We start from the raw sequence: 57,490 nt of genomic DNA, 5'->3' as shown, positions 1-57,490 counted from the left end.
TCCACCAGACCCAGTGCCTTGGCATCCTCACCGGTCCAGACTCGCCCTTCGGCGGCTTTTTCCGCCTCTTCCGGGCTCAGACCGCGCCCCTTGCCCACCAGATCGACGAAGCGCTGGTAGGTATCCTCCACGCTCAGCTGGATGGCCTGGCTGACGTGCTCGGGCAGGGCTCGGGTCAGACCGACGCCGACGTAATCCGTGGTGCCAACGCCATCGGTATGTACCCCGTACTGGGAGAGTGCCTTGTCGACGGTGGCGAACATGCCGAATACCCCGATGGAGCCGGTGAGGGTGGTGGGGGAGGCGAAGATCTTGTCTGCATCGGCGGAGATCCAGTAGCCACCGGAGGCGGCGTAGCTGCCCATGGAGATCACTACCGGCTTGCCAGCCTGTTTCAGGGCCAGCAATTCGGCGCGGATCTGCTCGGCGGCGAAGGCGCTGCCGCCGGGGCTGTCGACCCGCAATACCACGGCCTTCACTTTGTCATCGCGGCGGGCATCGGCCAGCAGCTCGGAGAGGCTGTCTCCGCCTATGGTGCCGGTGGGTTGCATGCCGTCCATGATGGCGCCGCTGGCGACGATGAGGCCCACTTCGTCCTTGCCGCTCTGGGGATATTGCTCGGGAATGGCGGCCAGATACTCCTTGAGGCCGACCCCTTTCCAGCCGTGATCCTCGTCTTCTCCCACCTCCTTGATCACCGCCTGGGTCATCTCGTCACGGGTGGCGAGCTGATCCACCAGGCCGTTGTCGAGGGCGTAGTTGGCGGCATTGCCACCGGCTTTGCGCAGCAGTTCGAGGAAGCGATCCTTGCCCGGTGCCACGATCTCCGGATCTATCTCCCGCTGGTTGGCCACGTCGGCAACATAGGATTGCCACAGCTGATCCAGCCAGCGCTGGTTCGCCTCCTTGCTCTCGGGGGACATGTCATCTCGGGTGTAGGGTTCGACGAAGGATTTGTAGGTGCCGACCTTGAACACATGGGGGGTGATGTTGAGTTTCTCCAGCGCCGACTTGAAGTAGGTCTGGTAGACGCCCAGGCCCTCGATCACCACGGCGCCGCTCTGGTTGAGCAGCACGTGGTCGGCGTGAGCTGCCAGCAGGTATTGCCCCTGGGTATAGAAGTCGGCCATGGCGATGACAGGCTTGCCGCTCTCCTTGAAGGCATCGATGGCGCTTGCCACCTCCTGCAATTTGGAGAAGCTGGCGCCCTGCAGTCCCTGTGGTTTGATCACCAGCGCCTTGATGCGATCGTCATCCTTGGCGTTGTGAATGGCCCACAGCAGATCGGAGAGCACGATCTCGCTCGGCTGCTCGTCGCTGCTGTCCATCTGGCGCAGCAGCTGCACAGTGGGGTCTGTCTGGGAACGCTGCTCGACCAGCACGCCGTTGAGGTTGAGAGTGAGCGCCCCTTCGATGGGGGCCACCGGAGCCTCTTTCTGGCCGAAGCTGACGACGATGACCAGCACGACCAGCAGAAACAGCAGATTGACCAGCATCAGGCGGGTGAAGTTGAGCAGACGCCACAGGCTGCGGAACAACCAGCCCAGGCCTTTGAAAATAGACATAGTCGCGTTATCGCCCTGTTAATGGGGGAGGAGGGGCCATTATTAACCAGTTGGGGGCGAAATTGCCATTTCCGGCTGGTGGATCCGGCGCCCGGGATTCAGGACACGGCTGTGCGCTGAAAAATTGTCCAAACATTTGTTTGAAAAAGAATTTTCGATTCTTTACTCTAGCTCCACATTGATAACAAAAAATTAACTGGAGGCCCTGTGAGTCGTTATCCAACCCTGCTGACCCCGCTCGATCTCGGCTTTACCCAATTGCGCAACAGGGTATTGATGGGTTCGATGCACACCGGCCTCGAAGAGGAGAAAGGGGGCTTTGACAAGCTGGCCGCCTTCTATGGCGAACGCGCCCGTGGCGGGGTCGGCCTCATCGTGACCGGCGGTATCGCCCCCAACCTGCGTGGGCGCCTGGTGCCTCACGGTTCCCAGCTGAGCTTTCCCTGGCAGGTTGCCAAACACAAGAAGGTGACCCGGGCGGTCCATCAGGAGGGGGGCAAGATAGCGCTGCAGATCCTCCATGCCGGCCGTTACGCCTATCACCCCTTCAGCCTGGCACCGAGTGCCCTCAAGGCTCCCATCTCCCCGTTCAAGCCGCGCGCCATGAGCGAGCGGCAGATCCGCGGCACCATCCGCGACTTCGCCGCCACCGCCGCGCTCGCCAGGGCGGCAGGTTATGACGGGGTCGAGGTGATGGGATCGGAAGGCTATCTCATCAACCAGTTCATTTGCGAGCGCACCAACAAGCGCACCGATGGCTGGGGTGGCAGCAGCGAAAACCGGATGCGTTTCCCGGTGGAGATAGTGCGTGCCATCCGCGAGCGGGTCGGCCCGGATTTCATCATTATCTTCCGCCTCTCCATGCTGGATCTGGTGGAGCAGGGCTCGACCCTGGAAGAGGTGATTGCGCTCGGCAAGGCGCTGGAGCAGGTGGGTGTCACCCTCATCAACACCGGCATCGGCTGGCACGAGGCGCGCATTCCCACCATCGCCACCAGCGTTCCGCGCGGCGCCTTCAGCTGGGTGACGGCGGAGCTGAAAAAACACCTCAAAGTTCCGCTTATCACTACCAACCGCATCAACACCCCGGAGGTGGCCGAACGCATTCTGGCAGGGGGCGAGGCGGATATGGTCTCCATGGCGCGTCCCTTCCTGGCCGATCCCGAGTTCGTGATCAAGGCCGCTGAAGACAGAGCAGACGAGATCAACACCTGCATCGCCTGCAACCAGGCCTGCTTGGACCACATCTTCAAGCAGAAGCGCGCCTCCTGCCTGGTCAATCCGCGCGCCTGTTTCGAGACCGAGCTCACCTTCGGCCGGGTGCCCCAGCCCAAGAAGCTGGCGGTGGTGGGGGCCGGTCCGGCCGGACTCGCGTTTGCCTGCTACGCCGCCGAGCGCGGCCATCAGGTGAGCCTGTTCGATCAGGCGAGCGAGATAGGCGGCCAGTTCAACTTTGCCAAGCAGATCCCGGGCAAGGAGGAGTTTCACGAGACCCTGCGTTATTTTGCCAAACGGCTGGAGAAGTGCGGCGTCGAGCTGTATCTCGGCCAGCGCCAGAGCGCCGAGAGCCTCTTGGGCGGCGGCTTTGACGAGGTGATCCTCGCCACCGGCATACGCCCGCGCACTCCCAATATTCCTGGCATCGAGCATCCCAAGGTGCTGAGCTACCTGGACGTGCTGCGCGATCACAAGCCGGTGGGCGAGAAGGTGGCGGTGATCGGTGCCGGCGGCATCGGCTTCGATGTGGCCGAATACCTGGTGGAGAAAAGGGTGGCGCAGTCATCCCACGGGGACGGGGATCTTCGTCGTGACCACTGGCTCAAGGAGTGGGGCATCGACAAGCAGCTTGCCGAGCGCGGTGGCTTGACGACCCCGGAAGTCGACGCTCCCGAACGCCAGATCTGGCTGCTCCAGCGCAAGGAGAGCAAAGTGGGTGACGGCCTTGGCAAGACCACCGGCTGGATCCACCGCACCGTCTTGAAGAACCGCAAGGTGCAGATGCTCTCCGGGGTGCAGTACCTGCGTATCGACGACGAGGGTCTCCATATTCAGGTGGGTGACAAGCAGCAGTGTCTGCCGGTGGATCAGGTGATCATCTGTGCCGGGCAGGAGCCGCTCAAGGAGCTGCAAGTCGGCCTGCAGGCCGCCGGCAAACCGGTACACATCATAGGCGGCGCCGATGTGGCGGCGGAGCTCGATGCCAAGCGGGCGATCCGTCAGGGGGCGGAGCTGGCTGCCGTCATCTAGGTAGCAGGCACTTTGGTCACGTCATAAACCCCTGAGCATCAGGGGTTTTCTTCATTCTGCGCTGTGCTAAGGTAGCGCCATCATAGCCCCAGACAAGGAACTGCCCATGGATGCCCTTACCCTGTTGCTCAATCGCCACTCCTGTGGCCGTCTGGCCGAGCCGGCGCCCGCCGGCGAGGTGCTCGACAATATTCTCAAGGCCGGGCTGCGGGCGCCGGATCACGGTACCCTGACCCCCTGGCAGTTCATCCTGTTTGAAGGGGAAGGGCGCGAGCGGCTCGGTACCCTGCTGGGAGAGGCTGCCCGCCGCCGGGGTGAAGATGAAGAGAGCATCAGGAAGTGTCAGGAGGCGCCGCTGAGGGCCCCGCTGGTGGTTGCCGTCGCGACCCGTTATCAGGAACACCCCAAGGTGCCGAAACTGGAGCAGGAGCTCTCCGCCGGTTGCGCCCTGATGGCGATGCAGATGGCGGCTCAGGCGCAGGGATTCAACGGCATCTGGCGCTCCGGCTGGTTCATCTTCGATGAGCAGATCAACCAGGGATTGGGGCTGGGGGCAGAGGATCAGCTGGTGGGCTTCCTCTATCTCGGCACTCCCATGCTGGAGGCGCGCAAGCTGCGTGAATTACCCCTAGGCGAGTATGTCCGCCGTTTCTGAGTCGCTGACTCTGCTTCGATAGTCTCGGACAAAGCCCTGATCCATCAGGGCTTTTTTGGGCAAACTCCGGATAGTAACCAGAGTGGCCACTGAAAATAAATGGGGGCAGATCGGGATGACGGGCCGTAGCAGGGAATTTTTTAAATAGTGAGATACGCCTCTCAATCCTGGTGTATTTAGCTATGTAAAACGTTTGCGCATCCATTAATATCCCCCTGCCAGTTTAGAAGGGCATCCCTTCTAATTTTTCTGCGATGAGAGTCGCAATTCCGTAGCACCTTTTTAAACAGCCCAACGTCCTCGTGACATTGGGCTTTATTTTTATGGTGTTTTCAGCCGTGTTCTGGCAATTCTCATGGCCTGATATCCGCCACTCTCCACGCCATCTGCGCGATGAAGTTTTTCCCTGGTCCTGGTGTGTGAAGCAGCATTGCGAGTGGATAAACGGGGCGAGCAGGCGAGCAAATAGAACAAGGGCACCCGAAGGTGCCCTTGTCGTCGTCATGCTGCCTTTTCGCTATCAGCCGTGTTTGCGGCCGGATAGGCGGCACCACTCCTCTTTCACCGCTGTCGGGTCCATCTTGAACCACTGGCCGTAGATGGTTTCCAGCTCGGGGGCCTGGCTCTCCAGCACGCCGGAGAGGGCCATCAGGCTGTCCGGTTTGCCCAGACCCGCGATCAACGGGGCCAGCTCACGCAGCGGGCCGGCCAGGATGTTGGCGACCACCACGTCGGCCAGCAGCCCTTCCGGCTGCTCGGCGGGCAGGTAGAGCTCGATCTGGCCTGCGACGCCGTTGCGCTCGGCGTTGTCACGGCTGGCCTGGATCGCCTGCGGATCGATGTCGATGCCGATTACTCGGGCGGCGCCGAGTTTCAGGGCGGCGATGCCGAGAATGCCGGAACCGCAGCCAAAATCCACCACGGTTTTACCGGCCAGATCCAGCCCGTCCAGCCACTGCAGGCAGAGGGCCGTGGTGGGGTGGGTACCGGTACCGAACGCCAGACCCGGATCCAGCATGACATTGACCGCCTCGGGGTCCGGCACATCGCGCCAGCTCGGGCAGATCCACAGGCGCTCACCAAACTGCATGGGGTGGAAGTGATCCATCCACTCGCGTACCCAGTCCTTGTCTTCCAGCTGCTCGACCTTGTAACCGACGTTCTCGCCGAAGATCTGCTGGAAGAAGGCGATGGTGGGGGCTGGATCGGTTTCGGCGTCGAACAGACCCATTACCTCGGTCTCGCCCCACAGCGGGGTTTCACCGGGCATGGGTTCATAGACGGGCACATCCTTGGCATCCATAAAGGTCACCGCCTGGGCACCACGCCCCAGCAGCATGTTGCTCACCTTGTCTGCGGTCTTGGCAGTGGCGTTGATTCGAATTTGTATCCAGGGCATGGCGTCGACTCTTCATAAATGTGAAACCGCGGGATTCTACCATCATGGGGCTTTGCTGTCGTGGTTTGCCCATGGGGTGTGGTGGAGCAAGGCAACTTTGCCGAGTTGGCATGGTTAATGTATTCCCCAATGGGTGACGGGAAGCAACCTGTTCCCGCTGAATGCTTTGCTCTAGGAAAGTTCCGTCATTGCTTGGCCACCTTCGGGTGGCTTTTTTTGTTTCAAACCGATGGCGTGAGAGTGGCATGGGGCTTTGAATAGTCGGAGAGAGGGGAAAGTCTGCAATAAACGGCGTATTGGCACACAAGCTGCAAAAGCCAATCTGTCCTGCAAAGGATGTGTGTGTGATTGTTACCCCAATGTTCAGGTATTTAGGGCCATTCCGACGGAATGGCCCCTTTTTTATGTCATCTCTTCAATCATGTCGCGCCTGATTGCCGGACAACCGACCGGCCCTGTGCCTTGATGGGGCTTGCCGTTGGTGAAAATACCCCAGCTTGGTGCGTTTTTTACCTCCAAGGGATTAGAAGCCGCTCATATCGATCACCAGCTTGCCCATCATGCGGCCGGCTTCCAGCTCGGCATGAGCCTGGGCCAGAGTGGCCGGTGTCAGTTCGGGCAGCGTGCGGGTCAGGGTGCTCTTCAGCACGCCCTGATCCACCAGGGTAGCCACTTGTTGCAGCAGCCTGTGCTGCTCGATCATGTCCGGGGTCTGGAACAGGGAACGGGTAAACATGAACTCCTGGCTGAAGGTGGCGCTCTTGCTCTTGAGCAGGGAGAGATCCCAGGGATCTTTCGATTCGGCGATGGTACAGATGTGACCGAACGGGCGAATGAGCGCAGCCATGGCCTGCCAGTGTTGCTCGGTGGCATTGGTACAGAAGATGGCGTCTACCTGAACGATGCCAAGGTCGGCCAGATCCGATGACAGGCTATGATGACTCACCACCTGATGGGCCCCCATCTGCTGGCACCAGTCGCGGGTTTCGGGGCGAGAGGCGGTGGCGAGCACTTCCATGCCGGTGAGCTGGCGGGCCAGCTGAATGGCGATGGAACCCACTCCGCCAGCGCCGCCTATGATCAGCAGTCGGCCTGTGCTCTCGCGAGTGAGGCCAAGGCGCTCGAACAGGGCCTCCCAGGCGGTGATGGCGGTCAGTGGCAGGGCGGCGGCCGCTACGTCGCTCAGAGTGGTAGGGGCGAGGGCGGCGATGCGTTCATCCACCAGTTGCAGAGCGCTGTTGCTGCCGGGGCGGCTGATGTCACCGGCATACCAAACGCGGTCGCCCGCTTTGAACAGGGTCACCTCGCTGCCGACGGCAACGACGTCGCCCACGGCATCCCAACCCAGCACTCGGGGGCTGCTCTCGACCTTCTCCTTGGGGGCGCGCACCTTGGTGTCGACCGGGTTGATGGAGGTGGCGTTGACTCGCACCAGCAGGTCGCGCGGGCCCGGCGTCGGGGCGGGCAGATTGGCCTCGATGAAGCAGTGGGGGTGATCGCTTGGCAGGTAGTGAGTCAGGGCGATGGCTTTCATGGCAGTTCCTTTCAAATCGGTTGGAGGGGGATTGCCAGTCACTCTAGTCTGTCTGATTATTCGGATTAAGATGAGTAATTGGTAAAGACTGTTTGAATATATGAACAATGTCGAACTGGAATTGATGGGGCTGTTTGCCACCGTGGTGGAGCAGGGCAGCTTTACCCGGGCGGCCGAGCTGCTCGGCATGCCAAAGTCCTCGGTGAGCCAGAAGATCTCGCGGCTTGAGTCACAGCTTGGGGTGCGGTTGCTTCAGCGCACCACCCGCAGGCTCAGCCTGACCCCTCAGGGTGAGATCTATGTAGAACACTGCCGCGGATTGCTGACCCTGGCCCGCAGCGCCAATCTGGCGATGGCGCGGCTTCGCAGCGCTCCCGCCGGCCGGGTGCGGATCACTGCGCCCGAGGCGACCGGCACCTTGCTGCTTGGCCCTATCCTGGCCGAGTTTCGCGCCCTCTATCCCGAGGTGGTGCTGGAGCTGACCCTGAGTGACGAGCAGCTGGATCTGGTGGGGGAGGGGTACGATCTGGCGCTGCGGGCTGCGCCGCTAAAGGATTCCAGCCTCATCTGCCGGCGCATCGGCGAGGTGGCCCGTTATCTGGTGGCCTCTCCCGGTTATCTGGCGCGCCACGGCATGCCGCAGCGGCTGGCCGAGCTGGCGCACCATGTCTGTCTGGTTCACACCGCTCTTCCTGTGTGGCCGTTGCAGGAGGGAGGCTGGCGACCGCAGGGGGCTTGTGCCAGCAACAGCCTGCTGGCGCTGCGGGAGCTGGCGCTTCATGACGGGGGAATTGCCCTGTTGCCGCAGCATGTCTGCGAGAGCGGGCTGGCCAGTGGGAAATTGCAGAAGATCCTGCCCATGATCCCCATCCCGACCAATCCGTTTTACCTCATCTACCCGAGCCGGGAACACCTGGCGCCCGCCCTGCGCAGCTTGATGGATTTCGTGGCCGAGCGTCTGCCGTTCGCCTGAGTTACCAGCCGCTCTGGCTGGCTGACTCCTGATTGGGCTTGAGGCCGATGGGCACAGACTGGCGTTCGGCCATCATGCGGATCTGCCCCTCTATCAGGTTGGCGCTGGGGCCCAGCACCAGCACCAGTTGATGGTCGTTGAGCTGGATCCAGGAGAGGCAACCGAGCTCGAGAAAGCGGGACTGATCCACCAACTCGATGTCGCGCACCCGCAGGCTGAGGCGGGTCAGGCAGACGCTCATGGCCTGCAGGTTATCCATGCCTCCCAGCACCTTGAGGTACTGGATCGCCAGCATCTGGGGATCGGAGGGGGCCACGCTCGCCAGCCGTGAGTGTTCCCTGGCGATGGGTTTGCTCGGCATGCTGAGGGGGGAGCGTTCCAGCAACTGGTAAAACAGCAGGGTGTAGGCGACGAAGAACAGGATGCCGACCGGGATCAGCCAGAAGCTGTGTTCGCCCGTCTGATAGCTCAGCACCAGATCCAGCAGGCCGGCGGAGAAGTAACTGCCCACCTTGATGCCGAGGCTGCTGCACACCGCCAGCGACAGCCCGGTCATCAGGGCGTGGGCCAGAAACAGCCAGGGGGCGGTGAAGGCAAACAGAAACTCGATGGGTTCGGTGATCCCCACCAGCGCCGAGGTGAGCGCCAGGGTGAGCAGCAGCCCACCCTGCGGCAGTCGCCGCATCCGCTGGCGATGGAGCCAGATGGCGAAACAGGCACCCGGCAGACCGAACATGATGATGGGATAGAGGCCCGCCACATATCCTTCGTGCAGCGGTTGGGCACTGGCCAGTGCCTGCAGGTTGCTCTCGCCAAGGCCGATGACGCTGCCCAGCACCTGATGCAGACCGAGGGGGATCAGCAGCCGGTTGAGGGTGCCGTAACAGAAGGCCCCGAGCGGCGTGGTGAGCAGCTCGGAGGTGAGCAGGGTGAGGCCACGTTCCAGCGGTGGCCACAAGAGTGATAGCGGTAGGGCGATAAGCAGGCAGGCCAGCGCCGAGCAGAGCAGGCTGGGGAATTCACCCCGGGCGAAGCGTAGCCAGCCAGGCCGTGTTTGTTGTTGACGGACCCAGGGATAGATGATGGCGGTGGTCAGTCCCGCCAGCAGGCCGCAGATCATGTCCGCATGAAGATTCGGGGCCAGGGTGTTGAAGGCGGTGCTGAGCAGCAGGAAGTTTACCGCCCCGGCCAGCGCCTGGGTGCCTTCCCCCTGCCGGCTCAGGCCAAAGGCGATGGCCACTGCGTAGATGAGCGGCATCTGGCTGAAGATCGCCTGACCGGTGAGGGAGAGCACGGCCATGTCCAGCGCATCGGGTTGCCCGAGTCGATAGACCAGGGCCGCCACCGGCAAAATGGAGACGGGCAGCAGCAGGGCATAGCCAAGCCGCTGCAGGGCTTGGGTAACGACTTGTCGGGTGTCTTTTACGGGCATACGACGCCATTATTTTGTGACTCGGCGCACAGTTTACCCGTAAAACACCCATTTGGGGATAGTTTCGGAACCCCTAATTCATTTTTTACTCAATTTTTACTCGAACAACTCCCGCACTTCCCGCGAAGGCGGAGCACTGAGCAGGCTCACCACCACGAAGGCGAACAAACCGAGAGTCAGGCTGGGCACGATGGCGTGCAGGCCAGCCAGCTTGATCCCCCACTGACTCAGGATGCAGTAGCACAGAATGCCGCAGATCATGCTGGCCAGGGAGCCGCGACCGTTGGCCCGCGGCCAGTAGAGGCCGAGTACCAGGGGCCAGAGGAATACCGCCTGCAGGCCGCCGAAGGCGAGCAGGTTGAGCCAGATGATCATCTCGGGGGGCTGCAGCGCCGCCAGCAGTACCAGAGTGCCGAGGATCAGGGTACAGAGCAGGGAGAGGCGGGGGATGCGTACCTCCAGCTTCTCCTGCTTCGGATTGAGGTAGTTGAGGTAGAGATCTTTCACCAGGGTGGCCGAGGCCTGGATCAGCTGGGAGTCGATGGTCGACATGATGGCCGCCATGGGCGCCGCCAGGAAGACCCCGGCGAGCCAGGGGGGCAGCACCTCCATCATCAGAGAGGGCATGATCTTGTCCGGACTGTCCATGCCGGGCAGGATGGCGCGGCCGAGGGCCCCGGCCAGGTGCATGCCGAACATCAAGAGGGCGCTCACCACTGTGCCGATCAGGATGCCGCGATGAAGCGCCTTGCTGTCGCGATAACCAAAGCAGCGCAGGGCCGAGTGGGGCAGCCCCACCACCCCGATGCAGACCAGGATCCAGAAGCTCAGCATGAAGGGCTGGGTCAGCATGTCGCCGGCCCCCTGCGGGCTTACCAGCTTGGGATCTATCTCCTTGAGCTGGTGGATGAGGTTGGGCAAGCCATCCCCCGCGATCAGGATCCCCGCCAGCAGGGCACCGGTGCCGATCAGCATGATGATCCCCTGCAGGGCATCGGTCATCACCACGGCGCGAAAGCCGCCGATGATGGTGTAGAGCAGCACGCAGCCGGCAAACAGCAGCAGCCCCTGCTGGTAGGAGAGGCCGGTGGCGGTCTCCAGCAGACGGGCCCCGCCGATGAACTGCACCACCATGGTGGCGATAAAGGCGAGGATGATGGTCACCGAGCCCAGGATCACCACGGCCCGGCTTTGGTAGCGGGCCCACAGCATGTCGTTGATGGTCACCGCATTGACCCGGCGGGCGATGATGGCGAACTTTTTGCCAAGCACCCCCAGGGTGAGCCAGACGGTGGGCAGCTGGATCATCGCCAACAGCACCCAGCCAAGACCAATCTTGTAGGCGGCGCCGGGGCCGCCGATAAAGGACGAGGCCGAGGTGTAAGTGGCCACCAGCGTCATGGCCAGCACCAGGCCGCCCATGCTGCGGTTGCCGATGAAGTACTCGCTGACGAAGTTGCCGGCGGCGCGATGGCGGCTGGCCCAAAAGCCAACCCCCAGCACCAGCACCAGATAGATGAAGAGCGGCAGCATCAATTCAAGATTCATGGGAGGGCTCCTTGGGCTGGAGCGGCTCGGGATCGAGGGGGATCTCCACGAACAAGCGGTTCACCATCAGGGCGCAGAGCAGGATGAACAGCAGCGGCATCACCATGCAGCTGAGCAGGAACCAGAGCGGCAGCCCCCACAGCTCAAGCTGTGGCGGAATAAAGTAGGCGGTGCCATACCAGGCAAAGAAGTAGAGCAGGGTCAGCAGCAGGCAGAAGACTGCTTCCCGGCGGGCGAGAGCGAAACGGTTCACCTTGGCCTCCGACAATTTCGAGGGGCGCAAGGATAACAAAAAAGGGCCATGTCGCCATGGCCCTTTTTCAGCAGAGGATCTGCGGACGCGAGTCTTACAGACCCAGCTTCTTGTGCAGGTAGTGGATGTTGGTTCCACCGTGCTGGAAGTTTTCGTCCTTCATGATCTCTTTTTGCAGCGGCACGTTGGTCTTGATCCCCTCGACCACCAACTCGTCCAGCGCGTGGCGCATGCGGGCGATGGCGATGTCACGATTCTCGCCGTAGCAGATCAGCTTGCCGATCATCGAATCGTAGTGGGGCGGCACCTTGTAGCCCGCATAGATGTGGGAGTCCCAGCGCACGCCCAGACCGCCCGGCGCGTGGAAACGCTGCACCAGACCCGGCGAGGGCATGAAGGTGGCCGGATCCTCGGCATTGATCCGGCACTCGATGGCATGGCCACGGATGCGGATGTCCTGCTGAGTGATCGACAGGGGCTGGCCGGCGGCGATGCGCAGCTGCTCCTTGATGAGATCCACGCCGGTGACCATTTCGGTAACCGGATGCTCAACCTGGATACGGGTGTTCATCTCGATGAAATAGAACTCGCCGTTTTCATACAGGAACTCGAAAGTACCCGCTCCGCGGTAGCCGATCTCGATACAGGCGCGCACGCAGCGCTCGCCGATGAACTTGCGCATCTCGGAAGTGATGCCCGGTGCCGGTGCCTCTTCCACCACTTTCTGGTGGCGACGTTGCATGGAGCAGTCACGCTCGCCCAGATAGATGGCGTTGCCCTGGCCGTCAGCCAGCACCTGGATCTCGATGTGACGCGGGTTCTCCAGGTACTTCTCCATGTAGACCATATCGTTCTTGAAGAACTGGCCTGCTTCGGATTTGGTCAGCGCAATGGCGGAAGCCAGCTCGGCTTCGCTGCGCACCACGCGCATGCCACGACCACCACCGCCACCGGCGGCCTTGATGATCACCGGATAGCCGATGCGCTTGGCAATGGCGGCGTTGTGCTTGGCGTCGTTGTCGACCGGACCGTCGGAGCCCGGTACACAGGGGACGCCCGCCTTCTTCATCGCCTCGATGGCGGAGACCTTGTCACCCATCAAGCGGATGGTCTCGGCGCGCGGGCCGATGAAGATGAAGCCGGACTTTTCGACCACTTCGGCAAAATCGGCATTCTCGGAGAGGAAGCCGTAACCCGGGTGGATGGCCACGGCACCGGTTACCTCTGCGGCGGCGATGATGGCCGGCACGTTGAGGTAGGAGTCGGTACTGGCCGGCTTGCCGATACAGATGGATTCGTCGGCCAGCAGCACATGCTTGAGCTCCCGGTCGGCGGTGGAGTGAACGGCCACTGTCTTGATCCCGAGCTCTTTGCAAGCGCGCAGGATCCGCAGGGCAATTTCACCGCGGTTGGCGATGACTACTTTGTCCAACATGGGTGGCGATTTCCCTTATTCGATGATGAACAGCGGCTCGTCGAATTCGACGGCCTGACCATTTTCAACCAGGATCGCTTTGATCACACCGGCCTTGTCAGATTCGATTTGGTTCATCATTTTCATGGCTTCGACGATGCACAGGGTATCGCCGACATTGACGTGCTGGCCCACTTCCACGAACGGCTTGGCTTCCGGGCTGGAGGAGCGGTAGAAGGAGCCAACCATGGGGGAGCGCATCAGGTGACCGCTCGGGGCAGCATCGGCGGCGGCCGGCGCAGCAGCCGGTGCAGCGGCAACAGGCGCAGCAACCGGAGCTGCTTGCGGCATGATCATCTGCGGGGCGGCAGTCACCTGACCGGAGAAGTTGCGGCTGATGCGAACGGATTCTTCACCTTCGGAGATCTCCAGTTCGGCGATGCCGGACTCTTCAACCAGTTCAATCAGCTTCTTGATTTTGCGGATATCCATTAGCATTCTCTTTCTTCTTTATCAGATAAGTGATTATCAAGCCGCGCGCAGGTGGTGCACGGCCGCGGTTAAAGCGAATTGATAGCCATCGGCTCCCAGCCCGCAGATGACGCCCTTGGCGACATCGGAGAGGTAGGAGTGATGACGGAAGGGCTCCCTGGCATGAACATTTGACAGGTGCACCTCGATAAAGGGGATGGCCACGCCCAGCAGGGCATCGCGGATGGCGACACTGGTGTGGGTGAAGGCGGCCGGGTTGATGATGATAAAATCCACCTGGCCCATGGCCTGATGAATGCGGCCGACCAGCTCGTGTTCGGCGTTGGATTGCAGGTGTTCCAGGCTGACGCCGAGTTCACTGGCGCTGTGCGCCAGATCGGCGACGATCTCATCGAGCGTCTTGCTGCCGTAGATACCCGGCTCCCGTTTGCCCAGCAGATTCAGGTTTGGTCCGTTAAGCAGAAGGATTCGGTGATTTTGCGACATATTGAGTACATCCTCGATGATATTGCTGCTATCTGTCAGCTATCTTGCGGACTACCAGAAATCTAGCCATTTTCTGCGCAAATGGGTGTGCCCTGGCACACAGATTTCGCAATTATATTGATTTCGTGAAAATTAACAGCATTTTACTGGTCTAATCTCTACACCTGCCTGTTTTTTGCTCGCTTATGTGCCCCGTCCACCATCTGCGCAGGGGGCCGATTCCGGCTCCGCAGAAACAACAAAGCCGACCCAGGGTCGGCTTTGTTCATCGATAAAACGGGGCTCGATCAGGCGGCTTCCGACTTCTCGCGGATCAGCTTGTCTACCACACCCGGATCCGCCAAGGTGGAGATGTCTCCGAGGCTGTCGGTCTCGCCGGTGGCAATCTTGCGAAGGATGCGGCGCATGATCTTGCCGGAGCGGGTCTTCGGTAGCCCCTCGGCCCAGTGGATGACGTCCGGCGTGGCGATGGCGCCGATCTCTTTACGTACCCACTCCTTGACCTCTTTGTGCAGCTCGCGGCTCGGCTCTTCCCCGGCGATCAGGGTGACGTAGGCATAGATACCCTGACCCTTGATCTCGTGGGGCACGCCGACCACGGCCGCCTCGGCAATCTTGGGATGGGCCACCAGGGCCGATTCGATCTCGGCGGTACCCATGCGGTGGCCGGAGACGTTCAGTACATCATCCACCCGACCGGTGATCCAGTAGTAGCCGTCGGCGTCGCGACGAGCTCCGTCGCCAGTGAAGTAGCGACCCGGGAAGGTGGAGAAGTAGGTCTGCTCGAAGCGCTCGTGATCGCCGAACACGGTGCGCATCTGACCCGGCCAGGAGTCGGTGATCACCAGGTTGCCCTCGGTGGCCCCCTCCAGCGGTTCGCCCATGTTATCGACCAGCGCCGGTTGTACCCCGAAGAAGGGACGGGTGGCGGAGCCGGGTTTCAGGTCGGTGACGCCGGGAAGCGGAGTGATCAGGATGCCGCCGGTCTCGGTCTGCCACCAGGTGTCGACGATGGGGCAGCGCTCGTCGCCTATGGTGCGGTAGTACCACTCCCAGGCTTCCGGGTTGATGGGTTCACCCACGGATCCCATGATGCGCAGGCTCGAACGGGAAGTACCCTCGACTGCCTCGTTGCCCTTGGCCATCAGGGCGCGGATGGCGGTGGGGGCTGTGTAGAGGATGGTGACCTGATGCTTGTCCACCACCTGACTCATGCGGTTGCTGGCCGGGTAGTTGGGCACCCCTTCGAACATGATGGTGGTGGCACCGTTGGCAAGCGGGCCATAGACCAGATAGGAGTGACCGGTGACCCAGCCCACGTCGGCGGTACACCAGTAGATGTCCTCTTCGTGGTAGTCGAACACGTACTTGAAAGTGAGGGTGGCATAGACCAGGTAGCCGCCAGTGGTGTGCAGCACCCCTTTGGGCTTGCCGGTTGAACCTGAGGTGTAGAGGATGAACAGCGGATCTTCGGCGTTCATCGCTTCGGGCGGGCAGTCGCTGCTGACGGTGGCGGTTGCTTCGTGCCACCACACATCGCGATGGCTGTGCCAGGCGACATCGCCGCCGGTACGTTTGAGCACGATCACCTTGTTGACCTGGGTTTCCGGGTTGGTGAGCGCTTCGTCCACATTCTTCTTGAGCGGCACGGCACGCCCGCCACGCAGCCCCTCGTCGGCGGTGATGACGATGTGCGAACCCGAATCTATGATGCGACCGGCCAGCGCTTCCGGCGAGAAACCACCGAAGACGATGCTGTGCACGGCCCCGATGCGGGTACAGGCCAGCATGGCGATGGCCGCTTCCGGCACCATGGGCATGTAGAGGCAGACTACGTCACCCCTGCGCACCCCTTGTGCCTTGAGGACGTTGGCAAACTTGCACACTTCGCCGTGCAGCTCGCGATAGGTCAGCTTGCGATCCTCGGCCGGGTTGTCCCCTTCCCAGATGATGGCGACCTTGTCGCCTCGATCGCGCAGGTGGCGGTCCAGGCAGTTGGCCGAGACGTTGAGCTGGCCATCCTCGAACCACTTGATGGAGACGTGACCCGGGTCGTAGGAGGTGTTCTTGACCTTGGTATAGGGCTTCATCCAGTCGAGGATTTTGCCCTGCTCGCCCCAGAAGGCGTCCGGGTTTTCAACGGAGGCCTGGTACATGGCCTCATAACCTGCCTTGTCCAGCAGGGCGCCGTTGCTGATATGGGATTTGACCGGGTAGACCTTGCTCTCGCTCATCTGTCACTCCTGTGAAAACATCCTTTTAATAATTGAGTAACAACTTATACCTTTGGCATGGGGGGGCAATTAGACTTTTGGATAGGCGATGCTCCGCTCCGGTACACAGGGGATGACAGAGGGGAAAGTCTTTGCAACGAAACGCCCATGGAGGGCGTTTTTTTATCCGATTGTCAGTTAGGGGGTAGGAAAAATCGGCCCCCGGCATTTGCTGTACCGAGGGCCTGTTTCAATGGTGTGACCTAGGATTGGGGGGGCGGAGCCAGCCGGTGGCTCATATGCTCCACCTGTAGCGGCTTGCTGAACAGATAGCCCTGACCTTCACCGCAGTTGAGCGACTGCAAGAAGGCATACTGGGCCTGGGTCTCGATCCCTTCCGCCGTGACCTCCATATCCAGGCTGTCCGCCAGATTGATGATGGTCCGGCACAGCTCGCGGCTGTTCTTGTCATCGGGTAGCGCCTGGACGAAGGCGCGATCTATCTTGATGCGATCGATGGGCAGGCTTTTTAGCAGGCTCAGGGATGAGAAGCCGGTGCCAAAGTCGTCGATGGCGATCTGCACCCCGAGGTTTTTCAGTCGGGTGAAGAGTTCAAGGCTCTGATCGACCCGCTGAATGATGCTCTCGGTCACTTCGATTTCCAGCCGCTCTGACGGGAATCCGGTCTCCTTCAGGATGGCGGCGACCCGTTCAACATAACCGGGGGAGCGCATCTCCCGCACCGATACATTGACCGAGAGGCGGGGTACGTCAAGACCTGCCGCCAGCCAGCGCTGCCCTTGGCGGCAAGCGCTGCGCATCACCCACTCCCCGATTTTTTCGATCAGTCCGCACTCTTCCGCCACCGGAATAAAGCGGGTCGGAGCGATCATCCCCTCATGGGGGTGTTGCCAGCGTATCAGGGCCTCCAGTCCACTCAGGTGGCCAGTGGTGAGGTCGGTCATGGGTTGGTAGAAGATGCAGAGTTGATCCTGCTCCAGTGCCTTGAGCAGCCCTTGTTCCATCTGCATTCTTTCCCGGGCACGGGCGGCCATGCTGGGGGTATAGAACTGGTAGCCGTTGCGCCCCTGGCTCTTGGCTTCGTACATGGCGCTGTCTGCTGCGCTGATCAGGCTCTCGGGCGTATCGGCATGGTCCGGGTAGAGGGCGATCCCGATACTGGCGGAGATGGCGACCTGCTCATGGGCCAGTTCTACAGGCTCACGCAGCACATCCAACAGGGTACTGGCCAGCATCTCCAGCTCTTCGGGCTGATCCAGATAGGGGATTAACACCAGAAATTCGTCGCCGCCAAGCCGTGTTGCGAGATCGTGTGCTTGCAGGCAGCCGTGGATCCGCTCGGCCAAGCGCTTGAGCAACTGATCGCCGACCCCGTGGCCCAGGCTGTCGTTGATCAGCTTGAAGCCGTCCAGGTCGATAAACAACAGCCCCAGTCGCTTTCGGTTGAGTTTGGCCGTCTTCAGCTCAAGGGCCAGCCGCTCCTGCAACAGATGGCGGTTGCCAAGCTCCGTCAGGGGATCGTGGTAGGCCAAATGGTTGAGCTCGGCCTCGACCTTGCGGATGGCGCTGATGTCGGAGAGGGCTATCACGAAGTGAGTGGTGTTGTTGAAACTGTCGTAGACGGCGCTGATCTGCTGCCAGGAGGAGAAGTAGCTGCCATCCTTGCGCAGGCACAGTCGTTCGCCATGCCAGGTATTGTTGCCCGGTTGCAGCTGATACCAGGGATAGTCGCGCGCACCGTGGGTTTGCGGATGCATGACCATGTCCATAGTGTGCCCCATCACCTCGTCTGAGTCGTACTGGGTCAGCATGGTGAATGCCGGGTTGACCGAGATGATGCGGTGGTCGTGATCGAGAATGATGATCCCTTCGGCCGTGGTATCGAAAACCACGTTGGCCTGGTGCAGCCGCTCCTCCTGGCGGCGGCGGGCGGTGGCATTGTGGATCACCCCCATCACCCGGCGCCCGACAGATTCGGTGGCAGGGACGTGATCGGCATGGATGTCGACCCAGTGACGCTCATCAAGGTGGTTGATGTAACTCAAGGTGAGGTGGATTGGCTGATCCCCCAGCAGGGCGGTCTTGAGCTGGTTGCCGGATTCGGGCTCGAAACAGTCGACGAACGACTGCAGCCCCCCGAGGAAGCGGTTGTTTCGGGGGCCCAGCAGGGAGCCAATCTGCCCCTCAAACAGCAGACGGTCTTCTGTAACATGCCATTCCCAGACCCCGATCTGGGCCGCGCGCATCGCCAGTTGCAGCCGCTGCTCGGTTTCGTACTGCTCCGTGATGTCCCGCACGATGGCGAGGATCCCGTTAAGCTCCCCCCTTTCATTGCGCATCGGGCTGTAGGTGGCTTGCCAGCGTCGGTAGCTGCAGCCGTGAGCGGCGGTTTGACCCGAGATGGCGATATCCACATAGGGCACACCGCTGCGCATGATCTGCTGAAACATGGGCTCCAGGGTAGGGGCCAGCTGGGGCACCACCTCCCGCAATAACTTGCCATGGTGCTCCGCGATGCTCTTGCCGTTGATGTCGGCCAGTACCTGGTTGACCTTGCGATAACGAAATTCGCGATCGAATACGCCTATGCCCAGCGGCGCCGTATCCATCAGCTGTTCCAGAACGGTGTGATCAGACAGCTGGGTCAGGAGTGCCTCGGCATCGGCATTGAAAAGCTTCCCGTCCATGAAGACCTCGGCATTGACTGATTTGTTACTTAAGTGGGTTTCAGTATGGCACGAACTCTCGGGTAGGGAGTCAGCTGGGGTTAGGTGATCGTTTTCAGAGGGCGGCAAAAACCTCGTTCAGACCAGGCAGCAAGGGCGTCTACGGAGAGATCCACCCTCTGATAAAGGCATTAATAGCGACCTTGCTCTTTCCTCGAGCATAAGATGCGGCAAAAATATGGAAAACAAGGCGTATGAGAGACGATAAAGAGGAGTTTGTTTGATGATTGGATTGATGTTGCTGGCCGCAGCCTGGCAGTTTGAGGCCCCCGCGTTCGAATCGGATTTTGCCGGCCAGGGCTATGTGGAACAGGGGGCTGGACTGGCGCCATCGGTGCGTGAACAGGTAGCCGATTCATTGAACCAGTCGCTGGTCGATGAGCCGTTCCCGCTCCAGTTCAAGAAAACGCCCCGCTATCAGGGCGACTCTCCGCTGACCCGCTATCTCAACGAACGGGATGACAGCTGGCAGCTGGAAATCGGCGGCCAGTAGGCCGTCACCCCTTCTCGCGGCCGAAGGCCTGAATACCCCGCACGAAGACCAGCCAGCCGATCAGGTGGAAAGGCAGAGCCATGGCGTAGAGCAGCAACCAGTGGCTCTCGGTGCCGCTGCTATTGATGAAATCGATCCAGGAGGCCAGCAGGGCCAGCATGCCCGCTATCTGGAAGCGGCGGCGCAGCACCACCTCGACGCCCAGATTGGCAAGATAGAGCGTCAGCAGTATGCCGGCAAAGCCGGTGAGCTGGGCGGTGCCGTAGAGTTCTCTGTCCGGGTTGAACAGCAGCACGGCGAGGGGAGTAATGCCCTGATCCAGCGGGATCAGGGCCAGCAGCCAGCATGCGATCAGGAGCAGGGCTGTCTTCATCGGCTTAGCCGGCGCTTTGGGCCGGTTTGATCAGGCTCAGGTAGTTGGCATCCATCTTGAGGAATACCCCCAGCAGACGGGCACTCGCCCCGTAGAAGCCGAATTCGTCGGCAGCGCGACAGGCGCTCTCGAACTGCTCGAACCACCCCAGCAGGTGATGGTGCAGCAGCGCTTCCTGCTCCTTGAGCCACTCCTCGCGCTGGGCGGCCGTGGTCGCTTCGGCGGCGCGGATGATGAGGTTGCCCATCAGGTCCAGCTCGATGGCCAGGTGATCGGCGGGCTCCTTGTACTTCTCGCTGATGTTGATGCCGAGGCGATCGAGGCGCGCCTGCATCTCGGCCATGGGGGCCTGCATCAGCAGCTTGCCATCGCCGCGGTAGAGCGACTCATAGGGCAGGGCTCCCTGCTTGGGATCGACCAGAAACAGGCCGGCGAAGTCGGCAGCGAGCTCCAGCTGGCGATCGGGACGCACCAGCAGGCGGGCGATGGCATCGTTCAGTTCGGCCACTGCCTCGCGCATGGGGTCTAGGGTAGAGAGGCTCTTCAAGAAGCTGCGCACGTCGTAGGTGTCGTATTCAGCGATCTGTGCATCACTGAGTTCGGCAGCGAACAGGGTGGAGAACCACCAGTAAAGCTCGGCCCGGCGTTCGCTGGTAGCCATAAATTCCTGCATTTTTCCTCCGTGGATGACAATCGGGAGCCATAGAGGCTCCCGATTCTAACGACTTTAAAAATAAAGGAAACTCAAGGGGGGACTTTCGTCCCCCTGGTTCACAGTGCCGGGAACATGGGATCGATGCCCTTGGCGGATTCCGGTGCCCCGAAGGCGGTGACGGCTGGCGCCTGCCCTTGGAACTTCTCGATCTCCACCAGCGCGGTGTGGGCCGTGGTGGCCTGCGCCAGGCTGGAGGAGCCGATGTCCGCGGTCAGCACGTTGGGATCGCCATAGGTACAGAGAGTCCCCACCTTGCCGCCTTCCTGCGGGCCGTACCAGGCACCTTCCTGGATGCGCACCACGCCGGGGGCGTAGTCTTCGCTCACCACCAGACCGGCCAGAACCTGACCGCGGCCGTTGAAGACCCGCACCAGATCCCCGTCCTTGAGCCCGCGCGCCTTGGCGTCCTGCGGGTTCATATAGACCGGCTCGCGACCCTGCACCGTGTAGGTGGCACGGTAGTTGTCGGAGGAGCAGAGCTGGCTGTGCAGGCGCTTGTCCGGGTGACAGGATTGCAGGTGCAGCGGGAACTGCTTGCTGCCATGGCCACCGTGGGAGCGCTCGTAAGGCTCGATCCAGACCGGGTGGCCCGGGCAATCCGCGTAACCGTAGTCGGCGATGGTCTTGGAGTAGATCTCGATAAGACCGGACGGGGTGCCCAGCGGTTCCAGATCCGGCTCCTGACGGAACGACTCGTGACGCACCCAGGGCTTGCCCGCCGGGAAGGTAACGAAACCTTCACCGTGCCAGAACTGGCTGAAGCGGGGCAGGCGGATGCCGATGCCGCGGCCCTGCAGGCGGGCATCGTCATAGATGCTCTGGATCCACTCCAGCTTGGTCTTGCCACCGGTGAACTCGGCCTCGCGATCGAAGCGACGGCACAGGTCGGCGAAGATGTCGTAGTCGTCGCGCGCCTCGAACAGCGGCTCGACCACCTTGTGCATGGCCAGGATGCCGGCGTTGGAGTGGGAACCCCACTGCTCGATGTCATCCCGCTCATAGGTGGTGGTGGCCGGCAGCACGATATCGGCGAAGCGGCAGCTGGCGGTCCACTGGTGATCCACGCTCACCACGGTTTCCAGCTTGCGCCAGGCGGCGATCATCTTGTTGCGATCCTGCTGGTGGTGGAACGGGTTGTTGCCGCAGAACACCGCCATTTTCATCTCCGGGTAGGTGATGGTCTGACCGTTGAAGGCGATGGTCTTGCCCGGGTTCAGGATGCAGTCGACGAAACGGGCCACCGGGATGAACTTGGAGTAGCCCTTCCAGTCGCCGTTGTGCAGCGGCTTGACCCCGGGAATGACGGAGCTGAAGCCGGACATGATGGGACCGGTAGAAGTGATGGTACCGGCGCCGTTGTAGTGCCAGCCAAAACCGTAGCCGCCCCCCGGCAGGCCAATTTGGCCCAGCATGGAGGCCAGTACCACCAGCATCCAGGCGTACTGTTCGCCGTGGTGCATACGCTGCACACACCAGCCGCCGATGAGCTGGGTGCGGCCGCTGGCCATGGTGCGCGCCAGCTCGCGAATGGTCTCGGCAGGCACGCCACAGATGGCGGAGGCCCACTCGGCATCCTTCACCTGGCCATCCTTGGTGCCCAGCAGATAGGGCAGGAACTTGTCAAAGCCGGTGGTGTAGTTCTTGAGGAAGTCCTCGTCGTGACGCTTTTCGCTGTAGAGGGTATGGGCGATACCCAGCATCAGGGGCACGTCGGTCTGCGGGTTCAGGGTAACCTGATCGCAATTGAGGTACTTCTGGGTTTTGGACTTGACCGGGTCGACGCTGATGACCCTGATCTCGCCCTTGGCCACTTTCTCTTTCAGCTGTTCCCAGTATTCGTAGACGCTGTGATCCGGCACCAGCCAGCCCACCTGCAGGTTCTTGATGGGATCGGAACCCCAGATGACGATGGTCTTGCTGTGCTCCAGCACCAGGGGCCAGGAAGTCTGCTGCTCGTACACCTCCATGGCGCCCGCCACGTGGGGCAGGATCACCTGGGCGGCGCCGGTGGAGTAGTCACCGGCCTTGGCCAGATAGGTACCGTGCAGGTTCATGGCGCGGCCCAGCATGGCGCCGGCGGAGTGCAGCTTGCCGACCGACTGCCAGCCTGAGTGACCGGCGTAGAGGGCGCTCGGGCCATAGGTCTTCTGCACCCGCTCCAGCTCGTGATAGAAGAAGTCCAGCGCCTGGGACCAGGTTACCCGCACGAAGCGGTTCTGGCCGCGCTCGCTGGTGTCGGACTGGTGGCCCTTGCGCAGCCAGTCCAGACGCACCATGGGGTAGCGGATGCGGGAGGGGTTGTAGACCACTTCACTCAGGGCCTTGAGCATCTCGGTCGGATGCTTGTCATGCTCGAACGGCAGGGTCTCGACCCAGCGGCCGTTGACCACACGGGCGCGGAAGGCGCCCCAGTGGGAGCCGGACTGCACCAGTTTTTCGCCGGACTCGGCGGCCATCACGGCGCGACCGAGCAGGGAGGGGCCGATCAGGGCACTGGCACCGCTGGCCAGCAAGCCACCCAGAAAACCACGACGGGAAATATTGATCATCTTGTTATTCCTCTTTCGAATCCGGAATTAGTGGCTGCCCTGACCACCGGTATCGGCGGCATGGTTTTGCAGGTACTTGAGCAGGGTGCGCTCCTCTTCCTTGCTCAGGCGATAGTAGGCAGACATGGCCTTGAGACCCGAGATCCAGCCGTTGGCGGTGAAGTGAGCCGGATCCGGCGCCGCGTGGCAGGAGTTGCAGGTGGACTTGTACATCTCGCCGGCATAATCCCAGATCGGTTTGAGGGAGGATTCGAGGCCCTTGCCATCGACCCAGGCCTGAACCTGCACCTGTTCCCACTTGATATGGGTGGCGCTGTCAGTTTCCTGTTTCAGGATCTTCTCGTTTGCCTTGAGCTCGTCACGGATGGTGGCCACGAAGACTCGCTTGCCCATGTACTCGCTCAGCACGCGGCCCTTGCCTTCGGTTTCGCGCCAGCCTTCGATGGTCACCTTGAGGCGATCGCCGCTGCGGGCCACGACTTCGATGCGGGAGGCGGGCAGCAGCTTGCCGACCGGATCGGTGCTCTCTTCGCTTTCGTAGAGATCCTTCTCACCCAGGGTGTAGAGGGTCTCGGCGGCCGGTGCCTGCTGGGCTTCGCTTGCCAGGGTGGCGTAGGTGGCACGGAAGCCGCCCGCCATGTTCGGCAGTTCGTGAGCGATGCCCTTGTGGCACTCGATGCAGTTCATGTTCTTCGCGGCGGCCTCGGTCATCGCCTTGGCGGCGGCAGGAGACTGCTTGGCGTGGTCCATGTTGTCGTAGCTGTGGCAGGACTTGCAGGTCTTGGAGTTCTGGCTGCTCATGCGCGCCCAGACCTTCTCGGCCAGGTGCAGACGCCTGTCTTCAAACTTCTCCTGGGTGTCGATGCTGTGACCGATGTACTGCTGATAGAGGTCGTTGGCCGCCTCCATCTTGCGGGCTACCTTGCCGACGAAGTCCTTCGGCTGGTGGCAGTCGGTACAGACGGCCTGGACGCCGGAGGCGTTCTTGAAGTGAATGGACTCCTTGTACTCGGGGTAGACGGTGTCCTTCATGGTATGGCAGGAGATACAGAACTCGAGGGTACTGGTCTTCTCGAAGCCGTAGTGCAAGCCAACGGTACCGGCCAGGGTGACCCCGACGCCGGCCAGAACCAGCGCCAGCACCGACCAGCGACGGCTGGGTGTGCGCAGGAAATGCCACAGTTTTTTCATAATGGTCTCTCACATCACTTTTTTGATGGAGGCCATGATAGGGAGGCGTTGTGAACAGGGCTGCCGTCGGAAATTAATGAAATAGGGGTATTTATGACAAAATATGAATAGAATAACCCTCCCTTGTTAAACGCCGCGGACCTTGCCCATGAGCCACCACATTCTGGTTGTTGAAGATGATGCCGTCACCCGCGAGAAGCTGACCGGCTATTTCGAACGGGAAGGCTATCGGGTGACCGCGGTCGAAAACGGCCAGGAGATGCGGGCCGTGCTGGCCGAGCAGGAGGTGGCCCTGGTGATGCTGGACATCAACCTGCCGGGGGAGGATGGCTTGCTGCTGACCCGTGAACTGCGCGCCCGCAGCACAGTGGGGATCATCCTGGTGACCGGTCGCAGCGATGCGGTGGACAGGATAGTGGGCCTCGAGATGGGAGCCGACGACTATGTCACCAAACCATTCGAGCTCAGGGAACTGCTGGTGCGGGTCAAGAACCTGCTATGGCGCATCTCGTTGGCCGCAGCCCAGCCGTGCGAGCCGGCCCCGGCCGACGATGCGGTGCGTTTTGGTCCCTGGCGCTTCGATATTCCCCGTCGCCAGCTCAGCAAGGACGGGGTGCCGGTGCGCCTGACCAAGGCGGAGTACGAAGTGCTGGTGGCCTTTATCGCCAACGCCGGGCGGGTGCTGAGTCGGGAGCGGATCCTGGCCCTCACCAGCCACCGCGGCGATGGCCCGAGCGATCGCACCATAGACGTGCTGATCCGCCGGCTGCGGGGCAAGATGGAGCAGGATCCCCGGGATCCCCAGCTGTTTGTCACAGTTCACGGGGAAGGCTACCTGTTTGCCGGCGAGATAGCCTCTTAAAAGCAAGGGCGCCATATCAGGGCCTGGTGCTTTTCCTCGCGCAGGCCGTTATATCAGAGGGACTCAGGCCGGTGGCCGGGTGTCGAACTGCGGGCAGTCGCCCCCTATCTGGTGCCAGGGCGCCTTGGAGCCGACGAAGATGTGAAAGGCGGGGCGCTGGCTGGGCGCCTCGTCCAGCACTCCCAGCCTCAGATTGATCTTGCCGCTGCTGCGTTTCTGACTGAACAGGCTGGAGCCGCAGTGGCGGCAGAAGGCAAGGGTCGTCTCCGCCGATTTCTGATAGCGGGTGATGGCATCAATGCCCTTCACCACGTTGACCTTGTCACCATCCAGCCCGCCGACGGAGGCGTAATCCGCCCCTGAAAACTTGCGGCACTCGGAGCAATGGCAGTTGCCCATGTAGTCGAATTGATCCGGCAGGGTCAGGGCGACGGCGCCGCACAGGCAGCTTGCATGCAATGTTCTCATCTCTTCTTCCTTGAGTTTGGTGGCGTTACTTGCCGCTGGCGTCGGTACCGACCCGGTAGACGGGGCGAAAGGCGCCATCAGACAAGGAGTTGCCCGGGTCGGCCAGAGGGGCCTCCAGGGTCAGGATGGGGGGGCCCATCACTCGCGGGCACTGGCGTTCGCCAGCATCGGGCTTTTGCAGCAGGCAGACTGCCTGGGCCACAGCGAGGCGCCCTTGCTGGCGCATCTGATCGCTGTTGGCGGTCAGGATCTTGCCCCGGCGCAGGCCGCGCTGGACCCCGTGGCTGAAGTAGGTGCTCAGCACTTTGGGACGATCGAGCTGGCGCTGCGCCAGCTCGTTGACCGCCACTTCGGCGGCGATGGCACCACCCACCAGATAGTCGAGGTCAGGATGGCGGGCCAGGGTTTGCTGCACCAGAGTACGCTGGATCTCGCGGCTGTTGTCACCGCGCGCCGTGGTCACCAGTCTGATGGCGCTTCCCTTGATGCCGTCGGCAAAACCCGGCTCGACGAAGTTGTTGCCGCCGCTCGCCTGCGGGCCGGGGAAAAGGGCCACCGAGACCGGCGGGCTGCCGGCAGGGTGGCGCTTTGCCAGCCAGTGGCCAATCTGCCAGCCCATCTGGTACCAGGAGACCCCCACCTTGGCCCGCACCAGCCCGGCAGGCAGATCATTGACCAGGCCGAATACCGGCAGCGGGCTGGCGGTGATCGCCTCGTTCAGGCCGTCGTAGCTCACCGCGCCGAGCAGGATGGCGTCGCTCCCCTCGCTCACGCACTGCTGCAACTGCTGGCGCTGTTCGGCAATGGCGCCGTAACCGCCCGCCTCATGAATGCGCAGTTTCACGCCGAGCCGCTTTGCCTCTTCCACCATGCCCTGATTGACCGACAGCCAGTAGGCGTCGCGTAGATGGGGATAGAGGGCGCACAGGGTCAGGGGGCGCGCAAGGGGGGCTGGCGCTGGCCAGTCGAGGCTGACCGGTTGGCCGCTGAAGGTGCCGTCGGGCCAGTGATCCACCTCGAAGGCGTGGACACAGGCCGGGAGCAAGATGAGCAACAGGGAGAGATAGACGCTTCGCATGGCCAGGGGTTTTGTTAAAGTGTGGAGCCATATTATCCGGTCAAAGTCGACCACAACCAAGGTACTTCCCGTGAGAATCTTTTCCGGCCTGGGCGGCAAGTTGTTGCTGGCCTTCTCCCTGATGGCGCTGTTGACCCTGAGCGCCTCCCTGCTGGGGTGGATCGGGCTCACTCATCTGCGTCAGCTGGAGCAGGGGGTACAGCAGACCCTGGCGGATCAGGAGCTGGCCCGCACCCTGGCGCGGCTGAGCGGCGAGATCCAGAGCTCCTCCCACCTGCTGGCCTCCGCGACCAGCGAAGGGGAGCGGGAGCATCAGGGGCGGCTGCTCACCCTGCAGGGGCAGCAGATGCAGCGCGTGCTGGAGCAACTGGGCCATGGGGGTGGCAAGCAGACGCCCGATGAGTTGCACCAGCTCAGCCAGACCATCATCGGCAACCTGGGCCAGCAGGGCTGGCTGGTAGGGGAGCGGCTCACGTTAATGGCTGAAGGTAGTGCCCTGCGCTCCCGCCTGGTGGCGGCCGCCGGTCAGGTGGCGGAGCTGGCCCGCAGCCAGATGGAGAACGCTGAAACCGTGATGGTGGCGGGGCTCGGCTCCCTCTATTCACTGCAAGGACGGTCTGCAGGTCGGGCGATCGATCGGCTGCTGGAGCAGGATCTCGACTGGCTGGAGCAGATGACGGAGCTACGTCATCGTACCCTGATGCAACAGCAGCGCATCGAGGAGATCTGGCGCAGCGAGCAGCAGGAGGGGCTGCAAACCCTGTTGCAGGACGTGCGCCGTGAGCTGGCCATCCTGCGGTTGCGATCCGGGGCTGTGACGGATCCGGCGCGCCGCCAGGCGGTCGAGCAGGCGCTGACTGTGCTGGAGCAAAGCGATCGGCTGGTGCAACTGCGCAGCGACTGGCTCGGCAAAGGGGAGGCGCTGCGGGTGCTGGCCGCCGCCAACGAGGCCCTGATGGAGAGTCTCAACCGTCAGGTCGGTAGCCTGGTGAACAAGGCCCGGGACTCCCTGGGGGAGAGCCAGCAGGCCCTGAGCGCCCGGTTGCAACTGCTGGAGCAGGCCCTGATGGTGATCGGCCTGTTCACCCTGGTGCTGCTCATCCTGCTGATGTGGCGCATGGTTTATGGTCGCATCGTCTGGCCGCTGCAGCATGCGGTGGAGGGAATGAGTCGCCTGGCCAAGGGGGATCTGACGCCGTTGACGCCGGTCGGGGAAGCGGGGCGCGACGAGCTGGCGGAGCTTGCGCGAGCACTGCAGGTGTTTCGTGACAATGCCATCGAACTTGGCCGCTACCAGCGGGAGCTGGAGTCGCGGGTCGAGGAGCGCACGGAGCAGCTCAGCCATGCCAATGCGCGCCTCAACGAAGAGGTGGAGAAGCAGCGGCTGGCCCGTGCCGAGGCGGAGCAGGCCAATCGTGCCAAGTCGGTGTTCCTCGCCACCATGAGCCACGAAATTCGCACCCCCATGAACGGCATACTGGGCGGCCTCACCCTGCTGGAGGACACCCATCTCAGCGAGACCCAGCAGCGCTATCTGGCCGCCATCGAGCACAGCGGCGAATCCCTGCTGGAGATCCTCAACGACATCCTCGACTACTCCAAGATAGAGGCGGGCCATGTGGAGGCGCGTCGCGAGCCCTTCCCCCTCCATCAGCTCGCCGATGAGCTTATTGCCCTGTTCAGACCGAAGGCCGAGGGAAAAGGGGTGGCGCTGGCGCTGGAGTATGCCCCCTCGCTCCCCCCCGTGGTGGAGGGGGATGTGGGCAAGCTGCGCCAGGTGCTCGCGAACCTGTTGGGCAATGCGGTCAAGTTCACTGGCGAGGGGCACATCACCCTGGTGGTGGCCCCTCTTGCCTGTGCAGGCCCCTGCGCCGAGCCTTGCATCCGTTTTGTGGTGAAAGACACGGGCCCCGGCATCCCGGCGGGGGAGCAGGAGGCGGTGTTCGAGGCCTTCCGCCAGCGCAAGCGGGACATGGGCCATCAGGGGGGCACAGGGCTTGGGCTTGCCATCAGCCGCCGGCTGGTGGCCGCCATGGGCGGAGAGCTCAATCTCTCCAGCGAACCGGGTCAGGGCTGTGAATTCAGCTTCAGCCTGCCACTGCAGCGCTCGGCCGCCCGGTTGCCGACGAGCTCCCAGCCGGTGCGCCTCGGTCAGCCGCGGGAGATCCTGCTGGTGGAGGATAACGAGATCAACCGGCTGGTAGCCCAGGGCATGCTGGCACGCCTCGGCCACAAGGTCACTCTGGCCGAAGACGGACGCACTGCGCTGGCGCGGGTGACCGAGCGCCCCTTCGAGCTGGCCCTGCTCGACATCAACCTGCCGGACATGGATGGCATGACGTTGCGCGAGGATCTGGTCGCCATCAGCGAGGAGGAGCATGGCTGCGGCCTGCCTGCCATCGCCATCTCGGCCCAGATGTACCCCGAGGATATCCGCCACTGTCTCGCCGCCGGATTTGCCGATTTTGTCGGCAAGCCGGTGCGCCTGGCGGCCCTGGCCAGCGCCATCGAACGCCTGTTTCAGGAAGAGGGCGAGCCTGCCGCACCACTGCTTGTCGAGCAGGGTTTGCAGCCCGTCCCGGCTGAGCCGACGCGGATCGCCAACCCGGTGCTGGAAGCTGACCTGCACCTGCTGGGCGGGCCGCGCATCCGCCAGCTGGCCGAGTTGTTCGCCAGCCAGGGGGGCGAGCTGGTCACCAGGCTGGAGCAAAGCGATGACGAAGAGCAGAGGCGATCTCTGGCCCACAAGCTCAATGGGAGCGCCCTGGCCCTGGGGCTCGGAGAATTTGCCGATTACTGCGCCGCGCTGGAGGCAGGAGAGGGGGATCCTGGCACATTGAGGGGGCGTTTCGAGGCGGCGCAGCAAGCGTTGGAAGCGTGGCTTTCACACCATGTTCCCCCGGCATCCTGATCGAGGAGGGGGCCTTCAGATCTGAAGACGTGATCGCACTCGTTTTTTACAACATAAATTCAACATTTTTTTAGGTGGTTGGACTGTCTCTTTGATCCAGCTCACGTTACAATGCGCTGGCCCACTTCACCTAACGCGCAAACGATTTTCAGGAGAGAAACGGATGTTGAAACGTGACATGACCATCGCCAATTATGATCCGCAATTGTGGCAGGCCATCACAGACGAGACCCGTCGTCAGGAAGAGCATATCGAGCTGATTGCGTCTGAGAACTACACCAGCCCCCGCGTCATGGAAGCCCAGGGCTCCCAGCTGACCAACAAGTACGCCGAAGGCTACCCGGCCAAGCGCTACTACGGTGGTTGCGAGTATGTGGATGTGGTCGAAACCCTGGCCATCGAGCGCGCCAAAGAGCTGTTCGGTGCCACCTACGCCAACGTGCAGCCGCACTCCGGCTCCCAGGCCAACAGCGCCGTCTACATGGCCCTGCTGCAGCCGGGCGATACAGTGCTGGGCATGAACCTGGCCCACGGCGGTCACCTGACCCACGGCTCCCCGGTCAACTTCTCCGGCAAGCTGTACAACATCATTCCCTACGGCATCGACGAGTCCGGCAAGATCGATTACGACGAGATGGAGCGTCTGGCCGTTGAGCACAAGCCGAAGATGATGATCGGTGGCTTCTCCGCCTACTCCGGCATCGTCGACTGGGCCCGCATGCGCGAGATCGCCGACAAGATCGGTGCCTGGCTGTTCGTCGACATGGCTCACGTGGCTGGCCTCATCGCCGCTGGCGTCTACCCGAACCCGGTTCCCCATGCTCACGTGGTCACCTCCACCACCCACAAGACCCTGGCCGGTCCGCGCGGTGGTCTGATCCTCTCCGCCGCTGACGACGAAGATCTGTACAAGAAGCTCAACTCTGCCGTCTTCCCGGGTGGTCAGGGTGGCCCGCTGATGCACGTCATCGCCGGCAAGGCCGTCGCCTTCAAAGAGGCGCTGGAGCCCGAGTTCAAGACTTATCAGGCCCAGGTCGTGAAAAACGCCAAGGCGATGGCCGCCACCTTCATCGAGCGCGGTTACAAGATCGTCTCCGGCGGTACCGACAACCATCTGATGCTGGTTGACCTGATCGGCCGCGAGCTGACCGGTAAGGACGCCGACGCAGCGCTGGGCAAAGCCAACATCACCGTCAACAAGAACTCGGTGCCGAACGATCCGCGTTCCCCGTTCGTCACCTCCGGTGTGCGTATTGGTACCCCGGCCATCACCCGCCGCGGTTTCAAGGAAGCCGAATCCATCCAGCTGACCCACTGGATCTGCGACGTGCTGGACAACCACGACAACGACGAAGTGCTGGCCAACACCCGCGAGAAGGTGCTGGACATCTGCCGCCGTTTCCCGGTTTATGCATAATCCGCCTGACCTTTTAGGTTGAATAGCAATGCCACCCTCGGGTGGCATTGTTTTTTCAGGGCTTTTACCGGTTTTCCATGGCCGTGTTACACTGAGCGGCCTAGTGCCTGGCCCCGCGGGGCAGGAGCCCGTTTCTGTTAACGCCGGAGGTCCGATGCATTGCCCTTTCTGTAGTGCCGTTGATACCAAGGTGATCGATTCTCGCCTGGTGGCCGAAGGCCATCAGGTGCGCCGCCGTCGTGAGTGTCTGCTCTGCCATGAACGCTTCACCACCTTCGAGATGGCCGAGCTGGTGATGCCGCGGGTCATCAAGAGCAACGGCTCGCGCGAGCCGTTCAACGAGGACAAGCTGCGCGCCGGCATTCTGCGGGCGCTGGAGAAGCGCCCGGTGAGCATGGAGGCCATCGAAAAGGCGGTCAACCATATCAAGTCTCGCCTGCGCGCCACCGGCGAGCGTGAAGTCGCCTCCGAGCTGGTAGGCAATCTGGTGATGGACGAACTCAAGGGGCTCGACAAGGTGGCCTATATCCGTTTCGCCTCCGTCTACCGCAGCTTTGAAGATATTCGCGAGTTTGGCGAAGAGATTGCCAAGCTGGAGAAGTAAGCCTGCGTCAGGCTTTGTATGAATGACCCTCTTTTCTCGCCTGTAACGGGAGCCCAGATGTTTAGTCAAGACGATTACCGATGGATGAGCCGGGCCCTCGAACTGGCCCGTCGTGGCCGCTATACCACGGCGCCCAACCCCTGTGTCGGCGCCGTGCTGGTCAAGGCCGGCGAAGTGGTGGGGGAGGGCTGGCACCAGCGTGCCGGTGAACCCCATGCCGAGGTCTATGCCCTGCATGCCGCGGGTGAAAAGGCCCGCGGTGCCACCGCCTACGTGACCCTGGAACCCTGTTCCCACCATGGTCGTACCCCGCCCTGCGCCGAGGCGCTAATCAAGGCCGGCGTGAGCCGGGTGGTGGCTGCCATGGTAGATCCCAACCCCCAGGTGGCCGGTCGCGGCCTGCGGATGCTCTCCGAGGCGGGGATCAAGGCTGATTTCGGCCTGTTGGCTGCCGAGGCCGAGGCGCTCAACCCGGGCTTTTTCAAGCGGATGCGCACCGCGTTTCCGCTGGTGACGGTCAAGCTTGGCGCCAGTCTCGATGGCCGCACCGCCATGGCGAGCGGCGAGAGCCAGTGGATCACCTCCCCTGATGCGCGCCGCGACGTGCAGCGGCTGCGGGCTCGCCACGATGCGGTGCTCTCCAGCGCCGAAACCGTGTTGGCTGATGGCGCCTCCCTGACTGTGCGCTGGGATGAGCTGCCCTCCTCGGTCAAGGCCGCCTATCCCAAGGAGACCCTGCGCCAGCCGCTGCGGGTCATCGTCGATTCACAAAACCGGCTGACCCCGGACTTGCCCCTGTTCCAGAGCGAGAGCCCTGTGCTGCTGGCCCGTCACAAGGCGTACGGAGATTGGCCCGAGTGGGTACAGCAGCTGGAGTTGCCGTTGCACGAGGGGAGGCTCGATCTGGTCAGCCTCTTCATGCAACTGGCCAAGCAAAACGTCAACTCAGTGCTGGTGGAGGCGGGCCCGCGCCTGTGTGGCGCCCTGCTGGACAAGGGACTGGTGGATGAGTTGGTGCTCTATCAGGCGCCCAAGCTGATGGGGGATGAGGGGCGTGGCCTGTTCCATCTGCCCGGGCTGATCCGGCTGTTCCAGGCACCCAAGCTCAACATCAAGGATGTGCGGCTGGTGGGGCAGGATATTCGCATCACTGCCAAGATTGCCTGACGAGCCTGTTGGCTGCGTCTTGAGGCTGTTTGGCTGGCGGGTTGATTGCAAAGCAATCCATTCGCATGGCTGCCAACATGGCCTGATTTTTCCATTTTCTGCGGGGCCGGGCTGGCCCCGTCATCAGCAAGGTGATCTGCATGTTTACCGGAATTATCGAAGCGGTGGGAACCCTGGCCAGCCTGCGCCGCCAGGGCGAGGACATGGCCCTCACGGTGTACGCGCCGACCCTGGATTTTAGCGACGTGAAACTCGGCGACTCCATCGCTACCAACGGCGTCTGCCTTACCGTGGTGGCCCTGGGTGACAAGAGCTACACCGCCGATGTGTCGCTGGAGACCCTGTCGCGTACCGGCTTTGCCGAGGCCAGGGTGGGGGAGCGGGTCAACCTCGAGAAGGCCTTGATGCCCACCTCCCGCCTCGGCGGTCATTTGGTCTCCGGCCATGTAGATGGGGTAGGGGAAGTGAAAAGCGTCGCCAGCAGCGGTCGCGCTATCGAATACTGGATCGCAACGCCGGCGGAACTCTCCCGCTATATCGCCGAGAAGGGATCCATCGCGGTGGATGGCATCAGCCTCACGGTCAACGCGGTGCAGGGGGATCTGTTTCGCCTGACCATAGTGCCCCACACCGCTCAGGAGACCACCATAGCCCAGTGGAAACCGGGCCGGCGGGTTAACCTCGAGGTGGATCAGATTGCCCGCTATCTGGAGCGGCTGATGATGGGCAAGAGCCAGGAGAGCACGGCCTCTAACCTGACTCTGGAGAAGCTGGCCAAGGCCGGTTTTCTCTGAGGCGAAGCAAAACGCCGTTCTGTGATCCCGCTCCGATTGAAATGGGCCAGGGAGCCCCAATCTAGAGCCACATAAACCCAGGTCGAGTTGAGCCCGCAGGCTCAATCCCCACGCACATTGATGGAGTAGCCCATGGCGCTGAGCACAACCCAGGAAATCATTGCCGATATCAAGGCTGGCAAGATGGTGATCCTGATGGACGACGAAGATAGGGAGAACGAAGGGGACCTCATCATGGCCGCCTCCTGTGTCCGCCCGGAAGACATCAACTTCATGGCCCGCTATGGCCGCGGTCTCATCTGCCTGACCCTGACCCGGGATCGCTGCAAGCAGCTGGCGCTGCCGCTGATGGTCGATCGCAACAACGCCCAGTTCTCCACCGCCTTCACCGTGACCATCGAAGCGGCTGAAGGGGTCACTACCGGCATCTCCGCCGCCGATCGCGCCGTGACCGTACGGGCGGCCGTGGCGCCGGACGCCAAGGCCTCCGATCTGGTGCAGCCGGGCCATATCTTCCCGCTGATGGCGCAGGATGGCGGTGTGCTGACCCGCGCCGGCCACACCGAGGCGGGTTGTGACCTGGCTCGTCTGGCCGGTTACGAGGCGGCCTCCGTCATCGTCGAGATCCTCAACGAGGATGGCACCATGGCGCGCCGCCCGGACCTCGAGATCTTCGCCGAGCAGCACGGCATCAAGCTTGGCACCATTGCGGATCTCATCGAGTACCGCAACCAGCACGAGACCACGGTCGAGAAGGTGGCCGAATGCAAGCTGCCCACCGAATATGGCGAGTTCGACCTCGTCACCTTCCGCGACACCATCGACAACCAGGTTCACTTCGCGTTGAAAAAAGGCGAGGTGCAGGCGGATCAGCCGACCCTGGTGCGGGTCCATCTGCACGACGTGCTGAGCGATCTGCTGCTGACCGACCGTCATGCTGCACGCAGCTGGCCGCTGCCCAAATCCATGGCCCGCATCGCCGACGAGGGCGGGGTGCTGGTGATCCTGGGAGCAGAAGCCCATGGCGCCGAGCTGCTGGCCCGGGTCAAGGGGTTCGAGGCCGCCGACAAGGGGCTGGCACCGGAAGGGGCCAAGTGGCAAGGCACCTCGCGCCGGGTCGGCGTCGGCTCCCAGATCCTCAAGGCGCTGGGGGTGGGCAAGATGCGCCTGCTGAGCTCGCCGAAGAAGTACCACGCCCTCGGCGGTTTTGGCCTGGAAGTGGTGGAATACGTCGGCGAATAAGCGCCTCGTTTCGCTTAAATCACTATCATGGCCGCCTGTTGCGGCCATGGTTTTTGTCGTGGGTCTGTTGTGCTAGAATGTGCGCACTTTTGACTCCGGCCCTTTTGATTGCACAGATACAGGATTTCCAATGAAGGTTATCGAAGGAAATATTGCCGCTCCAGCAGCGCGCGTTGCGATTGTCGTTGCCCGCTTCAACAGCTTCATCAACGACAGCCTGGTGAGTGGCGCAGTGGACGTACTGAAGCGTCAAGGTCAGGTACAGGACAGCAACCTGACCCTGGTGAAAGTGCCGGGTGCGGTTGAAATGCCACTGGTCATCAAGAAACTGGCCAAGAGTGGTCAATACGACGCCATCGTGGCGGTCGGCACCGTCATCCGTGGCGGCACCTACCACTTCGATCTGGTCGCCAACGAGAACAGCAAGGGCATGGCCCAGGTAATGATGGAATATGAAATTCCGGTTGCCTTCGGCGTACTGACCACTGAAAACATTGAACAAGCCATCGAGCGTGCAGGTACCAAGGCGGGTAACAAGGGTGCAGAGGCTGCACTGGCAGCGCTCGAAATGATCAACGTCCTGAAAGAACTGGACGTGTAACGAGGAGAAATGCATTGAAACCGTCCGAGCGCCGTAAAGCCCGCCATTGCGCCACCCAGGCCATCTACCAGTGGCAGATGACCAAGGCCAATGTGGGTGACATCGAAGAACAGTTCAAGATCGATCAGGACACCAAGGGTGTGGACCTGAACTACTTCCGCGATCTGCTGTTTGGGGTATCGCTCCACTGCAACGAGCTGGACAAGGTGTTTGCACCTTTCCTCTCCCGTCCGCTGGAAGAAGTGGACATGGTGGACAAGGCGATCCTGCGTCTGGCGACCTATGAGCTGACCCGTCGTGATGATGTGCCGCCGCGCGTGGTGATCAACGAAGCGATCGAGCTGGCCAAAGCCTTTGCTGCCGATGACAGCCACAAGTTTGTCAACGGTGTACTGGACAAGGTGATCAAGTCGCTGAACAAGCGCTGATCCTGACGTTCATCAGCATTCAATGCTGATAGATGCTCTGTTGCGAGAAGTCGTCAGCAAGGTGAAGAGCAGCGCAGGGGCCGGAATGTGTAGAAATACATGAGGAGCCCGGGCAGCGGATGAGCCTTGATCACGATTTCGCAGCAAGAGCAGCAACAGCATCTAATAGAGGAGCCAGCTTAACTGCTGGCTTTTTACTGTATGGGTGAATTTGAGCTGATTGATAAGTACTTCAAGGTTCCCCACGCCCGCAAGGACGTGGTGATGGGCCCCGGAGACGACTGCGCCCTGCTGACCCTGCCTCCCGATACCCAGCTGGCGGTGAGCACGGATACCCTGGTGAGCGGCGTGCACTTCTTTCCTGACATGGATCCGGTGGATCTTGGCTACAAGGCGCTGGCGGTCAACCTGTCCGATCTCGCCGCCATGGGGGCCGAGCCGCGCTGGGTCTCTCTGGCCCTGACCCTGCCCGCCATCAACGAGTCCTGGGTGGCCGGCTTTGCCGAAGGTTTCCTCGAGCTTGCCGAGTACTACAACGTGGCCCTGGTCGGGGGCGACATGACCCGTGGCCCCCTCTCCATCACCATCTCGGTGCAAGGCTCGGTGCCGGCCGGACGTGCCCTGATGCGCAGCGGCGCCCGGGCCGGCGATGGCATCTATGTCACCGGCACCCTGGGGGACGCCGCCCTGGCGCTCTCCCACCTGCTCGGCAAGCGTACTCTCAACGAGAACCAGCTGGCGGCCGTTCTGCCGAGGCTCGATCACCCCCATCCCCGCATCCTGGCCGGTCAGGCTCTGCGCGGGCTGGCGGGCAGTGCGCTGGATCTCTCCGACGGGTTGGCCTCGGATCTTGGCCACATTCTCAAGGCGTCCGGCGTGCGGGCCCAGATCGATCTGGATCTGCTGCCTCTCTCGCCGGTGCTGCAGGATGCGGTGAGCGAGCAGGAGGCGTGGCAACTGGCCCTGGCCGGTGGCGACGACTACGAGCTCTGCTTCACCGTGCCGGAAGAACACCGCGGTGCCCTGGATACGGCGCTGGCTCACAGTGGCGTCAAGTTTACCCGCATTGGTCGCATCGTGGCCGGTGATCCCGGGATCGACTATCTGCGCGGCGAGCAGCCGGTCGAGCTGACGCTGAAAGGGTGGGATCACTTCGCATGAGTTTGTTCAGAATAAAGCCCGAACTGAAACGGCTGAACCTGAAGAACCCGCTCCATTTTTTGGCGGTGGGCTTTGGCTCCGGTCTCTCCCCCAAGGCGCCGGGCACCATGGGAACCCTGGCCGCAATCCCGCTCTACCTGCTGGTGAGTGGTCTGGCTACCCCCTGGTTTATCGCCCTGTTGCTGGTGGGCTTTGTGGCGGGAATTCGCATCTGCCAGAGCGCCACCGATGCCATCGGCATGCCGGATCATGGCGCCATCGTTTGGGACGAGGTAATAGGCTTTGGTGTCACCATGATAGCGGCGCCGGCTGGTTGGGAATGGGTTGTGGCCGGCTTCGTGCTGTTTCGCCTGTTCGACGTGCTCAAACCCTGGCCCATCTCCTGGTTTGACCGTCGCATCCACGGCGGGCTTGGCATCATGCTCGACGATCTCATCGCCGGATTGTTCGCCCTGTTTTGTATGCAATTGCTGGCCTTCTGGCTCGGCTGAGCAACCCCTTCAGGGGAGGACGGCTCTGCTCCTCCCCGATTTATATCTGCTTAATTTTCATTCGTCGGCATATGCTGCCAGTAAAAATCCATTTCACATAAATATTCACTACTCAATCGAAGCTCGCTACTAATAATGCAATAGTGCTTATTGCCATCTGTTGCGCCATTGTTGAAATTAAAGTATTGATACAGTGTAATTGATGGGTTTATAGGCTGTATTTGTGATGAAAATCATAACTTTCATCTACTGTGTTGCTGGTTATCTGAGCAAAGTATTGCGAAATTGTATAACTCAATCATTTACACCCGTTGGCAAACCGTCTAAGTTACTCGCGGGTTATTCCAAAAAAATGCAAAAAACCCGCCCGGATCGCTGGTTTCACTGCCTCATGGATTGAGCAACTATTGCCCAAGGTAACAACCGGCATCTGCGGCTGATTTACGGACGAATTATTTGGGACGGATGTCCCCCGCAGAGGTAAACATGTCCTTGCTCGAAGTAAAGAACTTGCGGATCGAGTATCCCTCCCGCTATGGGGTGCTGGCCGCAGTCAAAGATCTCTCTTTCTCCATCGAAAAAGGGGAAATCGTCGGCGTCGTGGGTGAGTCAGGTGCCGGCAAGTCCACCATCGGCAATGCCGTCATCGATCTGTTGAGTCCTCCCGGTCGCATCGCCCGCGGCGATATCTATCTCAACGGTGAGCTTATCTCCGGCAAGAGCCAGAACGAGATGCGGGCCATTCGCGGCTCGCGCATCGGGTTCATCTTCCAGGATCCCATGACTTCCCTCAACCCGTTGTTCACCGTCGAACATCAGCTGGTTGAAACCATCCTCGCCAATACCGATCTGACCCGCCAGCAGGCCTTTGACAAGGCACTCGAGCTGATGGGGGCGGTGGGGATCCCGAATCCGGATCTGCGCATCAAGCAGTATCCGCACCAGTTCTCCGGCGGCATGCGCCAGCGGGTGGTCATCGCCATCGCCCTGTCGTGCGACCCCGAGCTCATCATCGCCGACGAGCCGACCACGGCGCTGGACGTCTCCATCCAGGATCAGATCCTCCAGCTCATCCGCACCCTGTGCAAGGAGCGTCAGGTGGGCTGCATGTTGGTGACCCACGACATGGGGGTGGTCTCCAACGTCACTGACAAGGTGGCTGTGATGTATCGCGGCGATCTGGTGGAATTCGGCACCACCGAGCAGGTGCTGGGGGCTCCCAACCATCCCTACACCCGCAGTCTTATCTCGGCGGTACCGCGCTCCGACGTCAAGCTGGTGCGCTTCCCGCTGGTCTCCTATATCGAGGATGCCGGCGCTCCGGATACCAGCATCGATCTCAAGACCCACTGGCTCGGCCAGAGCCAGGATGAGCGCTCATACGAAGGAGCCCTGCTGCGGGTGGAGAACGTGGATCTCAAGTTCGTCACCAAGGACTCCATCTTCCCGAGCCGCCGTCAGTATGTGCGGGCCTGCAACAACATCAGCTTCGAGATCTTCGAAGGGGAGACCTTCGGTCTGGTGGGAGAGTCGGGTTCCGGCAAATCCACCATCGCCCGTGCCATTACCGGCCTCTATCCGCCTGACACCGGCAAGATCGTGTTCGAGGGGATCGATCTGACTGCGCTCAAGAGCGAGAGCGAGCGTCGCCCATTGCGTCGCCAGATGCAGATGGTGTTTCAGAACCCCTATTCGTCGATGAATCCGCGGATGAAGGTGCGCGACATCATCGCCGAGCCGATCCGCTTCCACAAACTGGCGGACAGCGAGAGCCAGATCGAGGGGATCGTCGGCGATCTACTGGATCACGTGGGGCTCGGCCGCGGTGCCGGGGTCAAGTATCCCCACGAGTTCTCCGGCGGTCAGCGCCAGCGCATCTCCATCGCCCGCGCCCTGGCGACCCGTCCGCGCTTCCTCATCTGCGACGAGCCCACCTCGGCGCTGGATGTCTCGGTGCAGGCCCAGATCCTCAACTTGCTGAAGGATCTGCAGAAGGAGCTCGGCCTCACCATGCTGTTCATCAGCCACGATCTGCCGGTCATCCGCCAGATGTGCGATCGCATCGGGGTGATGCAGCACGGCAACCTGGTGGAGGTGGCCGAGACCGAGAAACTGTTTACCAATGCCGAGCATGAGTACAGCCGCAAGCTGATCTCGCTGATGCCGGAGTTCAAGGGAATGTCCCGCGAGGGGCTGGAAATCGCAAGCTAGGAAAGCACCGGTTCGCCGGTTTGTCTGTCAATAAAAAAGCCAAAAGCATGGAGAAAACAATGAAGAAAGGATTGTCCAAAATTGCCATGGCGCTGTTTGCCGCCGGTTTCGCGTTCAGTGTCTCTGCCGCCGATATCAAGGTAGGCGTCGCTTCCGATGCCACCTCGCTGGATCCCCAGGAGCAGCTCTCCGGCCAGACTCTGGAAATGTCCCACCTGGTGTTCGATCCCCTGATGCGTTACACCCAAGACCTGCAGTTTGAGCCGCGCCTGGCCGAAAAATATGAGCGTATCGACGACAAGACCGTCCGCTTCCACCTGCGCAAGGGCGTCAAGTTCCACTCCGGCAACGACTTCACCGCCGATGACGTGGTGTGGACCGTCAACCGTCTGAAGGCTTCCCCTGACTTCAAGGCGATCTTCGATCCCATCGCCGAAGCCAAGAAGGTGGATGATTTCACCGTGGATCTCGTCACCGCCAAGCCGTTCCCGCTGGTGCTGCAGACCGTAACCTATATCTTCCCGATGGACTCCAAGTTTTATACCGGCAAGACCGAAGCGGGCAAGGACAAGGCCGAGATCGTCAAGAACGGTGACTCCTTCGCCTCGACCAATGTCTCCGGTACCGGTCCGTTCAGCGTCAAGTTCCGCGAGCAGGGCGTGAAGCTGGAATACGTGCGCAATGCCAACTACTGGGACAAGGCTTCCAAGGGCAACGTCGAGAACCTGACCGTGGTGCCCATCAAGGAAGACGCCACCCGTGTGGCCGCCCTGCTGGGTGGTGACGTGGACATGATTTACCCGGTTGCTCCGAACGATCTGGAGCGCGTCAAGAACGGCAAGGATTCCCAGCTGGTCACCCTGTCCGGTACCCGTGCCATCATCATCGAGCTGAACCAGAACACCAACCCGGCGCTGAAAGACAAGCGCGTGCGTCAGGCAATCAACTACGCCATCAACCAGGTGGGTATCGTCGACAAGATAAACAAGGGTTTCGGTACTCCGGCCGGCCAGCTGAGCCCGAAAGGCTATGCAGGCTATAACGAGGCGCTGGTGCCCCAGTATGATCTGGCCAAGGCCAAGGAGCTGATGAAGGAAGCCGGTTACGAGAAGGGCTTCAAGATGAGCTTCATCTCCCCGGCTGCCCGTTACGTCAACGACGTCAAGATCGCCCAGGCTGTCTCCGCCATGCTGGCCAAGATCAACATCAAGGTGGATCTGAAGACCATGCCGGTGGCCCAGTACTGGCCGGAGTTTGACAAGTGCGCCGCCGACATGCAGCTGATTGGCTGGCATTCCGACACCGAAGATACCGCGAACTTCTTCGAGTTCCTGACTTTCACCAAGGACGCCAAGACTGGTATGGGCCAGTACAACTGTGGTGGCTATGCCAACGCCGAAGCGGACAAGATGGTGATGGATGCGAACACCGAGACAGACCCGGCCAAGCGTGCCGCCATCCTGCAGAAGGTGGAAGCCATGCTGATTGAAGATGCCGCCTATGTGCCGCTGCACTGGGAAGATCTGGCTTATGGTGCCAAGAAGAACGTCGACATCAAGCCGGTGGTCAACGTAATGAACTTCCCTTACCTGGGTGACCTGGTGGTCAACAAGTAAGCGCAAGTCGCAAGGAAGGACGGGGTGGCGCGGCCAAGGTCGCGCCACCCACTAACAGAAGCCTGTGCCATGACACAGGCCACGTAGAAGGACAAGCATGTTTACATTCCTGCTGAAACGGTTCTATCAGGCCGTGATAGTGATGTTCGTCATCAGCCTGGTCGCCTTCTCCATCCAGGACAACCTGGGGGATCCGCTGCGCGAGCTGGTGGGACAATCCGTCTCCGAGTCCGTGCGCCAGGAGCTGCGCGACAAGATGGGCCTCAATGATCCCTTTTTGGTCAAATACAGCCGCTTTCTGAAGAATGCGGTGCATGGGGATCTGGGCACCTCCTATTTCTTCAAGCGACCGGCTCTCGAGGTGATCCTCGACAAGCTGGTGGCTACCCTTGAGCTGGTATTTGCCGCCGCGATCATCATCGTCGTGGTCTCCATTCCGCTCGGGGTCTACTCTGCGATCCGCCCGCGCAGTATTCCCACCAAGATCATCATGGCGGGAAGCAGTATCGGCATCTCGATCCCGGTCTTTTTGACCGCCATCATGCTGATGTATCTCTTCTCCATCCAGCTGGGCTGGCTGCCTGCCTACGGCCGTGGTGAGACTTACAACCTGCTGGGCTGGGAGTCCGGCTTCTTCACCTGGGATGGCATCAAGCACCTGATCCTGCCGGCGGTGTCGCTCTCCTCCATCATGCTGCCGCTGTTTATCCGGTTGGTACGTTCCGAGATGCTGGAGCAGCTCTCCTCCGAGTACGTCAAATTTGCTCGCGCCAAGGGGCTGGACAACAACAAGGTCTACTACCAGCACGCCCTGAAGAACACCATGCTGCCGGTCATCACGGTGGGCGGTGTGCAGATCGGTACCATGGTGGCCTACACCATACTGACCGAGAGCGTGTTCCAGTGGCCGGGTACCGGCTTTTTGTTCCTCGAGGCCATTCACCGGGTCGATACCCCGCTCATCACCGCCTACGTCATCTTCGTCGGCCTGATCTTCGTGGTGACCAACACCCTGGTCGACCTGCTCTACGGGTTGATCAACCCGACCGTCAACTTGACCGCTAAGGGGTAAGCACATGAGCAATGCAGTAACTGCGAGCCCGAGCCGCTGGGCGCGCTTCAAGAACTCCGACATCGTCTACTACTTCCTGCGGGACAAGGTAGCCATGTTCAGCTTTGCGGTCTTCGTGGTGTTTGTGCTGGCGGCGCTGCTGGCGCCCTGGATTGCACCGCACAACGTCTATGACCAGACCAGCTTCGATCTGATGGATGCCGAATTGCCGCCCTCCTGGCTGGAAGGGGGCGAAGAGCGCTTCTGGCTCGGTACCGATAACCAGGGCCGCGACATCTGGAGCACCATCCTCTATGGCGCTCGCATCTCGCTGACTATAGGTCTATTCGCGGTAGCGCTGCAGCTGGTGCTTGGTATCGTCATCGGTCTGCTGGCCGGTTACTTCGGTGGTCGCATCGACAACCTGCTGATGCGTTTTGCCGACGTCCAGCTGTCGTTTTCCACCATGATGGTGGCCATTATCATCTCCGCCATCTTCCAGGCGACCTTTGGCTCTGAGTTCTACTCCAAGTTCGCCATCCTGATGCTGGTGGTGATCATCGGCATTGCCGAATGGCCGCAATATGCCCGGACCGTGCGCGCCTCCGTGCTGGCGGAGAAGAAGAAGGAGTATGTGGAAGCGGCCAAGGTGATGGGCTTTCGCGCCCCGCGCATCATGTTCCGTCACATACTGCCGAACTGCCTGTCGCCCATTCTGGTGATCTCCACCGTGCAGGTGGCCAACGCCATCATGAGTGAGGCGGCGCTCTCCTTCCTCGGGCTAGGCATGCCGGTGGATCAGCCGTCCCTCGGTTCGCTTATCAGTGTGGGCTTCAACTACATCTTCTCCGGCTCCTGGTGGATCACCGCCTTCCCGGGTATCTGCCTGGTGGTGCTGGTGCTGGTCATCAACCTCCTGGGGGACTGGCTGCGAGATGTGTTCAATCCCAAAATCTACAAAGGTTGACGGTGCTCTGTTCACGGAGCGGTTGCGACGATTTGTGAGCAGGTTCCAGACCATGAATGACAAGAAGGGCGCCATATTGGCGCCCTTCTTTATTGCTCGCGGGGAATTTCGTCAGGCTTGCAGCCAGCGCTCAATGCTGGCCTGGATGCCAGCGTCATCCAGTCCGAGCAGGGCGTAGATCTCCTGCTGGGTGCCTTGTTCCACGAAGCGATCCGGCAGGCCCAGGTTGAGCACCGGCTTGCACTTCTTGCTGCGCATCAGCAATTCGTTCACCGCCGAGCCGGCACCACCCATGATGGCGTTGTCCTCGAGGGTGACGAAGTAATCGTGAGTTGCGGCCAGGGAGAGCACCAGCGCCTCATCCATCGGCTTGACGAAGCGCATGTCCACCAGGGTGGCATCGAGCGCCTCGGCGGCGGCCCTGGCGTGCTGCAGCAGGGTACCAAATGCCAGGATGGCGGTGCCCTTGCCTTCCCGCAACACGCGACCCTTGCCAAGCTCGAGTACCTGCATCTCTTGCGAGACGGGGGTATCGCTCAGGCTGCTGCCTCGGGGATAACGCACTGCCGCTGGCCCCTGATGCAGGTAACCGGTGTAGAGCATCTGGCGGCATTCGTTCTCGTCGGACGGAGTCATGATCACCATGTTGGGCACGGTGCGCAGGAAACTGATATCAAACGCCCCCTGATGGGTCGGGCCATCGGCCCCCACCAGACCGGCCCGGTCGATAGCGAACAGCACCGGAAGATCCTGTAGGGCCACGTCGTGGATCACCTGATCGTAGGCGCGCTGCAGGAAGCTTGAATAGATGGCGACCACCGGCTTCTTGTCGGCGATGGCAAGGCCGGCGGCGAAGGTGACCGCATGCTGTTCGGCGATGGCCACGTCGAAGTAGCGATCCGGGTATTGCTGGCTGAATTTCACCAGTCCGGAGCCCTCGCGCATGGCGGGGGTGATGCCGACCAGCTTCTCGTCTTTCGCCGCCATGTCGCACAGCCACTGGCCGAAGATGGCGGAGAAGGTGGGCTTGCCGCCGCCGCTCTTGGGCAGGGTGCACTCGTCGGGATTGAATTTGGGGACGGCGTGATAGCCGATGGGATCTTTCTCCGCCGGCTCGTAGCCCTTGCCCTTCTTGGTTTTGATGTGGAGCAGCTGGGGCCCCTTGAGATTGCGCATGTTGCGCAGGGTCTCGACAAGGGCGTCGATATCGTGGCCGTCGATGGGGCCGATATAGTTGAAGCCGAACTCCTCGAACAGGGTGCCCGGCACCACCATCCCCTTGAGATGCTCCTCGGCCCGTTTGGCCAGCTCCTTGACCGGCGGCAGACCCGCCAGCACCTTCTTGCCGCCTTCGCGGATAGTGGTGTAGAGCTTGCCGGACATGACCCGGGCCAGGTGATTGTTCAGCGCCCCGACGTTCTCGGAGATGGACATCTCGTTGTCGTTGAGGATCACCAGCATGTCCTTGTGGACGTCACCGGCGTGATTGAGCGCCTCGAACGCCATCCCGGCCGTGATGGCTCCATCGCCGATCACCGCCACCACCTTGCGCCCCAATCCTTCACTCTCGGCCGCGACCGCCATGCCGAGCGCTGCACCGATGGAGGTGCTGGAGTGGCCGACGCTGAGGACGTCGTATTCGCTCTCGCCCCGCCAGGGGAAGGGGTGCAGACCATCCTTCTGGCGAATGGTGTGGATCTGGTCGCGACGTCCGGTCAGGATCTTGTGGGGATAGGCCTGGTGGCCCACATCCCAGATCAGGCGATCGAACGGGGTGTTGTAGACGTAATGCAGGGCAACCGTCAGCTCGACCGTGCCCAGACCGGAGGCAAAGTGGCCGCTGGAGCGGCTCACCGAGCGCAGCAGATACTCGCGCAGCTCGTTGCACAGTGCAGGCAGCCGATCCTTGGGCAGAGAACGCAGCTCTATCGGGGTATCCGCCAGGGCCAGGTTGGGGAAATTGCTAATATCAACGCTCATATTGTTACTGTTATCCAGCGTTTAGTGGGTTCGCTCGATGATGTAATCGGCAAACGCTTCCAGAATGTCGGTATTGTAGGGTAAAGATTGCAATGCTGTTAAGGCTTTACCATGGAGTTCGCGAGCCAGTTCACGGGCATTGTCGAGTCCGAGCAGCGCAGGATAAGTGCTTTTCTCTTGCGCCAGATCGGAGCCTTGCGGCTTGCCCAGGGTGGCGGTATCGCTGGTAATGTCGAGGATGTCATCCTGCACCTGGAAAGCGAGGCCAATGGCGGCGGCGTAGGTCTGCAGCGCGGCCAGGGTCGTTTCATCCACGTCGGCCTTGCACAGGGCTCCCAGCATGACGGCGCACTCGATGAGGGCCCCGGTCTTGTGGCGATGGATCTGCTCCAGTTCGGCCAGGCTGATTTGACGTCCTTCGGCCTGCAGGTCGAGGGCCTGGCCACCACACATACCCAGATATCCCGAGGCGCGAGCGAGGACGCTCAGCATCCGCACCCGGTTGGCCATCAGTTCGCCGGGCAGGGGGTGATCGGCCAGGATGGAGAAGGCCAGGGTCTGCAGGGCGTCACCGGCCAGAATGGCGGTGCCTTCATCGAAAGCCTTGTGCACGGTCGGTTGGCCGCGACGCAGATCGTCATTGTCCATGGCGGGCATGTCGTCGTGCAGGAGGGAGTAAGCGTGGATGCACTCGACCGCGGCGGCCGGGCCGTCCAGCAGTTCTCTTTTTACTCCCAGCATTTCGCCAACTGCGTAGACCAGGAAGGGGCGTACCCGCTTGCCTCCGAGCAGCAAGCCATACTTCATGGCATCGCGCAGGCGCGGGGCCATGGCGGGCAAGGATTCAAGTTGTGCTGACAAACAGTCGTCGATACGTTGACGATGCAGACGGGAAAATTGGTCCAGCGCCACTCACTCCTCTCCTTGTTCTGGCTGGAAGGGGGCGAGTTGTTCACTGCCATCGGCCTGGCTCAGCAGGATCTGGATCTTCTGTTCGGCCTGTTCCAGCTTCTGCTGACCGGCGCGAACCAGATGAATGCCCTGTTCGAACTGCTTGAGTGCCTCTTCCAGCGGTAAGGAACCTTGTTCCAGCTGATGAACGATGGTTTCCAGCTCTTCCAGAGTGGCATCAAAACTCAGACGGTCGATTTTTTTACTGGCCATGTCCATCCTCGGGGATTGAAAAAAACGGCTTATATTAACATCGACCGCCCCCATGGGGGAGGCAGAAAAACACCCATGGCTCAAACTCTCCGACAATTGGTCGATAATGAGACATCATTCCGAGCGGATGTGTGCTTGCCGCCTGGGGCGCAATAGCAGAAAATTCAACAAACTATAAATAGCAACAAGCACCGGTGACAGGAGTAGGGATTGTGGATCTAGGTAGTCTGATTGGGGTAGTGCTGGGATTCGGGGTGGTCGTCTACGGCATGCTGCTGGGTGGTCCGGTCAGCATGTATGTGGATGTCCCCTCTGTCATGATCACCGTCTTGGGCTCCATCTTCATCGCCATGATGAAGTTCAACCTTGGCCAGTTCCTGATGGCTTTCAAGGTGGCGGGCAAAGCCTTCATGTACAAGGGCGACAAGCTGGAAGACCTGATTGCCAAAGCGGTTGAACTGGCCGATGCCGCCCGCAAGGGGGGCTTTCTGGCACTGGAGGCAGCCGAGATCCCCAGTCCCTTCATGAAGAAGGGGATCGACATGCTGGTGGATGGTCACGATGCCGATGTGGTGCGTTCTGTGCTGGAAAAAGACATCGATCTCACGGCGGAGCGCCACTCCAGTGCCATCAAGGTGTTTCGCACCCTGGGGGATCTCGGTCCGGCCATGGGCATGATCGGTACTCTGGTCGGTCTGGTGGCCATGCTGTCGAATATGAGCGACCCCAAATCCATCGGCCCGGCCATGGCGGTCGCCTTGCTGACCACCCTGTACGGGGCCATCGAAGCGAACATGATCGCCATTCCCATCGCTGACAAGCTGGAGCTGCGTAGCGGCGAGGAGAGCTTGAGCCGTGCCCTGATCCTCGACGCCATCATGGGGATCCAGGATGGTCAGAACCCGCGGGTGATCCAGTCCATGCTGCAGAACTACCTGAACCAGTCCAAACGCAATGATGGCACCGAGTAGGGGGCATAATGTCTAAATGCAAATGTCCGCCACCAGGGCTGCCTGGCTACATGGGGACTTTCGCTGACCTGATGTCGCTGTTGATGTGTTTCTTCGTGTTGCTGCTGTCGTTTGCCGAGATGGACGTGCTCAAGTTCAAGCAGATTGCAGGCTCCATGAAGAACGCATTCGGGGTGCAGAACATTCTGGAAGTGAAGGACATTCCCAAGGGGACGTCCGTCATCGCCCAGGAGTTCAGGCCCGGTCGTCCCGAACCGACCCCGATCGATACCATCATGCAGCAGACCATCGACATGACCCAGACCGAACTGGAGTTTCTGCCGGGTGAGGCGGAACAGGCGGGCGGCCAGGACAAGAGCGATGGCAAGCAGACCGGGGGGGATACCCCCCAGACGTCGCAAACGGCGCAGCAGGCCCAGCAGCAGTCCAACAACCTGGCTAAAGCACTGGCCGAGCATCTCAAGGATCAGATCCAGGATGGCGCCATCGAAATTGAGGCTTTGGGGCAGCAGATCATCATCCGGATCCGCGAGAAGGCCTCCTTCCCTGCCGGCTCTGCATTCTTGCAACCCCAGTTCTGGCCGGTTATCCGCAAGGTCGCCGCTCTGCTGAAGGATGTTCCCGGGGAGATCACCATCTCGGGCCATACCGACAATGTGGCGACCGAGAACGAGTTGTTCAGCTCCAATTGGGATCTTTCCACCCAGCGTGCGGTGGCGGTAGCCCACCAGATGATCAAGGTGCCCGGTTTCGATCAGAGTCGTTTGGTGGTGCAGGGAATGGCCGATACCCAGCCGCTGGTGCCCAATACGACGGCCGAAAACCGTCGGATGAATCGACGGGTGGAGATCTCCATCATGCAGGGCAAACCGACGATTTCCGAGCCGATATCCGTGCCGAAAGCACAGTGATCTCGGCCATAAACAAGTGTGCAAGTGGGATCTGTGTCGGGGCACTGACATGGATTTTGTGCCGGCTTCATATTAAGATGCCCCATCCGAACCGATTGCTGCGACCGGCTGATGCTTGGTCGCAGTCTCTTTTTTCAAGCAACCCAGGTTTCGACTATGAATCATACTCCGATGACTGTTCGCGGCGCTGAAAAGCTGCGCGAAGAGCTCGAATATCTCAAGACCGAGCTTCGTCCCCAGATTATCGAAGCGATTGCCGATGCCCGTGAGCACGGCGATCTGAAGGAAAATGCCGAATACCATGCCGCCCGTGAGCAGCAGGGGTTCTGCGAAGGACGTATCCAGGAGATCGAAGGCAAGCTCTCCAATGCCCAGGTGATCGATGTCACCAAGATGACCAACAATGGTCGGGTGATTTTTGGCGCTACCGTTACCCTGCTCAAGAGCGAGACCGAGGAAGAAGTGGTCTACCGCATCGTGGGTGACGATGAGGCTGACATCAAGCAAAACCTCATCTCCGTCAATTCCCCCATTGCCAGAGCCCTGATTGGCAAGGAAGTGGATGATGTCGCCATCGTCAAGACGCCGGCAGGCGATGTGGAATACGAAATCCTGGAAGTCGCCTACATCTAACAGGATGGCAAGGTGCCGAAACAGGGGGGCATAGGCTCCCCTGTTTGTCTTTACCCGGTTCGATAGGCTTCGGTGAAGGCATCCTGGTGGCGCAGGAAAATCCAGTTGCGTAGACACTCCAGATCAGGTTTGGCCATCTGGAAATGCAGCGCCCAACCCTGAAGGCCGTTTTGCTGGTGAATATGCCTGATCAGCTCGGCGCAAAGGGGGAGTGGGGCCAGTTCGTGAATATAGAGGGTGCCGTTGAGAGTGGAGCCCTTGATCAGGTTTGAGGGCAAGCCTTCCACTACCAGACCGTCCAGTGACAGGCTGTGCACCTGATAGTCGGTTCCGGCCACCCTGAAACGGGCTTTCTCATCGAGACGCCAGGTTCGTTGGTGTGGGTAGCCGAGTTCCTTGATGACAGGAGCGGTAATGCGTGGCTCGATAAAGCCGTCATCCCCCTGGGTGAAGCGCAGGGGAAAACGAAGCTGATGTCCTGCGAAGCGGGCTTCAAGTACGAGCCGATCGGCGCGTTGCAGCAGTCCAACCAGAGGCGTTGCGAGGTAACCGCTCAGAGATTGTCCGGCGGTGTTTTCCTGATCGTTTCCCAGGTCCCGCAACATGGCCAGTTCATCTTCGGTGAGAATCTGGTGATGTTCCATAGCGGCTCTCTCCACGACTATTCATCGCAGGTTAAGGGCTTGGCGACTACCTTTGCAAGCGACTCGGGAAGGAAATGAAATAAGGAAAGAGCGATGCTCTTTCCTTTTACTTGCGGGGCAGCTGGATTTTGGGTTCGTTGGCCTGACGGTAGATGGTCAGCACATGACCCATGCTCTGCACCTTGATTGCACCGGTTTCACGGACGATAGCATCCATAACCAGTTGTTTCATATCGCGATCTTCAGAGGCAACCTTAACCTTGATCAGCTCGTGATGGTTCAGTGCCAGATCGATCTCGGCCAGTACGCCTTCGGTCAGACCATGTTGACCCAGCAGGACAACAGGCTTGAGGCTGTGGGCAAGGCCCTTGAGGTACTGTTTCTGTTTATTGTTGAGAATCATCGCAATTTCTTCATAAGTCAGGGTTGAAAGGGGCGTATTCTACCCCCACTTAGCCCTTAATACTAATAACCCTTGTGGTTTTTTAAAGTCGATTATCATGACCCAGAAAAAACGTTCCGCCAGTTCAACTCGCTGGTTAAAAGAACATTTCGACGATCAATACGTCAAAAAAGCCCAGAAGATGGGGCTGCGTTCCCGTGCCGTTTTCAAGATTGACGAGATCCAGGGCAAAGACCGTCTGCTCAGGAATGGCATGACAGTGGTGGATTTGGGGGCGGCTCCGGGTGGCTGGTCCCAGTTCGCGGTTGAACAGGTGGGTGAGTCGGGTCGTGTCATCGCCTGTGACATTTTGCCTATGGATCCCATTGCCGGTGTCGATTTCCTGCAAGGGGACTTTCGGGAGGAAACTGTGCTTGGCGCTTTGCTGGAGCGAGTGGGTCCCGACAAGGTAGATGTCGTGATGTCTGATATGGCACCCAATATGAGCGGTACCCAGCAGGTGGATCAGGCCCGGGCCATGTATCTGGTCGAGTTGGCACTGGACATGTGCAACCAGGTATTGCGCAGCGATGGCAGTTTTGTGGTGAAGGTGTTCCAAGGGGAGGGTTTCGACGCCTATCTCAATGAAATACGTCAACTTTTCACAACTGTCAAAATTCGCAAACCAGACTCATCCCGAGCCAGATCACGGGAAGTCTACATTGTGGCTACCGGTTTTAAACTGTAGTACCCTAACCTTCATCGTTAACTGTCAGTCTGCGAGGTTACTGATTTGAGTGACATGGCGAAAAACTTAATCCTGTGGCTGGTCATCGCCGTCGTATTGATGTCGGTGTTCAATAGCTTCAGCCCCAGCGATACCACCAGTCGCCAGCTGGACTATTCCAGCTTCGTTAAAGAGGTGACCCAAGAGCAGATCCGTGAAGTTCGGATGGACGGCAAGGTCATTAACGGCGTCAAACGGACTGGTGAGCGTTTCACCACCATCATTCCTGCGCCGGATCCCCAGCTGCTCAACGACATGCTCAACCATAACGTAAAAGTCATGGGCGAGAAGCCGGAAGAGCCGTCTCTGCTGACCTCCATCTTCATCTCCTGGTTCCCGATGCTGCTGCTGATTGGAGTCTGGGTCTTCTTCATGCGTCAGATGCAGGGCGGCGGTGGCAAAGGTGCCATGTCGTTTGGCAAGAGCAAGGCTCGCCTGATGAGTGAAGATCAGATCAAGACCACCTTCGCCGACGTCGCCGGTTGCGATGAGGCCAAGGAAGAGGTCAAGGAGCTGGTCGACTACCTGCGCGATCCGAGCAAATTCCAGAAACTGGGCGGCAAGATCCCGACTGGCGTACTGCTGGTAGGTCCTCCCGGTACCGGTAAGACTTTGCTGGCCAAGGCCATTGCCGGTGAAGCCAAGGTGCCTTTCTTTACCATTTCCGGTTCCGATTTCGTCGAAATGTTCGTGGGTGTGGGCGCCTCCCGGGTGCGTGACATGTTCGAGCAAGCCAAGAAATCCTCTCCCTGCATCATCTTTATCGATGAGATCGATGCTGTCGGCCGCCAGCGTGGCGCCGGTCTGGGTGGTGGTCACGACGAACGTGAGCAGACCCTGAACCAGATGCTGGTCGAAATGGATGGTTTCGAAGGCAATGAAGGCATCATCGTTATCGCTGCCACCAACCGTCCTGACGTGCTGGATCCGGCCTTGTTGCGTCCTGGTCGTTTCGATCGCCAGGTGGTGGTCGGTCTGCCGGATGTCCGTGGTCGTGAACAGATCCTGAAAGTACACATGCGCAAGGTGCCGTTGGCCGATGACGTCAACGCAGCCCTCATTGCCCGTGGTACACCAGGTTTCTCCGGTGCCGATTTGGCCAACCTGGTCAACGAAGCGGCCCTGTTCTCCGCTCGCGAGAGCCGCCGCGTGGTCTCCATGGCCGAGTTCGAGAAGGCGAAGGACAAGATCATGATGGGGGCGGAACGTCGCTCCATGGTGATGAAAGAGTCCGAGAAAGAGATGACCGCTTATCACGAAGCGGGTCACGCCATCATCGGTCGTCTGGTCCCGGATCATGACCCGGTTTACAAGGTCTCCATTATTCCCCGTGGTCGTGCGCTGGGGGTGACCATGTATCTGCCGGAGCAGGATCGCTGGAGCCACTCCAAGCAGCATCTGGAGTCCATGATCTCCAGTTTGTACGGTGGTCGTCTGGCAGAAGAGCTGATTTACGGTGCAGAGAAGGTATCGACTGGTGCCTCCAACGACATCGAGCGAGCCACCGATATCGCCCGCAAGATGGTGACCCAGTGGGGTATGTCCGAGCGTCTCGGTCCCATGCTCTATGCGGAAGAAGATGGTGAAGTATTCCTCGGTCGCAGCATGGCCAAGGCCAAGCATATGTCCGACGATACTGCTCGTATCATCGATGCCGAGGTCAAGCAGGTCATCGATCGCAACTACGACCGTGCCAAGCAGATCCTGCTGGATAACATGGACGTGTTGCACAGCATGAAAGATGCGCTGATGAAGTACGAAACCATCGACGCCAAGCAGATCGACGATCTGATGGCTCGTCGCGAAGTGCGTGCCCCCAGCAACTGGCATGATGAGCACGGTGATACACCGCAAGGTGGTTCGACTGTTGCTGCTGAACCCAAACCGGCTGCAGCCGCAACGGAACCGGTGGCGGATGTCGATATCGACAAGGCCAACGATCTCCCGGCTAAATAATCGTGACTCTCCAAACCCCGGGCTTGCCCGGGGTTTTTCTTTATCCAGACGGAAATTAAGATGCAGTTAATCAGCAAGGGGCTCAGCCTCTCCCTCGATCGTCCTCATGTCATGGGGATCCTCAATGTGACGCCGGACTCCTTCTCCGATGGTGGCAGTTTCAACCAGCTTGAGTGTGCGATGACCCATGCTCATCAGATGGTGGCCGACGGCGCGACCCTGATCGATATCGGTGGTGAGTCGACCCGACCCGGTGCCCCTGATGTAAGCGAACAAGAAGAACTGGATAGGGTTATCCCCATCGTCGAGCGATTGGTGCGCGAGTGCAATGTGATGATCTCGCTTGATACCTCCAAGGCTGCAGTGATGCGCGAAGGCTGCAAGGCTGGCGCCCATCTCATCAATGACATTCGCGCGCTGCAAGAGCCGGGTGCGCTGCTTGCCGCCGCAGAAGCTGACGTGCCAGTGTGCCTGATGCACATGCAGGGGCAACCGAGAACCATGCAGATCGAGCCTCATTACGATGATCTGCTGGAGGAGGTGAAAGCCTTTTTCGACGAGCGGATCGCCGTCTGCGAGGCTGCCGGGATTGGGCGCGAGAAGCTGCTGCTGGATCCGGGTTACGGTTTTGGCAAGACGCTGGCGCATAACTATCAGCTACTGGCGGCGCAAAAGGAGTTGCTCTGCTATGGTTTGCCACTCTTGGTCGGCATGTCTAGAAAGTCTATGATAGGCAACCTGCTAGCCCGTCCAGTGGTTGAGCGCCTTGCCGGAAGCCTTGCCTGCGCTTTGATCGGCATGCAGCAAGGCGCCAGGATCATTCGGGTGCACGATGTGCGGGAAACCATGGATGCATTGCGGGTCGGCTGGCAGGCAATGACGGGACAAGATTTCATCTCCAAATAGAAAAACGAGAAATAGACAATGACCAGAAAGTATTTCGGCACCGATGGTGTACGCGGCAAGGTAGGGGAATACCCGATCACTCCGGATTTCGTGATGAAACTGGGTTGGGCCGCGGGCAAGGTGCTCTCCAAGAAGGGTACCCGCAAGGTGCTGATCGGCAAGGATACCCGCATCTCAGGCTACATGCTGGAGTCGGCTCTGGAGGCAGGCCTCTCCGCCGCAGGCCTAAAGGCCATTCTGATGGGCCCCATGCCCACGCCGGCAGTGGCCTATCTGACCCGAACCTTTCGCGCTGAAGCCGGTATCGTCATCAGTGCCTCACACAATCCCTTCTATGACAATGGCATCAAGTTCTTCTCTGCCGATGGCACCAAGTTGCCCGACGAGGTCGAGATGGCCATCGAGGCCGAGCTGGATCACGAACTGAAGTGCGTGGAGTCCGCCGAGCTTGGCAAGGCGTTGCGTATCGACGATGCCGCTGGTCGTTATATCGAATTTTGCAAGAGCACCTTCCCCTCTCATATGAACCTAGAAGGGCTGAAGATGGTGGTTGATTGCGGCCATGGTGCCACCTACCACATCGCACCCTCCGTGTTCCGCGAGCTGGGGGCCGATGTGATCACCATGGGTTGTGCACCGGATGGTCTCAACATCAACGATGGTGTCGGTTCGACTGCTCCTGAGGCGCTGATCGCCAAAGTGCTGGAGTGCAAGGCCGACCTCGGGGTGGCATTTGATGGGGATGGCGACCGTCTGATCATGGTTGACCATACCGGCTATCTCATCGACGGTGATGAAATTCTCTATATCATCGCGCGCGATGCACTGCGCAATGGTCGTCTCAAGGGCGGAGTTGTTGGAACCCTGATGGCCAACATGGGGCTGGAGCTGGCGTTGCAGACGCTGGGCATCCCGTTTGCCCGTGCCAAGGTGGGTGACCGTTACGTTCTCGAGATGATGGAAGAGAAGGGTTGGCGGATCGGTGGCGAAAATTCCGGTCACATCATCTGCCTGGATCAGACCACCACCGGGGATGGCATTGTCGCCGCCCTGCAGGTGCTTACCGCCATGCGCAGCGCCGAGATGCCGCTGGCCAAGTTGCGCTCAGGGATGAACAAGTTCCCGCAGGTGCTGGTGAATGTTCGCTTTGCCGAGGGCAAGGATCCGCTCTCTGCCGATGCGGTCAAGCAGGAGGTGGCAAAGGTGGAGCAGGAGCTGGCCGGTCGTGGCCGCGTGCTGCTGCGCAAATCCGGCACCGAGCCCCTGATCCGGGTGATGGTGGAAGGTGAGCATGAACAGCAGGTTCATGACATGGCACAGCGTATTGCCAAGCAAGTTGAATCGGCGCTTTAATGAGCATTCAGGGCGGCTTTTTAGTCGCCCTGGTTGTATCTTGTTCAATCGATTCAAAAAATTGAAAATAGCACTTGTCAGCTGACAATCCTCTGGATATTATCAGCCCCGCTTTCGCAAGGGAGTTGCCGATGGGACATCGCAAGCCGTTTGTAGCAGCCAACTGGAAGTTGCACGGTAGTAGGTCGCAGTTAGAGCAGTTTACGAGTCAATGTCTGAAGGGCGTTGGTGATGATGTAGATGTTGTTTTCTGTCCGTCCCATGTGCATCTCGACTTTGCCGCATCACTGCTCGGTGAGCAGATGACGATAAAGTTGGGGGCTCAGAATGTGAGTCAGCACACAGCAGGCGCTTACACGGGAGAAGTGTCGTGTCAGATGCTGGTTGAGGCAGGATGTCGCTACGTCCTGGTAGGACACTCCGAGCGCAGGCGTCTCTTTGGAGAAACCAGTTTTATCGTCGCAGAGAAATTTGCGGCTGCCAGAGCGGCAGGGCTTGTTCCAATCCTCTGTTTGGGTGAGTCGGGTGCAGCAAGGCAAGCGAGAAGAACCTTTGAGGTCATCGCAGAAGAGCTGGACATCGTCATAGAGAAAAATGGCGCGATGGCTTTCGATAATGCTATCATCGCCTACGAGCCGATTTGGGCTGTAGGTACAGGTAAATGCGCCACACCCGAGCAGGCACAAGAGGTTCATTCCTTTATACGTGGTCGCTTGGCGGAGGATACTCCGGTAATAGGTGAGAAAGTTAGAATCATCTATGGTGGGAGCGTGACGCCAGCCAATGCGAGAGATTTGTTTGCCCAGCACGATGTAGACGGTGGTCTTATTGGTGGTGCAAGTCTCGATAGTGATGCGTTTTTAGGAATTGTTGAAGCGGCAAAGGGTGCAAGTTAAATGTACGAGATTCTTTTGGTCGTTTATCTGCTGGTGTCACTGGCTCTGATTGGTCTGGTGATGATTCAGCAAGGTAAAGGGGCTGACATGGGCGCCTCCTTCGGCGCAGGGGCATCAAACACAGTGTTTGGCTCCAGTGGTTCAGGCAACTTCCTGACCCGAACAACAGCGATTTTGGCTACTCTGTTCTTTGTAATTAGCTTGGTGCTTGGATCCATGTCCACTCACAAGGTAAAACAGGGTAGCGAATGGGAAAATCTGCAACAGACCCAACAGGTTGAGCAGAACAAAGCGCCAGTGAAGAAAGATACTGACGTTCCCGAGTAAGAGTTTTGCCGTGGTGGTGGAATTGGTAGACACGCTATCTTGAGGGGGTAGTGCTCTAGGGTGTGCGGGTTCGAGTCCCGCCCACGGCACCAATTAAGCAGTAAGCCCGGGTAACCGGGTGTGTTATAGCCAGTCAGTCTTGTTTCATCGGAGTGATATGGCTATAATCTCGCACGATTTCGGACGCGGGGTGGAGCAGCATGGTAGCTCGTCGGGCTCATAACCCGAAGGTCGTCGGTTCAAATCCGGCCCCCGCAACCAAATTTCACGCATTTCCTACGCTCAGGAAGGCGGTCGCTGCGAGGCGACAATCAGGGTAAAGCGCCAAGCCCCGATTTGATATCGGGGCTTTTTGTTATGTGCAATTTACTCTGAATGGATCTCTATCTGGGCTTTATGCCCTTTTTTTGTTTTTCGGAGGGTGACTTTGGCTACGTTGGAACAACGTTTGACCGATATGCTCGAGGCGCCGGTCGTTGCCTTGGGCTTTGAACTTTGGGGTATCGAGTTTATCCGTGCGGGTAAACACTCCACCTTGCGCGTCTACATTGATGGCGAGCAGGGCGTGACCGTCGAGAACTGTGCTGAGGTCAGCCATCAGGTTGGCGCCATCATGGATGTCGAAGATCCCATCACCGAGGAGTATTACCTCGAGGTATCTTCCCCGGGTCTGGATCGCCCGCTGTTCAAGGTTGCCCAGTTCGAAAAATACGTTGGCCAAGAGGCGGCGGTAACGCTTCGGATGGCAACAAACAACCGCCGCAAGTTCAAAGGCGTAATCAAAGCCGTACAGGGCGACATGATCACCTTGACGGTAGATGGTAAGGACGAAGTGTTGGCTTTCACCAATATCCAAAAAGCGAACATAGTGCCGAACTTTGGTTAACGAGGCTATCGGATATGAATAAAGAGATTTTGCTGGTCGTTGACGCAGTATCCAACGAGAAAGCGGTACCCCGCGAAAAGATCTTCCAGGCGTTGGAAACTGCCTTGGCGACTGCGACCAAGAAAAAATATGAAGGCGAGATTGAGGTTCGTGTCGAGATCGATCGCAAGACCGGCGATTACGATACCTTCCGCCGCTGGGTAGTCATCGCGGATCAGGCCGCCATGGAAAACCCCTACGCCGAAATCACTCTGGAAGCGGCCCAGATTGAGCAGCCGGACATCCAGATCGGTGAATATGTTGAAGATCAGATCGACTCCGTGACCTTCGACCGCATCACCACCCA

Annotated in this window: 52 protein-coding genes and 2 tRNA genes (2 of these 54 running past the window's edge); 32 read left to right on the top strand and 22 right to left on the bottom strand. The window is 60.3% G+C overall.

The features are described 5' to 3' along the window. A protein-coding gene (sppA, locus tag ACB028_RS06145) for a signal peptide peptidase SppA (protein ID WP_371143757.1) crosses the window boundary here: on the bottom strand, window positions 1-1,565 show its 5' portion. It extends 280 nt beyond the left edge of the window; the window shows 1,565 of its 1,845 coding nt (coding positions 1-1,565); the start codon lies at window positions 1,563-1,565; the stop codon falls past the left edge of the window. Between the two features lie 207 nt (window positions 1,566-1,772). On the opposite strand from sppA, the gene ACB028_RS06140 reads away from it, so the two are divergent. Continuing rightward, entirely contained in the window at window positions 1,773-3,812 is a 2,040-nt protein-coding gene (locus ACB028_RS06140) for an FAD-dependent oxidoreductase (protein WP_201940651.1), read from the top strand. Window positions 3,813-3,918: 106 nt separating this feature from the next. Then, entirely contained in the window at window positions 3,919-4,467 is a 549-nt protein-coding gene (locus tag ACB028_RS06135) for an NAD(P)H nitroreductase (RefSeq protein ID WP_026457242.1), read from the top strand. 520 nt (window positions 4,468-4,987) lie between these two features. Here the strand turns inward: ACB028_RS06135 and prmA are convergent. Both prmA and ACB028_RS06125 read right to left on the bottom strand, forming a co-directional pair. Continuing rightward, entirely contained in the window at window positions 4,988-5,866 is an 879-nt protein-coding gene (gene prmA / locus ACB028_RS06130) for a 50S ribosomal protein L11 methyltransferase (RefSeq protein WP_225634158.1), read from the bottom strand. 523 nt (window positions 5,867-6,389) lie between these two features. Next, window positions 6,390-7,400, bottom strand: a complete 1,011-nt coding sequence (locus ACB028_RS06125; RefSeq protein ID WP_371143756.1) for a zinc-binding alcohol dehydrogenase family protein — start codon at window positions 7,398-7,400, stop codon at window positions 6,390-6,392. A gap of 100 nt (window positions 7,401-7,500) precedes the next feature. On the opposite strand from ACB028_RS06125, the gene ACB028_RS06120 reads away from it, so the two are divergent. Further along, window positions 7,501-8,373, top strand: coding sequence for a LysR family transcriptional regulator (locus ACB028_RS06120; RefSeq protein ID WP_042073315.1), 873 nt, complete (start codon window positions 7,501-7,503; stop codon window positions 8,371-8,373). A gap of 1 nt (window position 8,374) precedes the next feature. On the opposite strand, the gene ACB028_RS06115 is transcribed toward ACB028_RS06120, so the two are convergent. The 8 genes from ACB028_RS06115 to ACB028_RS06080 all read right to left on the bottom strand — a co-directional run bounded on the left by ACB028_RS06115 (window position 8,375) and on the right by ACB028_RS06080 (window position 18,919). Further along, window positions 8,375-9,805 carry a PTS transporter subunit EIIC gene (locus ACB028_RS06115; protein WP_042028143.1) on the bottom strand — a complete coding sequence of 477 codons (1,431 nt, stop codon included), beginning with the start codon at window positions 9,803-9,805 and terminating at the stop codon, window positions 8,375-8,377. A 96-nt stretch (window positions 9,806-9,901) separates the two neighbouring features. Continuing rightward, window positions 9,902-11,353, bottom strand: a complete 1,452-nt coding sequence (gene panF, locus ACB028_RS06110) for a sodium/pantothenate symporter (protein WP_371143755.1) — start codon at window positions 11,351-11,353, stop codon at window positions 9,902-9,904. Beyond that, entirely contained in the window at window positions 11,343-11,606 is a 264-nt protein-coding gene (locus ACB028_RS06105; protein WP_042028224.1) for a YhdT family protein, read from the bottom strand. Before ACB028_RS06105 ends, panF begins: the two co-directional genes overlap by 11 nt. A gap of 94 nt (window positions 11,607-11,700) precedes the next feature. After that, entirely contained in the window at window positions 11,701-13,041 is a 1,341-nt protein-coding gene (gene accC, locus ACB028_RS06100; RefSeq protein ID WP_042073312.1) for an acetyl-CoA carboxylase biotin carboxylase subunit, read from the bottom strand. Window positions 13,042-13,056: 15 nt separating this feature from the next. Further along, entirely contained in the window at window positions 13,057-13,512 is a 456-nt protein-coding gene (accB, locus tag ACB028_RS06095) for an acetyl-CoA carboxylase biotin carboxyl carrier protein (RefSeq protein WP_026457431.1), read from the bottom strand. A gap of 36 nt (window positions 13,513-13,548) precedes the next feature. Beyond that, complete coding sequence (gene aroQ / locus ACB028_RS06090) at window positions 13,549-13,998, bottom strand: type II 3-dehydroquinate dehydratase (protein WP_026457432.1); 450 nt, start codon at window positions 13,996-13,998, stop codon at window positions 13,549-13,551. A gap of 287 nt (window positions 13,999-14,285) precedes the next feature. After that, window positions 14,286-16,232: an acetate--CoA ligase gene (acs, locus tag ACB028_RS06085; RefSeq protein ID WP_042028138.1), complete on the bottom strand. Its 1,947-nt coding sequence runs from the start codon at window positions 16,230-16,232 to the stop codon at window positions 14,286-14,288. A gap of 242 nt (window positions 16,233-16,474) precedes the next feature. Further along, window positions 16,475-18,919: a GGDEF and EAL domain-containing protein gene (locus ACB028_RS06080; RefSeq protein ID WP_223378908.1), complete on the bottom strand. Its 2,445-nt coding sequence runs from the start codon at window positions 18,917-18,919 to the stop codon at window positions 16,475-16,477. Between the two features lie 262 nt (window positions 18,920-19,181). Between ACB028_RS06080 and ACB028_RS06075 the strand changes: the two genes are divergently transcribed. Continuing rightward, complete coding sequence (locus ACB028_RS06075) at window positions 19,182-19,451, top strand: hypothetical protein (protein ID WP_042028137.1); 270 nt, start codon at window positions 19,182-19,184, stop codon at window positions 19,449-19,451. A gap of 4 nt (window positions 19,452-19,455) precedes the next feature. On the opposite strand, the gene ACB028_RS06070 is transcribed toward ACB028_RS06075, so the two are convergent. The 4 genes from ACB028_RS06070 to torC form a co-directional block, all read right to left on the bottom strand. Continuing rightward, on the bottom strand, window positions 19,456-19,824 hold the full coding sequence (locus tag ACB028_RS06070) for a hypothetical protein (RefSeq protein ID WP_124239054.1): 369 nt from the start codon (window positions 19,822-19,824) through the stop codon (window positions 19,456-19,458). 4 nt (window positions 19,825-19,828) lie between these two features. Beyond that, a complete protein-coding gene (torD, locus tag ACB028_RS06065; RefSeq protein ID WP_042028135.1) occupies window positions 19,829-20,497 on the bottom strand; it encodes a molecular chaperone TorD in 669 nt (222 codons plus the stop codon). Between the two features lie 98 nt (window positions 20,498-20,595). Beyond that, window positions 20,596-23,088: a trimethylamine-N-oxide reductase TorA gene (torA, locus tag ACB028_RS06060; protein WP_371143754.1), complete on the bottom strand. Its 2,493-nt coding sequence runs from the start codon at window positions 23,086-23,088 to the stop codon at window positions 20,596-20,598. A gap of 27 nt (window positions 23,089-23,115) precedes the next feature. Beyond that, window positions 23,116-24,279, bottom strand: a complete 1,164-nt coding sequence (gene torC / locus ACB028_RS06055; RefSeq protein ID WP_042028133.1) for a pentaheme c-type cytochrome TorC — start codon at window positions 24,277-24,279, stop codon at window positions 23,116-23,118. Window positions 24,280-24,427: 148 nt separating this feature from the next. Between torC and torR the strand changes: the two genes are divergently transcribed. Further along, window positions 24,428-25,141: a two-component system response regulator TorR gene (gene torR, locus ACB028_RS06050; protein WP_201980008.1), complete on the top strand. Its 714-nt coding sequence runs from the start codon at window positions 24,428-24,430 to the stop codon at window positions 25,139-25,141. Window positions 25,142-25,204: 63 nt separating this feature from the next. On the opposite strand, the gene ACB028_RS06045 is transcribed toward torR, so the two are convergent. Next, window positions 25,205-25,609 carry a GFA family protein gene (locus ACB028_RS06045; RefSeq protein WP_371143753.1) on the bottom strand — a complete coding sequence of 135 codons (405 nt, stop codon included), beginning with the start codon at window positions 25,607-25,609 and terminating at the stop codon, window positions 25,205-25,207. A gap of 25 nt (window positions 25,610-25,634) precedes the next feature. Next, on the bottom strand, window positions 25,635-26,687 hold the full coding sequence (torT, locus tag ACB028_RS06040) for a TMAO reductase system periplasmic protein TorT (protein ID WP_371143752.1): 1,053 nt from the start codon (window positions 26,685-26,687) through the stop codon (window positions 25,635-25,637). A 70-nt stretch (window positions 26,688-26,757) separates the two neighbouring features. Between torT and torS the strand changes: the two genes are divergently transcribed. From torS to ACB028_RS05970, 14 genes are all read left to right on the top strand, one after another. Continuing rightward, complete coding sequence (gene torS / locus ACB028_RS06035; RefSeq protein WP_371143751.1) at window positions 26,758-29,598, top strand: TMAO reductase system sensor histidine kinase/response regulator TorS; 2,841 nt, start codon at window positions 26,758-26,760, stop codon at window positions 29,596-29,598. A gap of 163 nt (window positions 29,599-29,761) precedes the next feature. Then, window positions 29,762-31,015: a serine hydroxymethyltransferase gene (gene glyA, locus ACB028_RS06030; RefSeq protein ID WP_201940678.1), complete on the top strand. Its 1,254-nt coding sequence runs from the start codon at window positions 29,762-29,764 to the stop codon at window positions 31,013-31,015. 154 nt (window positions 31,016-31,169) lie between these two features. Then, a complete protein-coding gene (gene nrdR / locus ACB028_RS06025) occupies window positions 31,170-31,619 on the top strand; it encodes a transcriptional regulator NrdR (protein ID WP_005298086.1) in 450 nt (149 codons plus the stop codon). A 57-nt stretch (window positions 31,620-31,676) separates the two neighbouring features. Further along, the gene (gene ribD, locus ACB028_RS06020; RefSeq protein WP_371143750.1) at window positions 31,677-32,786 is read left to right on the top strand and encodes a bifunctional diaminohydroxyphosphoribosylaminopyrimidine deaminase/5-amino-6-(5-phosphoribosylamino)uracil reductase RibD; all 1,110 of its coding nucleotides are present in this window, start codon (window positions 31,677-31,679) and stop codon (window positions 32,784-32,786) included. Window positions 32,787-32,926: 140 nt separating this feature from the next. Further along, window positions 32,927-33,580 carry a riboflavin synthase gene (locus tag ACB028_RS06015; RefSeq protein WP_371143749.1) on the top strand — a complete coding sequence of 218 codons (654 nt, stop codon included), beginning with the start codon at window positions 32,927-32,929 and terminating at the stop codon, window positions 33,578-33,580. Window positions 33,581-33,712: 132 nt separating this feature from the next. Continuing rightward, window positions 33,713-34,822, top strand: a complete 1,110-nt coding sequence (ribBA, locus tag ACB028_RS06010) for a bifunctional 3,4-dihydroxy-2-butanone-4-phosphate synthase/GTP cyclohydrolase II (RefSeq protein WP_371143748.1) — start codon at window positions 33,713-33,715, stop codon at window positions 34,820-34,822. A gap of 130 nt (window positions 34,823-34,952) precedes the next feature. Then, window positions 34,953-35,423, top strand: a complete 471-nt coding sequence (gene ribE, locus ACB028_RS06005; protein WP_026456817.1) for a 6,7-dimethyl-8-ribityllumazine synthase — start codon at window positions 34,953-34,955, stop codon at window positions 35,421-35,423. A gap of 14 nt (window positions 35,424-35,437) precedes the next feature. Beyond that, window positions 35,438-35,851, top strand: coding sequence for a transcription antitermination factor NusB (nusB, locus tag ACB028_RS06000; protein ID WP_026456816.1), 414 nt, complete (start codon window positions 35,438-35,440; stop codon window positions 35,849-35,851). Between the two features lie 201 nt (window positions 35,852-36,052). After that, complete coding sequence (thiL, locus tag ACB028_RS05995) at window positions 36,053-37,012, top strand: thiamine-phosphate kinase (protein ID WP_342013081.1); 960 nt, start codon at window positions 36,053-36,055, stop codon at window positions 37,010-37,012. Next, a complete protein-coding gene (locus ACB028_RS05990) occupies window positions 37,009-37,503 on the top strand; it encodes a phosphatidylglycerophosphatase A (protein ID WP_124239044.1) in 495 nt (164 codons plus the stop codon). The genes thiL and ACB028_RS05990 overlap by 4 nt, the downstream gene beginning before the upstream one ends. A 486-nt stretch (window positions 37,504-37,989) precedes the next feature. Continuing rightward, window positions 37,990-39,714 (top strand): ABC transporter ATP-binding protein, encoded by a 1,725-nt coding sequence (locus ACB028_RS05985; RefSeq protein ID WP_201980058.1) that lies wholly within the window; start codon window positions 37,990-37,992, stop codon window positions 39,712-39,714. A gap of 59 nt (window positions 39,715-39,773) precedes the next feature. After that, window positions 39,774-41,330: an ABC transporter substrate-binding protein gene (locus tag ACB028_RS05980; RefSeq protein ID WP_042028116.1), complete on the top strand. Its 1,557-nt coding sequence runs from the start codon at window positions 39,774-39,776 to the stop codon at window positions 41,328-41,330. A 97-nt stretch (window positions 41,331-41,427) separates the two neighbouring features. After that, complete coding sequence (locus tag ACB028_RS05975; RefSeq protein ID WP_026456637.1) at window positions 41,428-42,402, top strand: ABC transporter permease; 975 nt, start codon at window positions 41,428-41,430, stop codon at window positions 42,400-42,402. Between the two features lie 4 nt (window positions 42,403-42,406). Then, complete coding sequence (locus ACB028_RS05970) at window positions 42,407-43,348, top strand: ABC transporter permease (protein WP_042028115.1); 942 nt, start codon at window positions 42,407-42,409, stop codon at window positions 43,346-43,348. Between the two features lie 111 nt (window positions 43,349-43,459). On the opposite strand, the gene dxs is transcribed toward ACB028_RS05970, so the two are convergent. The 3 genes from dxs to xseB are packed head-to-tail and all read right to left on the bottom strand — an operon-like array spanning window position 43,460 to window position 46,492. After that, window positions 43,460-45,328 carry a 1-deoxy-D-xylulose-5-phosphate synthase gene (gene dxs / locus ACB028_RS05965; protein ID WP_371143747.1) on the bottom strand — a complete coding sequence of 623 codons (1,869 nt, stop codon included), beginning with the start codon at window positions 45,326-45,328 and terminating at the stop codon, window positions 43,460-43,462. A gap of 21 nt (window positions 45,329-45,349) precedes the next feature. Beyond that, window positions 45,350-46,240: a (2E,6E)-farnesyl diphosphate synthase gene (gene ispA, locus ACB028_RS05960; protein ID WP_371143746.1), complete on the bottom strand. Its 891-nt coding sequence runs from the start codon at window positions 46,238-46,240 to the stop codon at window positions 45,350-45,352. Beyond that, the gene (xseB, locus tag ACB028_RS05955; protein WP_042028110.1) at window positions 46,241-46,492 is read right to left on the bottom strand and encodes an exodeoxyribonuclease VII small subunit; all 252 of its coding nucleotides are present in this window, start codon (window positions 46,490-46,492) and stop codon (window positions 46,241-46,243) included. Window positions 46,493-46,704: 212 nt separating this feature from the next. Between xseB and pomA the strand changes: the two genes are divergently transcribed. The 3 genes from pomA to greA all read left to right on the top strand — a co-directional run bounded on the left by pomA (window position 46,705) and on the right by greA (window position 49,007). Beyond that, complete coding sequence (pomA, locus tag ACB028_RS05950; RefSeq protein WP_026455722.1) at window positions 46,705-47,463, top strand: flagellar motor protein PomA; 759 nt, start codon at window positions 46,705-46,707, stop codon at window positions 47,461-47,463. A gap of 8 nt (window positions 47,464-47,471) precedes the next feature. Next, window positions 47,472-48,374, top strand: a complete 903-nt coding sequence (locus ACB028_RS05945) for a flagellar motor protein MotB (RefSeq protein ID WP_371143745.1) — start codon at window positions 47,472-47,474, stop codon at window positions 48,372-48,374. A 156-nt stretch (window positions 48,375-48,530) separates the two neighbouring features. Further along, window positions 48,531-49,007, top strand: coding sequence for a transcription elongation factor GreA (gene greA, locus ACB028_RS05940; protein ID WP_042028108.1), 477 nt, complete (start codon window positions 48,531-48,533; stop codon window positions 49,005-49,007). Window positions 49,008-49,057: 50 nt separating this feature from the next. On the opposite strand, the gene ACB028_RS05935 is transcribed toward greA, so the two are convergent. Beyond that, the gene (locus tag ACB028_RS05935; protein WP_042073284.1) at window positions 49,058-49,651 is read right to left on the bottom strand and encodes a hypothetical protein; all 594 of its coding nucleotides are present in this window, start codon (window positions 49,649-49,651) and stop codon (window positions 49,058-49,060) included. A 106-nt stretch (window positions 49,652-49,757) separates the two neighbouring features. After that, window positions 49,758-50,054: a ribosome assembly RNA-binding protein YhbY gene (gene yhbY, locus ACB028_RS05930; protein WP_371143744.1), complete on the bottom strand. Its 297-nt coding sequence runs from the start codon at window positions 50,052-50,054 to the stop codon at window positions 49,758-49,760. Between the two features lie 97 nt (window positions 50,055-50,151). Here yhbY and rlmE point away from each other — a divergent pair, with 97 nt between their 5' ends. The 10 genes from rlmE to nusA all read left to right on the top strand — a co-directional run. Next, window positions 50,152-50,781 (top strand): 23S rRNA (uridine(2552)-2'-O)-methyltransferase RlmE, encoded by a 630-nt coding sequence (gene rlmE / locus ACB028_RS05925; RefSeq protein WP_026455727.1) that lies wholly within the window; start codon window positions 50,152-50,154, stop codon window positions 50,779-50,781. Window positions 50,782-50,826: 45 nt separating this feature from the next. After that, a complete protein-coding gene (gene ftsH, locus ACB028_RS05920; protein WP_026455728.1) occupies window positions 50,827-52,776 on the top strand; it encodes an ATP-dependent zinc metalloprotease FtsH in 1,950 nt (649 codons plus the stop codon). Between the two features lie 60 nt (window positions 52,777-52,836). After that, a complete protein-coding gene (folP, locus tag ACB028_RS05915) occupies window positions 52,837-53,682 on the top strand; it encodes a dihydropteroate synthase (protein ID WP_371143743.1) in 846 nt (281 codons plus the stop codon). An 18-nt stretch (window positions 53,683-53,700) separates the two neighbouring features. After that, complete coding sequence (gene glmM / locus ACB028_RS05910) at window positions 53,701-55,035, top strand: phosphoglucosamine mutase (protein ID WP_371143742.1); 1,335 nt, start codon at window positions 53,701-53,703, stop codon at window positions 55,033-55,035. Window positions 55,036-55,166: 131 nt separating this feature from the next. Continuing rightward, the gene (gene tpiA / locus ACB028_RS05905) at window positions 55,167-55,931 is read left to right on the top strand and encodes a triose-phosphate isomerase (RefSeq protein ID WP_371143741.1); all 765 of its coding nucleotides are present in this window, start codon (window positions 55,167-55,169) and stop codon (window positions 55,929-55,931) included. Next, window positions 55,932-56,258 (top strand): preprotein translocase subunit SecG, encoded by a 327-nt coding sequence (gene secG, locus ACB028_RS05900; protein ID WP_026455732.1) that lies wholly within the window; start codon window positions 55,932-55,934, stop codon window positions 56,256-56,258. It abuts the gene before it with no gap. A 7-nt stretch (window positions 56,259-56,265) separates the two neighbouring features. After that, a tRNA-Leu gene (locus tag ACB028_RS05895) sits at window positions 56,266-56,350 on the top strand. 92 nt (window positions 56,351-56,442) lie between these two features. Further along, window positions 56,443-56,519, top strand: a tRNA-Met gene (locus ACB028_RS05890). A 166-nt stretch (window positions 56,520-56,685) separates the two neighbouring features. After that, window positions 56,686-57,144, top strand: coding sequence for a ribosome maturation factor RimP (rimP, locus tag ACB028_RS05885; RefSeq protein WP_026455733.1), 459 nt, complete (start codon window positions 56,686-56,688; stop codon window positions 57,142-57,144). 14 nt (window positions 57,145-57,158) lie between these two features. Next, on the top strand, window positions 57,159-57,490 hold the start of the coding sequence (nusA, locus tag ACB028_RS05880) for a transcription termination factor NusA (RefSeq protein ID WP_225634183.1). 1,171 nt of this gene lie beyond the right edge of the window; 332 of the gene's 1,503 nt are visible here — the first part of the coding sequence; it begins with the start codon at window positions 57,159-57,161; its stop codon lies off the right edge, out of view.

This window comes from Aeromonas sp. S9(2024) (assembly GCF_041403185.1).
GTDB classification, from domain to species: domain Bacteria; phylum Pseudomonadota; class Gammaproteobacteria; order Enterobacterales; family Aeromonadaceae; genus Aeromonas; species Aeromonas enteropelogenes.
This window is presented reverse-complemented; position numbering and strand designations above follow the sequence as displayed.

Excerpts from the sequence above, each read along its gene's own strand:
- ACB028_RS05935 (WP_042073284.1), bottom strand. The coding sequence starts at position 49,651 with ATGGAACATCACCAGATTCTCACCGAAGATGAACTGGCCATGTTGCGG.
- prmA (WP_225634158.1), bottom strand. The coding sequence starts at position 5,866 with ATGCCCTGGATACAAATTCGAATCAACGCCACTGCCAAGACCGCAGAC.
- glmM (WP_371143742.1), top strand. The coding sequence starts at position 53,701 with ATGACCAGAAAGTATTTCGGCACCGATGGTGTACGCGGCAAGGTAGGG.
- torT (WP_371143752.1), bottom strand. The coding sequence starts at position 26,687 with ATGCGAAGCGTCTATCTCTCCCTGTTGCTCATCTTGCTCCCGGCCTGT.
- folP (WP_371143743.1), top strand. The coding sequence starts at position 52,837 with ATGCAGTTAATCAGCAAGGGGCTCAGCCTCTCCCTCGATCGTCCTCAT.
- ACB028_RS06115 (WP_042028143.1), bottom strand. The coding sequence starts at position 9,805 with ATGCCCGTAAAAGACACCCGACAAGTCGTTACCCAAGCCCTGCAGCGG.
- ACB028_RS06080 (WP_223378908.1), bottom strand. The coding sequence starts at position 18,919 with ATGGACGGGAAGCTTTTCAATGCCGATGCCGAGGCACTCCTGACCCAG.
- tpiA (WP_371143741.1), top strand. The coding sequence starts at position 55,167 with ATGGGACATCGCAAGCCGTTTGTAGCAGCCAACTGGAAGTTGCACGGT.
- torD (WP_042028135.1), bottom strand. The coding sequence starts at position 20,497 with ATGCAGGAATTTATGGCTACCAGCGAACGCCGGGCCGAGCTTTACTGG.
- xseB (WP_042028110.1), bottom strand. The coding sequence starts at position 46,492 with ATGGCCAGTAAAAAAATCGACCGTCTGAGTTTTGATGCCACTCTGGAA.
- ACB028_RS05945 (WP_371143745.1), top strand. The coding sequence starts at position 47,472 with ATGTCTAAATGCAAATGTCCGCCACCAGGGCTGCCTGGCTACATGGGG.
- ACB028_RS06015 (WP_371143749.1), top strand. The coding sequence starts at position 32,927 with ATGTTTACCGGAATTATCGAAGCGGTGGGAACCCTGGCCAGCCTGCGC.
- acs (WP_042028138.1), bottom strand. The coding sequence starts at position 16,232 with ATGAGCGAGAGCAAGGTCTACCCGGTCAAATCCCATATCAGCAACGGC.
- greA (WP_042028108.1), top strand. The coding sequence starts at position 48,531 with ATGAATCATACTCCGATGACTGTTCGCGGCGCTGAAAAGCTGCGCGAA.
- yhbY (WP_371143744.1), bottom strand. The coding sequence starts at position 50,054 with ATGATTCTCAACAATAAACAGAAACAGTACCTCAAGGGCCTTGCCCAC.
- ACB028_RS06070 (WP_124239054.1), bottom strand. The coding sequence starts at position 19,824 with ATGAAGACAGCCCTGCTCCTGATCGCATGCTGGCTGCTGGCCCTGATC.
- dxs (WP_371143747.1), bottom strand. The coding sequence starts at position 45,328 with ATGAGCGTTGATATTAGCAATTTCCCCAACCTGGCCCTGGCGGATACC.
- ribBA (WP_371143748.1), top strand. The coding sequence starts at position 33,713 with ATGGCGCTGAGCACAACCCAGGAAATCATTGCCGATATCAAGGCTGGC.
- ACB028_RS06135 (WP_026457242.1), top strand. The coding sequence starts at position 3,919 with ATGGATGCCCTTACCCTGTTGCTCAATCGCCACTCCTGTGGCCGTCTG.
- secG (WP_026455732.1), top strand. The coding sequence starts at position 55,932 with ATGTACGAGATTCTTTTGGTCGTTTATCTGCTGGTGTCACTGGCTCTG.
- ACB028_RS05985 (WP_201980058.1), top strand. The coding sequence starts at position 37,990 with ATGTCCTTGCTCGAAGTAAAGAACTTGCGGATCGAGTATCCCTCCCGC.
- accB (WP_026457431.1), bottom strand. The coding sequence starts at position 13,512 with ATGGATATCCGCAAAATCAAGAAGCTGATTGAACTGGTTGAAGAGTCC.
- ribE (WP_026456817.1), top strand. The coding sequence starts at position 34,953 with ATGAAGGTTATCGAAGGAAATATTGCCGCTCCAGCAGCGCGCGTTGCG.
- aroQ (WP_026457432.1), bottom strand. The coding sequence starts at position 13,998 with ATGTCGCAAAATCACCGAATCCTTCTGCTTAACGGACCAAACCTGAAT.
- ACB028_RS06075 (WP_042028137.1), top strand. The coding sequence starts at position 19,182 with ATGATTGGATTGATGTTGCTGGCCGCAGCCTGGCAGTTTGAGGCCCCC.
- ACB028_RS05980 (WP_042028116.1), top strand. The coding sequence starts at position 39,774 with ATGAAGAAAGGATTGTCCAAAATTGCCATGGCGCTGTTTGCCGCCGGT.
- accC (WP_042073312.1), bottom strand. The coding sequence starts at position 13,041 with ATGTTGGACAAAGTAGTCATCGCCAACCGCGGTGAAATTGCCCTGCGG.
- ACB028_RS05975 (WP_026456637.1), top strand. The coding sequence starts at position 41,428 with ATGTTTACATTCCTGCTGAAACGGTTCTATCAGGCCGTGATAGTGATG.
- nrdR (WP_005298086.1), top strand. The coding sequence starts at position 31,170 with ATGCATTGCCCTTTCTGTAGTGCCGTTGATACCAAGGTGATCGATTCT.
- ribD (WP_371143750.1), top strand. The coding sequence starts at position 31,677 with ATGTTTAGTCAAGACGATTACCGATGGATGAGCCGGGCCCTCGAACTG.
- torA (WP_371143754.1), bottom strand. The coding sequence starts at position 23,088 with ATGATCAATATTTCCCGTCGTGGTTTTCTGGGTGGCTTGCTGGCCAGC.
- ACB028_RS06120 (WP_042073315.1), top strand. The coding sequence starts at position 7,501 with ATGAACAATGTCGAACTGGAATTGATGGGGCTGTTTGCCACCGTGGTG.
- ACB028_RS06125 (WP_371143756.1), bottom strand. The coding sequence starts at position 7,400 with ATGAAAGCCATCGCCCTGACTCACTACCTGCCAAGCGATCACCCCCAC.
- panF (WP_371143755.1), bottom strand. The coding sequence starts at position 11,353 with ATGAATCTTGAATTGATGCTGCCGCTCTTCATCTATCTGGTGCTGGTG.
- torR (WP_201980008.1), top strand. The coding sequence starts at position 24,428 with ATGAGCCACCACATTCTGGTTGTTGAAGATGATGCCGTCACCCGCGAG.
- thiL (WP_342013081.1), top strand. The coding sequence starts at position 36,053 with ATGGGTGAATTTGAGCTGATTGATAAGTACTTCAAGGTTCCCCACGCC.
- ACB028_RS05970 (WP_042028115.1), top strand. The coding sequence starts at position 42,407 with ATGAGCAATGCAGTAACTGCGAGCCCGAGCCGCTGGGCGCGCTTCAAG.
- ACB028_RS05990 (WP_124239044.1), top strand. The coding sequence starts at position 37,009 with ATGAGTTTGTTCAGAATAAAGCCCGAACTGAAACGGCTGAACCTGAAG.
- rlmE (WP_026455727.1), top strand. The coding sequence starts at position 50,152 with ATGACCCAGAAAAAACGTTCCGCCAGTTCAACTCGCTGGTTAAAAGAA.
- ACB028_RS06045 (WP_371143753.1), bottom strand. The coding sequence starts at position 25,609 with ATGAGAACATTGCATGCAAGCTGCCTGTGCGGCGCCGTCGCCCTGACC.
- torC (WP_042028133.1), bottom strand. The coding sequence starts at position 24,279 with ATGAAAAAACTGTGGCATTTCCTGCGCACACCCAGCCGTCGCTGGTCG.
- glyA (WP_201940678.1), top strand. The coding sequence starts at position 29,762 with ATGTTGAAACGTGACATGACCATCGCCAATTATGATCCGCAATTGTGG.